Annotated in this window: 56 protein-coding genes, 1 rRNA gene, 1 other RNA gene, 2 pseudogenes and 1 riboswitch (1 of these 61 running past the window's edge); of the genes and pseudogenes, 52 read left to right on the top strand and 8 right to left on the bottom strand. The window is 49.7% G+C overall.

Features of this window, described 5'->3' with window-relative positions:
• The 29 genes from HMPREF9473_RS25390 to HMPREF9473_RS25250 all read left to right on the top strand — a co-directional run.
• On the top strand, positions 1-86 hold the 3' portion of the coding sequence (locus HMPREF9473_RS25390; RefSeq protein WP_006783095.1) for an ATP-binding cassette domain-containing protein. It extends 844 nt beyond the left edge of the window; 86 of the gene's 930 nt are visible here — the last part of the coding sequence; the start codon falls outside the window, past its left edge; it ends in the stop codon at positions 84-86.
• A gap of 75 nt (positions 87-161) precedes the next feature.
• Positions 162-773, top strand: a complete 612-nt coding sequence (locus tag HMPREF9473_RS25385; RefSeq protein WP_006783093.1) for an ABC transporter ATP-binding protein — start codon at positions 162-164, stop codon at positions 771-773.
• A gap of 2 nt (positions 774-775) precedes the next feature.
• On the top strand, positions 776-1519 hold the full coding sequence (larB, locus tag HMPREF9473_RS25380) for a nickel pincer cofactor biosynthesis protein LarB (RefSeq protein ID WP_006783092.1): 744 nt from the start codon (positions 776-778) through the stop codon (positions 1517-1519).
• Positions 1520-1521: 2 nt separating this feature from the next.
• Positions 1522-2898: a nickel pincer cofactor biosynthesis protein LarC gene (larC, locus tag HMPREF9473_RS25375; protein WP_034860211.1), complete on the top strand. Its 1377-nt coding sequence runs from the start codon at positions 1522-1524 to the stop codon at positions 2896-2898.
• Between the two features lie 35 nt (positions 2899-2933).
• Positions 2934-3752, top strand: a complete 819-nt coding sequence (gene larE, locus HMPREF9473_RS25370; protein ID WP_006783090.1) for an ATP-dependent sacrificial sulfur transferase LarE — start codon at positions 2934-2936, stop codon at positions 3750-3752.
• Between the two features lie 45 nt (positions 3753-3797).
• The gene (locus HMPREF9473_RS25365) at positions 3798-5396 is read left to right on the top strand and encodes a DUF3298 and DUF4163 domain-containing protein (protein WP_006783089.1); all 1599 of its coding nucleotides are present in this window, start codon (positions 3798-3800) and stop codon (positions 5394-5396) included.
• A gap of 72 nt (positions 5397-5468) precedes the next feature.
• Positions 5469-5688: riboswitch (cobalamin riboswitch) on the top strand.
• 144 nt (positions 5689-5832) lie between these two features.
• Positions 5833-6618, top strand: coding sequence for a cobalt ECF transporter T component CbiQ (cbiQ, locus tag HMPREF9473_RS25360; protein ID WP_006783088.1), 786 nt, complete (start codon positions 5833-5835; stop codon positions 6616-6618).
• 25 nt (positions 6619-6643) lie between these two features.
• Complete coding sequence (locus HMPREF9473_RS25355; RefSeq protein WP_006783087.1) at positions 6644-7459, top strand: energy-coupling factor ABC transporter ATP-binding protein; 816 nt, start codon at positions 6644-6646, stop codon at positions 7457-7459.
• A 46-nt stretch (positions 7460-7505) separates the two neighbouring features.
• On the top strand, positions 7506-8255 hold the full coding sequence (locus HMPREF9473_RS25350) for an energy-coupling factor ABC transporter permease (RefSeq protein ID WP_006783086.1): 750 nt from the start codon (positions 7506-7508) through the stop codon (positions 8253-8255).
• A gap of 1 nt (position 8256) precedes the next feature.
• On the top strand, positions 8257-8583 hold the full coding sequence (locus tag HMPREF9473_RS25345; protein WP_006783085.1) for an energy-coupling factor ABC transporter substrate-binding protein: 327 nt from the start codon (positions 8257-8259) through the stop codon (positions 8581-8583).
• A gap of 111 nt (positions 8584-8694) precedes the next feature.
• Positions 8695-10047 (top strand): sodium-dependent transporter, encoded by a 1353-nt coding sequence (locus HMPREF9473_RS25340; protein WP_006783084.1) that lies wholly within the window; start codon positions 8695-8697, stop codon positions 10045-10047.
• Between the two features lie 344 nt (positions 10048-10391).
• Positions 10392-11426: a LacI family DNA-binding transcriptional regulator gene (locus tag HMPREF9473_RS25335; RefSeq protein WP_006783083.1), complete on the top strand. Its 1035-nt coding sequence runs from the start codon at positions 10392-10394 to the stop codon at positions 11424-11426.
• Positions 11427-11478: 52 nt separating this feature from the next.
• A complete protein-coding gene (locus HMPREF9473_RS25330; protein ID WP_006783082.1) occupies positions 11479-12267 on the top strand; it encodes an SDR family NAD(P)-dependent oxidoreductase in 789 nt (262 codons plus the stop codon).
• 13 nt (positions 12268-12280) lie between these two features.
• Positions 12281-13378, top strand: a complete 1098-nt coding sequence (locus tag HMPREF9473_RS25325) for an aminotransferase class V-fold PLP-dependent enzyme (protein WP_006783081.1) — start codon at positions 12281-12283, stop codon at positions 13376-13378.
• A 43-nt stretch (positions 13379-13421) separates the two neighbouring features.
• Positions 13422-14666 carry an AGE family epimerase/isomerase gene (locus HMPREF9473_RS25320; RefSeq protein ID WP_006783080.1) on the top strand — a complete coding sequence of 415 codons (1245 nt, stop codon included), beginning with the start codon at positions 13422-13424 and terminating at the stop codon, positions 14664-14666.
• Between the two features lie 43 nt (positions 14667-14709).
• Complete coding sequence (locus tag HMPREF9473_RS25315) at positions 14710-16023, top strand: ABC transporter substrate-binding protein (protein WP_006783079.1); 1314 nt, start codon at positions 14710-14712, stop codon at positions 16021-16023.
• Positions 16024-16057: 34 nt separating this feature from the next.
• Entirely contained in the window at positions 16058-16927 is an 870-nt protein-coding gene (locus tag HMPREF9473_RS25310) for a carbohydrate ABC transporter permease (RefSeq protein WP_034860190.1), read from the top strand.
• A 5-nt stretch (positions 16928-16932) separates the two neighbouring features.
• On the top strand, positions 16933-17778 hold the full coding sequence (locus HMPREF9473_RS25305) for a carbohydrate ABC transporter permease (protein WP_006783077.1): 846 nt from the start codon (positions 16933-16935) through the stop codon (positions 17776-17778).
• Positions 17779-17868: 90 nt separating this feature from the next.
• A complete protein-coding gene (locus HMPREF9473_RS25300; RefSeq protein WP_006783076.1) occupies positions 17869-18336 on the top strand; it encodes a RidA family protein in 468 nt (155 codons plus the stop codon).
• A 54-nt stretch (positions 18337-18390) separates the two neighbouring features.
• A complete protein-coding gene (locus tag HMPREF9473_RS25295) occupies positions 18391-18861 on the top strand; it encodes a RidA family protein (protein ID WP_006783075.1) in 471 nt (156 codons plus the stop codon).
• A 16-nt stretch (positions 18862-18877) separates the two neighbouring features.
• Entirely contained in the window at positions 18878-19879 is a 1002-nt protein-coding gene (locus HMPREF9473_RS25290) for a lactonase family protein (RefSeq protein WP_034860188.1), read from the top strand.
• A gap of 11 nt (positions 19880-19890) precedes the next feature.
• Positions 19891-21129, top strand: a complete 1239-nt coding sequence (locus HMPREF9473_RS25285; RefSeq protein WP_006783073.1) for an amidohydrolase/deacetylase family metallohydrolase — start codon at positions 19891-19893, stop codon at positions 21127-21129.
• A gap of 57 nt (positions 21130-21186) precedes the next feature.
• On the top strand, positions 21187-22095 hold the full coding sequence (locus tag HMPREF9473_RS25280; RefSeq protein WP_006783072.1) for an RraA family protein: 909 nt from the start codon (positions 21187-21189) through the stop codon (positions 22093-22095).
• A gap of 199 nt (positions 22096-22294) precedes the next feature.
• Positions 22295-24022: an ABC transporter ATP-binding protein gene (locus tag HMPREF9473_RS25275; RefSeq protein ID WP_006783071.1), complete on the top strand. Its 1728-nt coding sequence runs from the start codon at positions 22295-22297 to the stop codon at positions 24020-24022.
• Positions 24022-25881 carry an ABC transporter ATP-binding protein gene (locus tag HMPREF9473_RS25270; protein ID WP_006783070.1) on the top strand — a complete coding sequence of 620 codons (1860 nt, stop codon included), beginning with the start codon at positions 24022-24024 and terminating at the stop codon, positions 25879-25881. The genes HMPREF9473_RS25275 and HMPREF9473_RS25270 overlap by 1 nt, the downstream gene beginning before the upstream one ends.
• A gap of 21 nt (positions 25882-25902) precedes the next feature.
• Positions 25903-26322, top strand: a complete 420-nt coding sequence (locus tag HMPREF9473_RS25265) for a MarR family winged helix-turn-helix transcriptional regulator (RefSeq protein ID WP_006783069.1) — start codon at positions 25903-25905, stop codon at positions 26320-26322.
• A gap of 148 nt (positions 26323-26470) precedes the next feature.
• Positions 26471-27139 carry a helix-turn-helix domain-containing protein gene (locus tag HMPREF9473_RS25260; RefSeq protein WP_006783068.1) on the top strand — a complete coding sequence of 223 codons (669 nt, stop codon included), beginning with the start codon at positions 26471-26473 and terminating at the stop codon, positions 27137-27139.
• Positions 27117-27935, top strand: a complete 819-nt coding sequence (locus HMPREF9473_RS25255) for a hypothetical protein (protein WP_006783067.1) — start codon at positions 27117-27119, stop codon at positions 27933-27935. Before HMPREF9473_RS25260 ends, HMPREF9473_RS25255 begins: the two co-directional genes overlap by 23 nt.
• A gap of 66 nt (positions 27936-28001) precedes the next feature.
• Entirely contained in the window at positions 28002-28604 is a 603-nt protein-coding gene (locus HMPREF9473_RS25250) for a hypothetical protein (protein WP_006783066.1), read from the top strand.
• Here HMPREF9473_RS25250 and HMPREF9473_RS25245 read toward each other — a convergent pair.
• A complete protein-coding gene (locus HMPREF9473_RS25245) occupies positions 28599-28955 on the bottom strand; it encodes an arsenate reductase family protein (RefSeq protein WP_006783065.1) in 357 nt (118 codons plus the stop codon). The genes HMPREF9473_RS25250 and HMPREF9473_RS25245 overlap by 6 nt on opposite strands.
• Positions 28956-29088: 133 nt before the next feature.
• Here HMPREF9473_RS25245 and HMPREF9473_RS25240 point away from each other — a divergent pair, with 133 nt between their 5' ends.
• Positions 29089-29622, top strand: coding sequence for a spore maturation protein (locus tag HMPREF9473_RS25240; protein WP_006783064.1), 534 nt, complete (start codon positions 29089-29091; stop codon positions 29620-29622).
• Positions 29623-29788: 166 nt separating this feature from the next.
• Positions 29789-31222 (top strand): hypothetical protein, encoded by a 1434-nt coding sequence (locus HMPREF9473_RS25235; RefSeq protein WP_006783063.1) that lies wholly within the window; start codon positions 29789-29791, stop codon positions 31220-31222.
• A 94-nt stretch (positions 31223-31316) separates the two neighbouring features.
• Here HMPREF9473_RS25235 and HMPREF9473_RS25230 read toward each other — a convergent pair whose 3' ends face one another.
• A complete protein-coding gene (locus tag HMPREF9473_RS25230) occupies positions 31317-32132 on the bottom strand; it encodes a MerR family transcriptional regulator (RefSeq protein ID WP_006783062.1) in 816 nt (271 codons plus the stop codon).
• A 224-nt stretch (positions 32133-32356) separates the two neighbouring features.
• Here HMPREF9473_RS25230 and HMPREF9473_RS25225 point away from each other — a divergent pair, with 224 nt between their 5' ends.
• Positions 32357-32800: a MarR family winged helix-turn-helix transcriptional regulator gene (locus tag HMPREF9473_RS25225; RefSeq protein WP_006783061.1), complete on the top strand. Its 444-nt coding sequence runs from the start codon at positions 32357-32359 to the stop codon at positions 32798-32800.
• A gap of 17 nt (positions 32801-32817) precedes the next feature.
• A complete protein-coding gene (locus tag HMPREF9473_RS25220; protein ID WP_006783060.1) occupies positions 32818-33399 on the top strand; it encodes a GerMN domain-containing protein in 582 nt (193 codons plus the stop codon).
• Between the two features lie 65 nt (positions 33400-33464).
• Here HMPREF9473_RS25220 and HMPREF9473_RS25215 read toward each other — a convergent pair whose 3' ends face one another.
• The gene (locus HMPREF9473_RS25215) at positions 33465-35306 is read right to left on the bottom strand and encodes a DUF885 domain-containing protein (RefSeq protein WP_006783059.1); all 1842 of its coding nucleotides are present in this window, start codon (positions 35304-35306) and stop codon (positions 33465-33467) included.
• Between the two features lie 187 nt (positions 35307-35493).
• Between HMPREF9473_RS25215 and metG the strand changes: the two genes are divergently transcribed.
• The 5 genes from metG (at position 35494) to HMPREF9473_RS25190 (ending at position 40563) form a co-directional block, all read left to right on the top strand.
• Positions 35494-37476 carry a methionine--tRNA ligase gene (metG, locus tag HMPREF9473_RS25210; RefSeq protein ID WP_006783058.1) on the top strand — a complete coding sequence of 661 codons (1983 nt, stop codon included), beginning with the start codon at positions 35494-35496 and terminating at the stop codon, positions 37474-37476.
• Positions 37477-37552: 76 nt separating this feature from the next.
• Positions 37553-38284 (top strand): TraX family protein, encoded by a 732-nt coding sequence (locus HMPREF9473_RS25205; RefSeq protein ID WP_006783057.1) that lies wholly within the window; start codon positions 37553-37555, stop codon positions 38282-38284.
• Between the two features lie 18 nt (positions 38285-38302).
• Positions 38303-39070, top strand: coding sequence for a TatD family hydrolase (locus HMPREF9473_RS25200; RefSeq protein WP_006783056.1), 768 nt, complete (start codon positions 38303-38305; stop codon positions 39068-39070).
• 28 nt (positions 39071-39098) lie between these two features.
• Positions 39099-39968 carry a 16S rRNA (adenine(1518)-N(6)/adenine(1519)-N(6))-dimethyltransferase RsmA gene (rsmA, locus tag HMPREF9473_RS25195; RefSeq protein WP_006783055.1) on the top strand — a complete coding sequence of 290 codons (870 nt, stop codon included), beginning with the start codon at positions 39099-39101 and terminating at the stop codon, positions 39966-39968.
• A gap of 13 nt (positions 39969-39981) precedes the next feature.
• Positions 39982-40563 (top strand): TetR/AcrR family transcriptional regulator C-terminal domain-containing protein, encoded by a 582-nt coding sequence (locus tag HMPREF9473_RS25190; RefSeq protein WP_006783054.1) that lies wholly within the window; start codon positions 39982-39984, stop codon positions 40561-40563.
• Here HMPREF9473_RS25190 and HMPREF9473_RS25185 read toward each other — a convergent pair.
• Complete coding sequence (locus HMPREF9473_RS25185; RefSeq protein ID WP_006783053.1) at positions 40551-40781, bottom strand: hypothetical protein; 231 nt, start codon at positions 40779-40781, stop codon at positions 40551-40553. The two genes, HMPREF9473_RS25190 and HMPREF9473_RS25185, sit on opposite strands and share 13 nt — an antisense overlap.
• 274 nt (positions 40782-41055) lie before the next feature.
• Here HMPREF9473_RS25185 and HMPREF9473_RS25180 point away from each other — a divergent pair, with 274 nt between their 5' ends.
• Entirely contained in the window at positions 41056-42786 is a 1731-nt protein-coding gene (locus HMPREF9473_RS25180) for an oleate hydratase (protein ID WP_006783052.1), read from the top strand.
• Between the two features lie 79 nt (positions 42787-42865).
• Here the strand turns inward: HMPREF9473_RS25180 and HMPREF9473_RS25175 are convergent, their stop codons facing one another.
• The gene (locus HMPREF9473_RS25175) at positions 42866-43225 is read right to left on the bottom strand and encodes a helix-turn-helix domain-containing protein (RefSeq protein ID WP_006783051.1); all 360 of its coding nucleotides are present in this window, start codon (positions 43223-43225) and stop codon (positions 42866-42868) included.
• A gap of 160 nt (positions 43226-43385) precedes the next feature.
• Between HMPREF9473_RS25175 and HMPREF9473_RS25170 the strand changes: the two genes are divergently transcribed.
• A complete protein-coding gene (locus tag HMPREF9473_RS25170) occupies positions 43386-43883 on the top strand; it encodes a hypothetical protein (RefSeq protein WP_006783050.1) in 498 nt (165 codons plus the stop codon).
• A gap of 61 nt (positions 43884-43944) precedes the next feature.
• Here HMPREF9473_RS25170 and nagB read toward each other — a convergent pair whose 3' ends face one another.
• Positions 43945-44676 (bottom strand): glucosamine-6-phosphate deaminase, encoded by a 732-nt coding sequence (gene nagB, locus HMPREF9473_RS25165; protein WP_006783049.1) that lies wholly within the window; start codon positions 44674-44676, stop codon positions 43945-43947.
• Positions 44677-44796: 120 nt separating this feature from the next.
• Here nagB and HMPREF9473_RS28830 point away from each other — a divergent pair.
• Positions 44797-45169 (top strand): annotated as a pseudogene (locus tag HMPREF9473_RS28830) (DUF6128 domain-containing protein); the annotation flags it as partial.
• Positions 45170-45876: 707 nt separating this feature from the next.
• A pseudogene (locus HMPREF9473_RS28825) lies at positions 45877-46239 on the top strand (DUF6128 domain-containing protein); the annotation flags it as partial.
• Here the strand turns inward: HMPREF9473_RS28825 and HMPREF9473_RS25155 are convergent.
• Positions 46233-46931 carry an anaerobic ribonucleoside-triphosphate reductase activating protein gene (locus tag HMPREF9473_RS25155; RefSeq protein ID WP_006783047.1) on the bottom strand — a complete coding sequence of 233 codons (699 nt, stop codon included), beginning with the start codon at positions 46929-46931 and terminating at the stop codon, positions 46233-46235. The pseudogene HMPREF9473_RS28825 and the gene HMPREF9473_RS25155 overlap by 7 nt on opposite strands.
• 100 nt (positions 46932-47031) lie before the next feature.
• On the opposite strand from HMPREF9473_RS25155, the gene tadA reads away from it, so the two are divergent.
• Positions 47032-47493, top strand: coding sequence for a tRNA adenosine(34) deaminase TadA (tadA, locus tag HMPREF9473_RS25150; RefSeq protein ID WP_034860201.1), 462 nt, complete (start codon positions 47032-47034; stop codon positions 47491-47493).
• Positions 47494-47507: 14 nt separating this feature from the next.
• Here the strand turns inward: tadA and HMPREF9473_RS25145 are convergent, their stop codons facing one another.
• Positions 47508-48056, bottom strand: coding sequence for a hypothetical protein (locus tag HMPREF9473_RS25145; protein WP_006783045.1), 549 nt, complete (start codon positions 48054-48056; stop codon positions 47508-47510).
• A 210-nt stretch (positions 48057-48266) separates the two neighbouring features.
• Here HMPREF9473_RS25145 and ffs point away from each other — a divergent pair.
• From ffs to HMPREF9473_RS25105, 9 genes are all read left to right on the top strand, one after another.
• Positions 48267-48528: signal recognition particle sRNA large type (gene ffs, locus HMPREF9473_RS27100), an RNA gene on the top strand.
• A 175-nt stretch (positions 48529-48703) separates the two neighbouring features.
• A complete protein-coding gene (locus tag HMPREF9473_RS25140) occupies positions 48704-49780 on the top strand; it encodes a 6-phosphofructokinase (protein ID WP_006783044.1) in 1077 nt (358 codons plus the stop codon).
• Between the two features lie 23 nt (positions 49781-49803).
• Positions 49804-51411, top strand: a complete 1608-nt coding sequence (gene dnaX / locus HMPREF9473_RS25135; protein ID WP_006783043.1) for a DNA polymerase III subunit gamma/tau — start codon at positions 49804-49806, stop codon at positions 51409-51411.
• Between the two features lie 67 nt (positions 51412-51478).
• A complete protein-coding gene (locus HMPREF9473_RS25130; protein WP_006783042.1) occupies positions 51479-51832 on the top strand; it encodes a YbaB/EbfC family nucleoid-associated protein in 354 nt (117 codons plus the stop codon).
• Positions 51833-51834: 2 nt separating this feature from the next.
• Positions 51835-52431: a recombination mediator RecR gene (recR, locus tag HMPREF9473_RS25125; protein ID WP_006783041.1), complete on the top strand. Its 597-nt coding sequence runs from the start codon at positions 51835-51837 to the stop codon at positions 52429-52431.
• Positions 52432-52462: 31 nt separating this feature from the next.
• Entirely contained in the window at positions 52463-55312 is a 2850-nt protein-coding gene (locus HMPREF9473_RS28335; protein ID WP_006783040.1) for a tetratricopeptide repeat protein, read from the top strand.
• An 11-nt stretch (positions 55313-55323) separates the two neighbouring features.
• Positions 55324-56151, top strand: coding sequence for a Cof-type HAD-IIB family hydrolase (locus HMPREF9473_RS25115; RefSeq protein ID WP_006783039.1), 828 nt, complete (start codon positions 55324-55326; stop codon positions 56149-56151).
• 56 nt (positions 56152-56207) lie between these two features.
• Entirely contained in the window at positions 56208-56927 is a 720-nt protein-coding gene (locus HMPREF9473_RS25110; protein WP_006783038.1) for a CvpA family protein, read from the top strand.
• Between the two features lie 540 nt (positions 56928-57467).
• A 16S ribosomal RNA gene (locus HMPREF9473_RS25105) occupies positions 57468-57671 on the top strand; the annotation flags it as partial.

The raw sequence follows: 57671 nt of genomic DNA, 5'->3' as shown, positions 1-57671 counted from the left end.
GTGAACTGTGTGAGGCGGAATGTCTGAAGGATGTGGAATATCGAAGTTTGAGAGGTGGTATGGTGAGATGTCGGAGGGCTACGTGAGATTGATAGAAGAGTGTGCAAGGATAGAACTGCATGGCAGTGAGATGAATGAGTTAGGAACAGATGGAGGAAATCATGAGACTGGAAGCGAAAAATCTTTCATTTCAATATGATAATGGGAATCGAAACATCTTAAACCATTTGAATCTTACTCTGGATAGCGGGGAACGCCTGGGGCTGACGGCTCCCAGTGGGTTCGGGAAGACTACCTGCTGTAAGATACTGGCCGGATATGTGAAGCCGGATGAAGGGGATGTTTATATAGATGGAGTTCCGCTGTCTTCGTTCAAGGGATACTGTCCGGTACAGATGGTGTGGCAGCATCCGGAGCTGTCTGTGAATCCGAAGCTTAAGATGAGAGAGGTTCTGAAGGAAGGCGACAGGCTGGAGCAGAGAATGATAGACAGTCTTGGGATTGAAAAGGACTGGCTGGACCGGTATCCGGGAGAACTCTCGGGAGGAGAGCTGCAGCGGTTCTGCATTGCCAGGGCGCTGGGGGAGCGGACCCGGTTTTTGCTGGCGGATGAAATCAGCACGATGCTGGATTTGATTACCCAGAGCCAGATATGGAATTTTCTGATGGAGGAGACCAGGAAGCGTGAGATTGGGCTTCTGGTGGTAAGCCATTCGGAGGAATTGTTAAAGCGGGTGTGTACGAGAATACAGGATTTGAGAGAGGAGAGCTGACAATGGATGTGAGAGCGCTTTTGGAGCAGGTGCGTGCAGGGGATTTGGATGTTGAGGATGCGGAGAAGCTGTTTAAGGACCTTCCGTATGAGGACCTTGGGTATGCAAAGCTGGACCATCACCGCAAACTTCGTTCCGGGTTTGGGGAGACGGTGTTCTGCCAGGGGAAACCGGATGATTATCTGGCGGAAATATACAAGAAATTCTATGACAGAGACGGGGAAGTGCTGGGGACCAGGGCGTCCGGGGAGCAGTATGAGCTGGTGAGAAAGCTGGTTCCGGAAGTGACGTATGACCCGATTTCCCGGATATTGAAGGTGGAAAAAGAGGGGAAAATGAGAACCGGTCTGGTGGCTGTCTGTACCGGGGGGACGGCGGATATTCCGGTGGCGGAGGAAGCCGCGCAGACGGCGGAGTATTTTGGATGTACGGTGGATCGGATTTTTGATGTGGGTGTGGCGGGGATTCACCGGCTGCTCTCGCAGAGAGAACGGCTGATGAAGGCAAACTGTATCGTGGCGGTGGCCGGGATGGAAGGCGCGCTGGGGACGGTAGTGGCCGGACTGGTGGACTGCCCGGTGGTGGCGGTGCCGACCTCGGTGGGATATGGGGCCAGTTTTCATGGTTTGTCCGCATTGCTGACTATGTTGAATTCCTGTGCTAACGGGATTTCGGTTGTAAATATAGATAACGGATATGGCGCCGGATATCTGGCGACACAAATAAATCGATTGGCGGTGAAATGATTATGGGAAAAGTATTGTATTTGGAATGTAGTTCCGGAATTAGCGGAGATATGACAGTAGGAGCGCTGCTGGATTTGGGCGCTGACAGAAACGTGCTGGAGCGGGCGCTGGGAAGTCTGGGAGTGGATGGGTATCATCTGCATTTTGGACGGAAGGTAGTCTGTGGACTGGATGCGTATGACTTTGATGTTCATTTGGAGGAAGATGGTCACGAGCATGAGCATGGACATGAAGAAGGCCACGACCACGGACATGAGCATGGACATGAAGAAGGCCACGACCACGGGCATGAACATGGACATGAAGAAGGTCACGACCACAGTCATGAGCACGGACATGAAGAAGACCACGACCACGGGCATGAGCACGGACATGAAGAAGGCCATGACCACGCTCATCCTCACATCCACAGAAATATTAACGATATATACGAAATCATTGACCGCTTGGAATCCAATGACCACGTAAAAACTCTTGCAAAAAAAATGTTCCTGATAGTAGCGGAAGCAGAATCAAAGGCTCATGGACTCCCGCTGGACCAGGTGCATTTTCATGAGGTAGGAGCCATTGACTCGATTGTAGATATCATCAGTGTTGCGGTTCTGGTGGACAACCTTGGTGTGGATGATATTGTAGTATCGCCACTGTCGGAGGGCCGTGGACACGTACACTGCCAGCATGGCATACTTCCGGTGCCGGTGCCGGCTACCGCCAACATTGCGTCGGCATACGGTTTAAAACTTCATCTGACAGACAACGACGGCGAGATGGTAACCCCAACAGGCGCTGCCATCGCAGCAGCACTGCGGACAAAAGAGAATCTGCCGGAATCCTGCCAGCTGGTCAAGACCGGCATGGGAGCCGGAAACCGTGTATATAAACAGGCCAACGTCCTGAGGGCCATGCTTCTGGAGACCGAATCCGAAGAAACGGAACAATCAGGCATGTACGTTATGGAGACCAACATTGATGACTGCAGCGGCGAGATGCTTGGCTTTGCCATGGAACTTCTTCTGGAAGCCGGGGCAGCAGATGTCTGGTATACGCCCATTTACATGAAAAAGAACCGCCCTGCTTACCAGATGTCCGTTCTCTGCCGGGAAGCGGATATGGAAAAACTGGAGGATATCATTATCACCCACACTACAACCATCGGAATCCGTCATTACCCTGTCACCAGAACGGTACTTTCCAGAGAGAAAAAAACGGTGGAAACCGCTTATGGTCCCGTGGAAGTAAAGGTATGTGAACATAAGGGAGCCCGTTACTATTACCCTGAATATGAAAGTGTACAGAAACGATGCAGGGAGAACCACTTTGATTTCCAGACGGTTTACCACGAGGCCAGACACGCCGCGGAGGAGCTGTATCATGGATAAACAAAAAGAACGATATGCCGCGGAGGAACCATATCATGGATAAACGCAAAGCACTGGAGCAGACCATGGCGGAATTGGCGAAAGAAGATATCTGCCTTGCATTTTCAGGCGGGGTAGACTCCAGTCTCCTGCTGAAAGTGGCGGCAGATGCAGCGGCCAAAACCGGCAGAAACGTATATGCCGTCACATTTGACAGCAGACTCCATCCGTCCTGTGACTTAGAGATAGCCATGAAGGTTGCCGAAGAGCTTGGAGGAATCCACAAAGTGATATCCGTGGATGAACTTGAGCAGGAGGAGATTCGAAATAATCCGGTGAACCGCTGCTATTTATGCAAACGTCATCTATTTCAAAGTCTAAAAGATTTTGCCGGTACAAAGGGGATTCGCACCATCATCGACGGAACCAATGAGGACGATATGCACGTCTACCGCCCAGGCATAAAAGCCCTGAAAGAGCTGGGAATTATCAGTCCCCTGGCGGAGCTGCACATCACCAAGGCAGAAGTGAAATCTCTGGCGGCAGAGTATGGAATCTCCGTGGCCTCCCGTCCATCCACCCCCTGTATGGCCACGAGACTGCCCTACAACACAGAAATCAATTATGAAACTCTGGAACGAATCGCCCAGGGAGAAGCATACTTGAGAGAAACATTTTCCGGCAATATCCGTCTTCGTCTCCGCGGAGATATCGTCAGAATCGAGATGGATGCGCCAGCTATGCCTGAAGTTCTTGAGAAACGCCAGCAGGTTATCACGTATCTGAAAAACCTGGGATTCCTCTATATCACACTGGACCTGGAAGGATTCCGGTCTGGCAGTATGGACGTTCATGTCTCAAACCAAGATCATTGATATAACCAAGGGAATGAGATATACTGGGAGAAAAGGAGGGGGAACATGATGAAGAAAAAAATGATAATCATAACTGCGCTTATGATAACATCCGTATATGCATTGACTGCATGTTCAAGCAGCAAAAAAGCGGCAACGCCAGCTTTGCCGGAAGAGACGTCTGCTAAAATAGAGGCAGAAACCACGGCGGAAGTGGATGTAACATCTGATACGGAGACAGAAACGGCAGAAAGTACTTCACCCGCCGGAGACGAAAAACAGCAGCAGACAGAGCCGATTTTTCCCGTGATAAAAACAGAGTACCGGACAATTTCAGCAGATGACGGTTTCATCCTTGTCAGCGGCCAGTATCCACAGATTGAACTGGGTGATAACAAAAATGAGCAAATGACTGCACTGATAAACTCCTGGAATAAAGAGATAAAAAACATGGTAGAGCAGTCAATAAAAGAAGATGAAGAAGGGGCAAAAGAACTGCGCGAATATGGTGGCACGCTTCCCTATGAAGAGGACGCGGATGTTATGATTATGCGGGCAGATGAAGATGTCCTCAGCATTCGGACCGGTCTCTATTCTTATACAGGCGGGGCGCATGGCGGTTATGGAATATCCTGCTATAATTACAACGTGGCTACGGGTCAGGAACTGTCTTTGGACGATGTGATTTCGGATCGGAATGCATTGTATGAGAAAATTCTTCAGACGTTAAATGAAACATATGAAAAGGAAATGTTTTTCGAAGGCTACGAGGAGACTGTGAAGGATGAGGTGTTTGAGCAGGAGAAGGACGGTTATCAGCCAAAACTGACCTGGTCGGTGGAGCCGGATGGAATCACGGTGTATTTCATGCAATATGATATCGCCCCTTATGCAGCCGGAAGTTTGTCGGTGAAGCTCCCTTATAATGGAAATGAGGAAATGTTTGCGGAACGCCTGTTTGCAAATGAAAACCGGGTGATTCCGGTTGCGGCATATGAGACAACTTATGTAAATGTGGGTGGAATGAGAAAAGCGTTAAGGCTGGAAAATGTGTTAGAAAACGAAACGTATAACAACACGGTACATATTTATCTGGATGATTCTGAAGTGAGCGTAGATGTAGAGTATGGATGTTCCGCTTCCTATCTGATACAAAAGGAAAACGGACAGCAGTTCCTTTACTTGGAATCAAAGAGTGATAACGATTATCGGATTTTACATGTGGTTGATTTGAATCAGGCAGACCCGGTATATAAAGGATATTTTGAATATGGAAGTTTTTATGAACAGGTTCCGGTCGATGTGGAGTGTTTCCGTCTCTCCAGCAGGTTGGATTTACTTTCCACTTACAACGCGGAGAGAACTTACCGTGTCGGAGCCGATGGAATGCCGGAGGTGCTTGAGGAAACTTATCATATGTCGGAAACCCGTGAACTCACGGCTAAGCTGGATGTTCCGGCATTTTCAGGGAAGAACATGGATGAGGCATGTGTAATTCCTGCTGGAACGGTGGTGAAACTATTTGCTACGGATGGTGAGACCTGGGTGGACTTAAAATCCGGGGACGAAACCATATACCGTGTGTACGTGAAGAGAGATTGGCCACAGGAGATAGATGGAACGAGTATAGATGACTGCTTTGATGGCATTATATTTGCAGGATAAGACCGTGTGAATGGGAAGTGTGCCAGATAAAACGGTTGTATTCACCTGGAAACTGGTATATAATATCTGAAAATTGAATAGAGGTAAAACGGTGCCTGAACTGTCCGGCTGGTAAAGCCGGCAGTGTCAGGATAATAGGGAAATGAGTGAGAGTCTCATACGGTCCCGCCGCTGTAATGGAGGAATCCTGTCTTATGATACCACTGCATGGAGTTTTATGTAAACTGATGTGGGAAGGTGGACAGGGTGAGGATACCTGAGTCAGAAGACCTGCCTTTTACCGGAGATATTCATTGATTACGGAGTATAATCGGTGCATAGCAGCAGTTTTGAGATAAAAACTGCCGTTTTTTTCGTGTGCCTGTTTGACGTATGATGATGATATACGTTTGAACAGGTATTTTTTTGTTAATTTTAAGTGAGTTTGGAGGCGGGTGTGAAAAAACGGGACCATGTTTACACAATTGATGATTATGCATATCGTTCACCGTTCAGAAGCTGGAATCCGGCTCTGAAAGCCGGAACGGCAATGCTGGTGCTGGTTATGGGGATTGGGATATCGGACCCGGCGGTATCCTGCTGGATGGTGTTTACTGGGGGACTGATTGCTGTTTTGGGATGCCGGGTGCCGGTTTGGGATTATCTGGAGCTTCTAAAGATACCGTTGTTGTTTATTCTGCTGGGGTGCGCCGCCATTGCGGTCGAAATTGGGTTGGAAGGCGGTTTAAGACTGTATCTGAGCCGGGAATCCGTGACGGAAGCTTGTCATGTGGCGTTGCGGACACTGGGGGCGGTCAGTGTCCTGTACGGCCTTGTCCTGTCTACCCCGGTTCATGAGATTGCAGCAGTGTTGAGACAACTGCATGTTCCAAAAGTTGTGACGGAGCTGATGATATTGATTTACCGTTATATATTCCTGCTGGTGGAGGCGCAGCATACCATGCGCCAGGCGGCGGAGTCCCGGCTGGGATACTGCGATTTTAGGACTTCCTGCCGGACCTTTGGAAATTCCATGAGCAGTCTCTTGCTGGTATCCATGAGGAAGGCATCCCGGTATTATGATGCCATGCTGTCCAGAGGATATGACGGGGAACTGCTGTTTTGGGAGGAAGAGAAGGTAGTAAAGGCGTGGCAGGTGTTATGCCTGGCAGCATATGCCGTCAGCCTGCCGCTGGTGAAAATGATTTTTTCGATGTTGATGGGAGGCCATCTGACAGGCTGATTGAGGGATGGAAGGGAGAGAAATTATGGAAAAGCTGCTTTGGACGGAACAGATCTGCTATTCCTATGAAGAAAATGTACCGGTGCTGGACCATGTATCAACGACATTTTATACCGGGGAAAAGGTTGCGGTAATCGGCTCCAATGGCTCCGGGAAGTCCACATTTTTTCTGAATCTCAATGGTGTGCTGACACCGGATAGCGGTACGATCTGGTACAGAGACAAGGAGATTGGAAAAAAAGAGAAAAATCTGCTTCGCCAGCACGTGGGTTTTGTGTTTCAGGATGCGGACCAACAGATTATCGCCCCAACGGTGACGGCGGAGGTGTCCTTCGGGCCGATGAATCTGAAGCTGGATAAAAATGAGGTTCGGCGGCGGACAGAGCATGCCATGGAGGCCATGGACCTGATGGAGCTGGCGGAGCGGGCGCCCCATAATTTAAGCGGCGGGCAGAAAAAACGGGTCAGTATCGCGGATATTATGGCTATGGAGCCGGAACTGATTCTGTTTGACGAGCCGACGACAGCCCTGGACCCTCAAAACCAGCAGATGTTGGAACAGGTATTGGAGGGATTGACAGAGGCGGGGAAAACTCTGGTTGTGTCCACTCATGATGTGGATTTTGCCTACCGGTTTGCCGACAGGATATTGGTGTTTGACGAAGGGCGGATCATTGCCGATGACGTTCCGGAAAATATATTTTCAAGAGAGGACGTGTTAATCCGGGCGAATTTAAGACTGCCAATGATGATGAAAATAACAGACTTTTTGAAGGAGAAGGGAATTGTCGAGAGCGGTTTTGCTCCCCGGACGCCGGAAGAATTGAAGGCAATGCTGTAATTTGGAAAACGAAGATGAAATTTTAGAAGAAAAGAGGATGATGAGTATGACAAGAAAAAAGAAACTGGCATGGGTGTCACTGATGACATTTGTGTTCCTGACTGCCGCCGTTCCGGCTGCATTTGGAATGCATATTATGGAGGGGTATCTGTCCCCGGTTTACTGTGTGGCGTGGGGAGTCATTTGTATTCCATTCCTTGCGCTGGGGATTCGCTCTATTAAAAAATCTCTGGAGGAAGACAGAAGGAATATCACGTTGCTTGCCATGGCCGGAGCATTTATCTTCGTGATTTCTTCCCTGAAAATTCCTTCAGTGACAGGCAGTTGTTCCCATATGACTGGAACCGGGCTTGGCGCTATCTTATTTGGGCCGACGGCGGTTTCCATACTTGGCATAATTGTGCTTCTTTTCCAGGCGCTGCTGCTGGCTCATGGCGGGATTACCACGCTGGGGGCGAATACATTTTCCATGGCGATTGCGGGGCCGCTGTTGTCTTACCTGATTTACCGGATCTGTAAGAAGGGAAATGTAAACAGAACATTCTCCGTATTCCTGGCGGCATTTCTGGGGGATATCTTCACCTACTGTGTGACCAGTCTGCAGCTTGCCATTGCCTATCCGTCCGCGGAAGGCGGAATCGGGGCGTCGGCAGTGAAGTTCCTGGGAGTCTTCGCGCCGACCCAACTTCCGCTGGCGATTATTGAAGGGATTTTGACCGTCATTATTGTGATTGCTCTGGAGACTTATGCAAAACCGGAACTGAAGGCGATTGGATTTATGAAGGAGGCGGCGTAAGATGAGTGGAAAGAATAAAAAGCTGATAGCAGGATTGCTGGTGATTGTATTACTTTTGATTGTAGGGCCGTTTCTGGCATTGAAGGGTGCGGAGTTTGGCGGTTCTGACGACGCGGGCAGTGTGATGGTGGAAGAAATTGCCGGGGAGTATGAGCCGTGGTTTACTCCGGTTTTGGAGATACTGATTAATGGGGAACTGCCGGGAGAGATTGAGAGTTTACTGTTCTGTGTACAGACCGGTATCGGTGTTGGAATTCTGGCGTTCTGCATGGGACGTCTTGTAGAACGGAAAAAATGGACGGACAGAGAGAACAAGATGACCGCGTAGGACGGACATAAAAATATTATCTTTCGATTCCCAATGGTTTGACTTATATGCGTTAATCGGTTAATATAGAAAGGCGCAGACGCGTTAAAATCTTAAAGTAAAGGGGAAGTCATGGGGAATCTGAAGAAGAGTGATGTGCAGCAGGGAGCTGGGCATCAGAACGGGGGATTTCATACCAGTATTGGATTTGTGCTGGCCTGTGTAGGCTCGGCAGTAGGCATGGGAAATATCTGGATGTTCCCGTACCGTGTGGGGCAGTATGGAGGCGCGGCTTTTCTAGTGCCATATATCTTGTTTGTTGTGTTGTTTGGACTGGTGGGACTGTCGGCGGAGTTTGCCATAGGCAGACGGGCGAAGACAGGTACACTTGGAGCATATGAGTACTGCTGGAAATCAAGAAATCTGGGCAAGCTGGGATATGTTCTGGGATGGATACCGCTGATTGGCTCGCTGGGAATCGCGATTGGCTACGCCATTATCGTGGGCTGGGTAGTGCGTTCCTTTGCAGGCTCCCTGACAGGGGAAATTCTGACGGCCGACGCGGCGGAGTATTTTGGCAGGGCTACAGGGAATTTTGGAAGTGTTCCGTGGCATGTGATCGTGATTCTGATTGCATGCGGGCTGCTGATGTTTGGAGCGACAAAAGGGATTGAGAAGGTGAACAAGGTGTTGATGCCTTCGTTCTTTATCCTGTTTGCGATTCTGGCTGTCCGGGTAGCATTTTTGCCGGGGGCAGTGGATGGGTATAAGTTTCTCTTTGTACCGAAATGGGAAGCGCTGCTGAAAGTGGACACCTGGGTTATGGCTATGGGACAGGCGTTTTTCTCGCTGTCGATTACCGGTTCGGGGATGATTGTGTATGGGACGTATCTGAGTAAATCGGAGGACATTCCGAAGGCATCGATTCGCACCGCATTTTTTGACACCATGGCGGCCATGTTGTCGGCATTGGTGATTATGCCAGCGGTGTTTGCCTTTGGGATTAAACCCAATGCAGGACCGCCGTTAATGTTTATCACACTGCCGAATATCTTTAAGCAGATGCCTATGGGGCGGCTGTTTGCGGTGCTGTTCTTCCTGTCGGTTATCTTTGCGGGAATTACAAGCCTGATTAATATGTTTGAGGCCGTGAGCGAGTCCTGGCAGACCCGGTTTCAGCTTACGAGAAAGAAAGCGGTGGCTCTGTGCGGAGGCATGGCGCTGCTGGTAGGCATTTTCCTGGAAGCGGAGCCGAAGGTTGGGTCCTGGATGGACTTTATCACCATTATCGTGGTGCCGTTCGGGGCAGTGCTGGGAGCGGTGTCCATATACTATATTCTTGGGTTTGATGAGATTAAGAAAGAACTGGAATTAGGACGGGACAAGCCGCTTGGGAAGTATTTCGGACCGCTGGCGAAGTATGTGTATGTACCGCTGGCAATTATTGTATTTATCCTTGGCCTGGTATATGGCGGAATTGGATGATCATGTAATTATATAATAATAGACATATGATATGGGAGATACCTGGAGCTGTTGCAGGCGTAGAGAATAATCACGTTTGCAACAGCTTTTTTGTGTTCATGAATAAGAAAGACTGTACAATATGCAAAAGAATAAAGAAAAATATAAAACACTATTGACATATTGTACAAAAGTGGACTATAATAAACAAAAAAGAAAACGTTTACAAAATATAAATAAGAATTATGCACAATTAAAATAAAAAATACACCAGTAAAATATCATTCATGCAATAAAATAAAAACATTTCCCCGAAATTTGGTTATCAAAACGTTTACATATCAAAAGTGAGAGTGAGATATCAGATGGACAAACAAAAGAAAGCCAGTATCAAAGATGTAGCCAGGGAGGCGGATGTGTCTCTGGCAACCGTATCCAGAGTGATCAATCATCTGGACGGCGTAAAACCGGCCATGCAGCAGCGGGTAATGGACGCGATTGAAAAGCTGGGATACAGTCCCAACCACGCGGCCAGGGCGCTGGTGACCCAGAGAACCAATGCAATCGGCATTATCGTCAACAACCTGCACGACCCATTCTTCTATGATTTAATCAAGGGTTTTGAGATGGGAGCCCAGCAGACAAGCTATTCCGTCATTTTCTGCAGCGTCCTGGGCGGCGATGTGAAGAGTAAGGAGACCTATGTAAAGTATCTGTCCAACGGCGTGGTGGACGCGGTTGTCCTGTACGGCTCCTATCTCAGTGACGAAAGCGTTATCAAGTATCTCCATGAAAACTCAAAGATGGAGTATGTGATGATTGAGAATGACACACCATCGATTACCTGCAATAAACTGCTGATTGACAATCTGGACGGAGCCAGAGAGGCCATCCGCTATCTCATTCAAAAGGGACACAGGAGAATTGCACATATCTGTGGAAATCCCAACAAGATGGTTACCATGGACCGGTTTAACGGCTACATTCAGTCCATGCAGGAAGCCAGGCTGGAGGTGCTGGACGGCTACATTCAGTATACTTCTACGGATTATAAAAGCGGTTATGACAGGATGAAGGCGCTGCTGGAGCTGCCGACGCCTCCGAGTGCCGTGTTCTGCTCCGATGATGCCATCGCCAGCTATGCGGTCAGGGCGGCTATGGATATGGGCTTTCGGGTACCGGAGGATATCTCGGTGATGGGATTCGATAACCAGAGGATACTGCCTGACTTTTACAGAGGGCCGGCCATCACCTCGGTGGAGCAGCCGCTATATACCATCGGAATGGACAGCATCCGTCTGTTAAGCGAGCGTCTGAACCAGGCGGACCCGGGGCAGGCGGTGAGAAAGACGTATAAGACCAGAATCATAGAGAAAGAAACCGTAGGGGAATATCGATAAGGTTTACACAAAAGGGGTAGCACATAAGGTTAACATAAAAAGGGAGGAGACCATGAAGGATTACAATCGGTTGCTGGAAGGGAAACGTGTGTTTATCACAACCGGCGCGCGAGGCATTGGAAAGGACATTGCCCTGTTGTTTGCACAGCAGGGGGCTCAGGTTGGAGTTGGGGGAAGAAACCCGGAGTCTCTGGCGAAGACCATGGAGGAAATCCGGGTGTATTCACCGGAAAGCAAAGGTTATGTGGTGGAACTGTCCTCCAAGGAGCAGGTGGAGCAGACGGCCGGCCAGGTGCTTGAGGATATGCAGGGAGTGGATATTCTCGTCAATACCGTCGGAATCAATGTTCACGGGCGGATAGATGAGTGCAGTGATGAACTGCTGGAACGGATGCTGGAGACTAATTATAAGAGCGGCCTCAGGTTTTCCCGCAGATTCATTCCGGGTATGATGGAGAGAAGATATGGAATCATCATCAATATTTCGTCCATTCACAGCGTGGCGACTATGCCGGGATTCGGAGTGTACGCCGGTACCAAAGGAGCCATGAACGCCACAGCCAGAGCCATGGCGCTGGACTATGCGGATTATGGCATCCGGGTGAATACCATCTGCCCAGGACTGATTATGAGTGACAATATGATGGACGAGGTTTACGGCTACCAGGAAGGCCCGGAGAGGGACGCATTTATGGAAATGCTGAACCACATGCAGCCATTGGCTCCGGGGAAGATGGAGGACATCTCAGACGCGGCGCTATATCTTGCAAGCGACATGTCGTCCTATGTGACCGGCCAGATTATCATGGTAGATGGGGGAGCCAGCATTAAAGCACATTAGAGGGGAAGAGAAGATGAACTTTTTTGAGGAGCATGGGATAACGGAATATATCAATGCCCATGATACGTACACCGTTTACGGCGGCAGCCGCATGGCGGAGAATACATTAAAGGCCATGGAGGAGGTTTCCCGGCATTTTGTAGATTTTTCCCAAATGCAGGAAATGCTGGGGAGAAAGACAGCCGAGCTGACTCACAATGAAGGGGCATTTTTTACAAACGGAGCGTCCGGCGGATTGCTGCTGGCGGCCTGTGTGTGCATGGCCAGGGGAAGCGCCTACTTATACAGCAGACTGCCCGACACATCGGAGACCGTCAACGAAATCATCGTGATGCGCGCCCAGCGAAATGCATACGATGCAGCGCTTATCTCCAGCGGCGCAAAGATTGTGGAAATTGGGGATGCGGACGAGACGCTGGAATTCGAACTGGAAGGCAGGATAAATGAGAAAACAGCGGCCATCTTTTATTTCGCATCCACGCTGTATCAGAGGGGGTCCATGTCTTTAGAGGACACGATAGCGATAGCCCGCAAGCACAACATTCCTGTGGTGGTTGACGCGGCGGCCCAGCTTCCTCCGACGGAGAACCTGTGGAAATATACGTCGATGGGGGCGGATATGGTGATTTTCAGCGGTGGAAAGACGCTCTGCGGTCCCCAGGACAGCGGTTTGATTCTGGGAAAACGGGAGTGGATTGAGGACTGCAAGCGGTTTGGGGCACCTGCCCACGGAATCTGCAGAGCCAGCAAAACATCCAGGGAAGCCATGGCCGGATTGTATACGGCGTTGAATAATTTTCTGGCGGTGGATGATGAACAGCGGTTTGCGGAACTGATGAATGTCAATCAGAAGATAGAGGAGCATGTGCGGGACTGTGATTCCCTTCTCCGCTCAGAGATCATACCTCACGGACCGGTGGGACAGTACTACCCCAGACTATTTCTTTATCTGAAACAGGATGCCGATGCGGCTATGGTAGTACAAAAAATGCGGGACGAGCACATCTATATCGGGCTGGAAAAAGAGAACAATGCGGTTTACATAAGTCCGCTCAACCTGAACGGGGAAGAGGTCATAAGGGTTATGGAGGCATTAAAATTATATCTGTAAATTTTTTCCAAAAATGTAAACGTTTACAAGAAAGGAGCTTCCGATGAAGACAGAATTTTACAGTCAGCATAAGCGGGAATTGGAGCAGATACGGGATGAAGTCCGCGCCCAGCTTCTTGATGATGTGATTCCGTTCTGGGAAAAAAGAGTGGTGGACAGGGAATGTGGCGGTTACTACAACTGTTTTGACAGAGAAGGACAGCTGTATGACACCACAAAACAGGGGTGGTTTGTGGGCCGGAATCTGTACACGTTTTCCGCGCTGTACAACCATATGGAACCGAGAAAAGAGTGGCTGGAGATTGCGCAGGCGGGCCGGGACTATATGGACACCTCGTTTTATGCGGGGGATGGACGGTTTAACCAGGAACTTGACAGAGACGGTAAGGTGATTGCCGGGACAACTTCTATCTTTACGGACCATTTTGCGGTGAAGGGGCTTTATGAATATATCAGAGCGGCATCGAAGACAGAAGATGAGAAGGAGATGATGTTTGCGAAGATCTTGAGCGATGAGCTATTCTGTCATGTGAAAGAGCAGGATGTGATGCGGGGCGAGGGAATTGCCGACGGATGGCAGAAGCATGCGGTCAATTTCATGAATTTGATCGTTGCTCTGGAGAGCAGGCCCCTCTTTGGCAATGCCTATGAGGATATCATCAGGACCTGCGTCCATAAATCTTTATATGAGTTTGCAAATGATAAGTATGAGGCGCCCTTCGAGAATATCAGGAGTGATGGAACGCCATGTCTCGAGGGGGCGGGGAGAATCGTCGATGCGGGGCATACCATGGAATCCCTGTGGTTCTGTATGCGGGCCGGTCTGGAATTTCACGAGCCAGTCTGGATAGAGCGGGCCGGCCATGTGATGGACTGGGTGATTGCGCGCTGCTATGACGAGACCTATGGCGGTTTTGTACAGCACGTGGACGTGGAGCGAAGCTGTCCGGAGAAGGAGTTTTTATCCACGGATTACCACGGAATCCCGGTGGGATGGGACGATAAAATCTGGTGGGTGCAGGCGGAAGCCTTATTTGCATTGCTGATGAGCAGCATTTTAAATGAAAACGAGCGCCATTTTACCTATTTTAAAAAGTTATACGGTTATGTCGAACAATATTTCCGGGACAGGGATTACGGGGAATGGTACGCGGTGTTACACCGGGACGGCTCTGTCCTGTGTGATAAAAAGGGATTTGCTTTGAAGGGGGCCTATCACATACCGCGCTGTCTGATGCAGACAGTGACACTGCTTGACTGGTATCTGGCAGGCGATAACGAAGGGTAACAATACCTGAAAAGGTTTTATAAGCACAAAAAGGAGGAAGCACATGAAAAGAAATCAGATGAAAAAAGGGGCAGCGTTGGCACTGGCACTGGCGATGGGGATGTCTATGATGACAGGCTGTGGCAGCAAGCAGAGCGCGCCGGATGCGCCGGCAGGGGAGACGCAGGCAGGAGAATCAAAGGAGACAAAAGGGGCGGAGAGCAATAAGGACGCAGTGACGATTCAGTGGTGGTCTCCCAACTGGGATGAGCCGGAAAGCCGGGAGATGGTGGCCGAGTTTGAGGCGGAGCACCCGGATATCAAGGTGGAGCTGGTTATCACGGACTGGGATACCTATAAGAGCAAGATTACAACCGCTATCAGCGCGGGGAATGCACCGGAACTGTTTACCATTCTGCTGACAGACGTGGTGCCATTTGCGGACAAGGAGCTGCTGGAACCGCTGGACGAGCTGGGGGGCAATGCGGGAGTTGATTTCGGAGACATTTTAAAACCGGCTTTGGATATTGTTTCTACCAATGGAAAGGCTTACGGAGTTCCATTCCGCTATGACGGCTCTGGAATTTACTACAACGTGGACATGCTGGCGGCGGCCGGTTATGATTCCTTCCCGGAGACATGGGATGAGATGGTGGCAATGAGTGAAAAACTTGCGGTGGACGGAAAATACGCCTTCGCATGGCCGCTGGGCAATCAGGCCAACGCGGTGACCAGACTGGTGCAGCAGGTATATACCTACGGCGGCGATGTGATGGATGAGAGTGGTGAGAAATGTCTGCTGAACAGCGATGCCGGGAAGAAGGCATTGGGCAATATCGTGGATTCCATTCAGCAGGGGTATGCGTCAAAGAGCAGCTCCGAGTATGACAACACGAAGATGAGAGAGCTGTTTGGACAGGGACAGCTGGCATTCAACTTTACCGGACCGTTTGATGTGGATACGTTAAAGACGGATTATCCGGAACTGAACTTCAAGACAGCCGTGATTCCAGGCGACGGCGGCATGGGCGTGACGACAGCCAACGGCTGGTGCGTGGCGATGGCGGCCAACAGCAAACATAAAGAGGAAGCGGCCCAGTTCCTGGCCTATATCACAAACCCGGAGAACCAGGCACGCCTGACAGATTCCTTCCCGGCCAGCAAGACGGCGATGGAGTATGAGCAGTTCTCAAGCGAGTATTTAAAACCGTTTGCGGACCAGCTTGACAACTCCAAACCGGAGCCGACTTATTCCAGATGGGCGGAAATGGAACCGATTATCTATAACTATATTCAGGGCGCCGTGGCAGGCAATATGACAGTTGATGAAGCCTGTGAAGGAATGGCAAAGGATGTCGATGCCCTGCTGGCATATTAACAGCAGCGTTACCCATACGAGAGGAAATGCAGATATGAGACATGTTCACTTAACCAGAGATGAGAAGAAGGCAATCCCTTTTATTCTGCCGGGAGTCCTTGTGACGGCCCTGCTCATCCTGTATCCATTATTTTACATTATCTCCATGAGTTTTAACACAAACGCCATGGGAAAAGGAGGGTTTGCCGGGCTGACCAATTACATCCGCCTGTTTAAGAATCCTCTGTTTTCCCAGACAATCTTCAACACGGTGAAATGGACGTTCTGGACGGTTGCCGCCTCTTTCCTCATCGGATGTACCTTTGCCATGATGATAAATTATAAGGGCATCGTGGCAAAGGGATTCTTCAGAAGCCTTATCTTTATCGCCTGGATTATTCCGGGCGTGGTGAAGGCGACGGCGTGGAAGTGGCTGTTTGCGACAGACGGGGGGATGGCGAACCATCTGCTGTTAAGTCTGGGGGTCATCAAGGAGGCCATACCGTGGCTGACAAGTCCGAAATATGCCATGATGTCCGTCATTATCGTGCAAATCTGGGCCTGCGCGCCTTACGTCATGCTGATGATGACGGCCGGCATTTCCCAGCTGCCCACGGATTTGTATGAGAGCGCCAATCTTGACGGCGCCAGCTGGCTGCAGAAACTGTTTTATATCACAATGCCGCTGTTAAAGGACATCAGCTTTATCTGTATTCTGATGCTGCTTGTCTGGGCAATTAATGAGTTTTCTCTGATATGGATCATGACCAGCGGAGGACAGAACACGGGGACACTCTCCCTGCTTGTCTACAATCAGTTTAAGGTGCTGAATCTGAATTCCGCCTCGGCCAGTGCGGTGATGCAGCTGTTGATTACCATGGTATTTGCAATTTTGTATGTGAAATTTGTGATAAAGGAGGATTGAGACCCGTGAAAAGAAAAAAGAAAACAATGGAAGCCTTACTGAGAATTCCGGTTTATCTGATTCTGGTGATGGCAGTTCTTATCACGCTGCTTCCGCTGGGCTGGGTTATCAGCACCTCCTTAAAACCGGGAAACGAGATATTTGCAAACCCGCCTTACTGGATACCGAAGAAAGCGACGATTGTCAATTATTATCATGTGTTGTTTGAGAGTGAGATACCGAGGGCGCTGCTGAACAGCTTTCTGGTAGGCGGCATGACCATGGTCATCTCCCTTCTACTGGGGGGAAGCGCGGGCTACGCATTCGCCAGATTTCAGTTCCGGGGAAATAAAGCGTTATCCCTGTTTATGCTGCTCAGCCAGATGCTGCCGCTGACCGTGCTGATGATTCCCATGTATTATATGGAAAATGCAGTCGGTCTGGTGGATACGAAAATCGGCCTGGCTATTGCCCATCTGTCCATCAGCATGCCGCTTGTGACATGGATGGCAAAGGGGTATTTTAAGGGGATTCCAAAGGAGATCGAGGAGGCGGCAGTGATGGACGGCTGTTCTACCTTGCAGACGATGCTCTATATCATAGTTCCACTGCTCCGGCCGGCGCTGGCCGCAACCGGAATCTATGCCTTTATCTCATCCTGGAATGAGTTTGCACTTGCGAACGTGCTGACGAGAAGTATGACAAGCCGGACCGTGCCGATTGCGTTGAACGAATTTTCTTCGTTCTTCAAGGTGGATTGGGGCGATACCATGGCGGCGGCCATGTTGATTACCATACCGATTATCGTTGTATTTATGCTGGTGCAGAAGCAGTTTGTGGAAGGCCTGGCAAACGGGGCGGTAAAAGGTTAAGGGGCGCCCGGAAAAGGGCGGGTATTTTATATAACATATTGTAAGAGAGATATTGGAAAGATATCTCTGGTAAAAGGAGGAAAATAGACCATGAGTGAAACAGGAAAGAGACTGGAACAATTGGGAATCACCCTGCCGGTGAGAGACAGAAAAGGAAAAGGTGTGGTGGACGCTGTACAGGTGGGAGATTTATTGTTTATCTCCGCCCATTTCCCGACGGACGCTGACGGCAAGGCGGTTTATACGGGAAAGGTTGGCGCGGACATCGATAAGGAGACCGCTTATCAGGCGGCGAGACTCTGCGGCTTGAATATGCTGGCGACCATCAAGGATTATATTGGAGAGCTGGATCGAGTAGATTATGTGGTAAAAGCTCTGGGACTGGTCAACAGTGCTGGAGATTTCTCTGAGCAGCCGGCGGTGATGAACGGTTTTTCCGATTTGATGGTAGAGGTATTTGGAAAGAGAGGCCAGCACGCAAGGTCTGCCATGGGAGCGTATGCTCTGGAACAGAATATGCCGGTCACGGTAGAGGCGATTGTGCGGATTCGCAGATAACAATGAGGAAAGCCCCCTTTGCATGTGCTCAGGGGAAATGTGGGAGGTGCTAGCTTGGATACCATAAATAAAATCATAGAAAATGGGCAGGAAATAGAGCCTGTCTATAAAAAGAAACGGGGAATTGTTCTGCTCCGGGAAGTTGACAATTTGATATTTGTGTCGGGACATGGACCGGAGGACCAGATTACGGGAGAGCCTCTTTTCCGGGGAAGAATCGGGAAGGAGCTTACGCCGGAGGAAGGATACGCGGCGGCGAGAGAATGCGGAATCATTATTCTGGGGGCGCTTAAGGATACGCTTGGCAGCCTTGACCGGGTGGAGCGGGTTGTGAAGGCGTTTGGCCTTGTCAACTGCGGGGAAGGGTTCCATGATGTGGAACATGTGATGGACGGATTTTCGGATGTGATTGCCGATGTGCTGGAGGAGAGAGGGTATCACGCCCGGACCGCCATGGGCACCCACAATCTGCCAAACAACAATATTCCGGTGGAAATCGAAGTGATTGTGTCGGTGAGACCGTAAAAGGCAGGTGCGGGCCGTGGAAGACGGAAGATATTGGGGCGCTGCTTCCGGTTACAGCAGGGCTGGGACAGACGATTTGCTGTTTTTCTCCTTTGATGAGAGGGGAAATATGAGAGAAGAGTGCAGGTTTCAGATAGGAGGAAATCCCTCGTTTCTCTGTAAAGATGGAGACACCCTGTATGCCGGTCTGGAAATGCCGGACAGGGCGGTGGTTTTGTCGTTTCTTGTCACGGTAGATGGCGGGGTGAAGCTGGAGAAGACAGGGGAGCTGGAGGTTGATGCTTCCGGACTCTGCCATGTTTCTGCCGGCAGACATGCGGTTTACGGCTGCTGCTATAAGAGCGGCCATGTATTTGCGGTGGATAAGGAGCTGCGCCATGTTTTGTGGAAGGAGTGCCCGGACAGGAAACAGGGAATTTCTCCCCATGCACACTGCGGTATGGAGACTGATGACGGAAGATTTCTTGTGGAGGCCGATTTGGGGATGGATGGGGTGTATGGGTTTCCGCTGTCGGATGGCAGACTGGCGGGGGACAGAGTGGCTCTTGCCAAATGTCCCGGCGCGGGCCCAAGGCAGGTCCTGTATGAGAAAAGTATGGGCCAGTTTATCGTTGTGGGAGAGCAGGGAAACACAGTTGCAGGGTATGAGTGGACATGTGGGGATGGTCAGTCACAGACTGCATGGATAGAGAAATGGTCTATAAGGGCGACAAATAGACCTGGCACGAATTACCCAGGAGGCGCATACTCCACGGAGGATGGAATCATATTCTGGGGGAACCGCGGTGCAGATACCATAGCGGCTGTAAAAACCGGGAAGACAGCAGCATTTCTGGGAGAGTGGGCGTGCAGAGGCAGCTGGCCGAGAAGCGTGCTTGCGTCCGGTAGATGTGTGTTTGCGGCCTGCCAGAAAAGTGGAACGCTGGAGAGCTTTATCTGGAATGGAAGAATGCTTGAGCAATCGGACTGCCTGAAACTGGAGGAGGCGGCCTGTGTGATAGCCTGGCAGATGGAATAGGAGACAGGATGATGGATGAGGACAGAACAGTCACGATGGATATGGTCATAAAGAATGGCCAGGTCTATGATTCGGAGACACGGACATTAAAAAAACAGGATATTGGCGTATCTCAGGGGAAAATTGCGGCAATATCCGGAGAAATGATGACGGATGAGAGGACCAAGATGATCGATGCCGACGGATGCATTGTCGCACCGGGACTGATTGACATGCACTGCCATATCTACCCGGTATTCCCGGAGCCGGTGGATGGACTTCCAACGATTCACGCGGAAGCCCATATGTTTCGGAGCGGCGTGACCACCGCTGTGGATGCGGGGACCTGCGGCTGCCGTGATTTCTGGCGGTTTAAAGAGGAGTATATCGACAAGTCCAAATTGAGAATATTTGCATTTATCAATATTGCCCAGGGGGGTATGGTGAGTTTTCCCTCTGAGCAGAAGGTATCGGAGTTCCATCCCCGCACGGCGGCGGCCATCGCCAAGGATGCGGACTGTGTGGTGGGAATCAAAACGGCCCATTACTGGGTGGGCGTGCCTGTAGATTCGGAGCACCCGGCCTGGGCATCCGTGGACAACACGATTTTGGCCGGGGAACTGTGTGATAAACCGGTTATGATTGATTTTCAGCCGAATCTGCCGGAGAGAACCTATGAGGAACTGATTCTGAAAAAGCTGAGAAAAGGTGATATCCACACCCATGTCTACGCCCAGCAGTTCCCCATTGTGGATGAGCGGGGAAAAGTAAATGACATCATGTTTGAGGCAAGAAAGCGGGGTGTCATCTTTGATCTGGGACACGGCGCCGGAAGCTTCTGGTTCCGGAATGCGGTGCCGGCGTATGAGCAGGGATTTTATCCGGATACCATTTCCACGGATTTATATGCGGACAATATGAATGGACCGGTTTTCAATCTGCTTCATATCATGTCGAAATATCTGGCTGTCGGCATGCCGGTAGAAGAGGTTTTGTACAGGACGACAAAACGTCCTGCGGAGATTATCGGACATCCGGAGCTGGGGAATCTGCGGGTTGGCGGTGTGGCGGATATCGCAGTGCTCAAGATACGAAACGGCGAGTTTGGCTTCTCCGACAGCGGCAACGCGGCGCTGCCCGGAACCTCGATGTTTGAGTGTCTTCTTACTGTAAGAAACGGGGAAATTGTTTATAATCCGATGGCATACGGAATGCCATACTGGAAGGACGCCGCCGAGCCATACTGGCACGCGCCCGGAGTTTTGCCCTAAGGTGTTTTACAAAGAAATGTTCAGGAAATCAATGACTGATGGTAAAAGGAGTATGTCGTGATAATAAATACGAGAGAGCAGATTATCGAGCTTACAAGAGAATGGAAAGGGGAAAGACTGGAGGATGGACGGCCAAAAGTGCAGGACCATTATTTGGAAAAGCTGCGCCATATGACCCTGGAAGAGATATGGCTCCCGCTGTACGTGAAGGGATATCAATTCCAATATGAAGGCGGGTTAAAGTACCTGCACGAGGGGAAAAAGCTGGTTGGCCGTGCGGTCACCTGCACTTTCATGCCCACGAGACCGGACCTCTATTCCGTGGTCAAGGAAAAGGGCGACCAGAACGGCTGGGAGGGCACCTGCAACCAGTGGGTGGTTGACAACCTGGTGGAGGGAGACGTGGTCGTTGCGGATATGTTTGACAAAGTATTCAACGGCACTTTTGCCGGGGGAAACCTGACCACCGCGATTAATGTCAGAACCAAGACGGGAGGCGCCGTCATCTGGGGCGGTGTCCGGGATATTGAGCAGATGAGCAAAATTGATACCCAGGTGTATTTCCGGGGAATCCATCCCACCCCTATCCGCGAATGCGTGATGACCGGCTACAACATGGCCTGCCGAATCGGCGAAGCCGTCTGCCTGCCGGGGGATGTGGTGATGGGTACGCCCAGCGGAGTTTTGTTTATTCCCAGCTTCTGCGTGGCGGAAGTCATCAACAGCGCGGAAAAAACACATGCCAAAGATATCTTCGGCTTCGCCATGCTGGAGCAGGGCATCTACACAACGGCCGAAATAGATAATTCCGTCTGGAGCACGGAGATGCTGGACCGAATGGAAGCATTCATCCAGGCAGACGAGCGCTGCAAAACCTACCGGACCCTGGACTGGACCCTGGAACGGGAAGCCGCCAAGGGCGAGCCGGAGGCGTTGAAAGAAATATTGAGATACTGTCTTGTGTAGGGAGTATCGTGTGAAAAGCTGGTTACCAACCATGAGAGGTGGTTGGGGAATCAGCTTTTTAATTGCTGATGCCATGCTTGACAAGAAATTGGGATAGTGCTATGCTGATAACAATATTGTTGCAAGTGCAATAATTACATATGCAACATTATTCGGATTTGACATATATTAAAATGGATGACCAGTGGAGGACTATCTTATGTTTCGAAGATTTTACGGTTATGCAAAGGATTACCGCAAGTACGGCTTTTGGAGCTGTGTCTGTGTGGCGCTGGAGGTGATGGCGGAGCTGGTGATTCCGTTGGTGATGGCTGATATTATTGATGTGGGCGTGGCCAATGGGGATAAGGAATATATCTTGAGAAAGGGGCTGGAGATGTGTCTGCTGGCGTTGATTGCGCTAGCGCTGGGGATGATGTATGCCAGGCTGGCGGCGCTGTGCGGCATGGGACTGGGCAGTGAGCTGCGTAAGGCTGAGTACCAGAAGATACAGAGCTTTTCCTTTGCCAATGTGGACCATTTCAGCACCTCGTCTCTGGTGACCAGACTGACCAGTGATATCACGGTGATTCAGAATGCGGTGACCACAGGTTTGAGGCCGGTGGTCCGTGCCCCTGTGATGATGGTGACGGCGCTGCTTCTGTCCTTCTCCATCAACGGGGAACTGGCGTTAATCTTTCTCGTGGCCATTCCGATTCTGGCCGGCTGTCTGTACTATATTATCTGTCATGTGCGGCCGCTGTATTCCAGAATGCAGATGGCGATCGACATGGTAAACCGGATTGTGCAGGAGAACCTGACGGCCATCCGTTTCGTGAAAGCCTATGTCAGGGAAGACTATGAGATGGAGAAATTTGAGGGGGTTAACACGGAGCTTCAGACGGTATCGGAGCGGGCCTTCGGTACGGCTTGTCTGAATATGCCGGCCATGCAGTATGTGATGTATGGAACCATTCTCTCGATTCTGTGGTTTGGAGGCAACCTGATATTCATCGGCGGGATGCAGGTCGGTGAATTGACCGGATTTTTGAGCTATGTGCTCCAGATATTAAACTCCCTGATGATGATTTCCAATGTCTTTATGATGCTGACCCGCTCCATGGCTTCCGGCCACCGGATACTGGAGGTGCTGGATGAGGAGATTGAGATTAAAGATGAAAGTACGGAGCAGCTGGAAATAAAGACGGGAGAGATTGCATTTGAGAATGTTTACTTCAAATACCGGAAAGACGCGGAGGAGTTTGTGCTTTCCGATGTGTCCTTCCACATACTTCCCGGCCAGACCGTAGGAATCATCGGCGGTACCGGCTCGGCGAAGACTACGCTGGTGCAGCTGATACCGAGACTTTATGAGGCGACAAAGGGAACCGTGTATGTTGACGGCAGACCGGTGCTGGAATATCCGCTGGAACATCTGCGGGACGCGGTAGCGGTGGTGCTTCAGAAGAATACACTGTTTTCGGGTACCATTGAGGAGAATTTAAGGTGGGGCAAGGAGGACGCCACACCGGAGGAAATAAAACTGGCCTGCGAGATTGCGGGGGCAGATGAGTTCGTGGAGCGTTTCCCGGGCGGATACCAGACCGTGCTGGAGCAGGGCGGCGTGAATCTGTCCGGCGGCCAGAAACAGCGGCTGTGTATTGCGAGAGCTATCTTAAAATCACCGAAGGTACTGATACTGGACGATTCCACCAGCGCCGTGGATACCGCCACGGAGGCGAAAATCCGGGAGGGGCTGGCAAAGAATTTGAAGGATACCACCAAAATTATCATTGCCCAGCGAATCACCTCGGTGCTGCATGCGGACCAGATTATTATCATGGATGACGGAAAAGTCCATGCCGTAGGAAATCACGAGTCTCTTCTGGCATCGGATTCTATTTATCAGGAGATATATTACTCCCAGCAGGAAGGGGTGGGATTATAATGGCGAGGTATATTGGATACAAAAAACCAAAGAATACAAAGAAGACATTGTTCCGCCTGATTTCCTATATGGGGCATTATAAATTCTCCATGCTGATTGTCGGCATTCTGGTGGTGATCGGGAGTCTGGCAGGGGTGTTTGGAACCTATATGCTGAAACCAATTATCAACCAGTATATCATTCCGCGGGATATTCCGGGACTGATTGGGGCCATCGTGCTGTTGGGGGCCATTTACCTGGCAGGTGCCACCTCCACGCTGCTTTACAACCGCTTGATGGTGAAGACGTCCCAGAAGATCGTAAAAGAGATTCGAAAGGATTTGTTTAATCACACCCAGACACTGCCGCTGTCTTATTTCGATGCCCATACCCACGGGGATTTGATGAGTCATTTCACCAATGATGTGGATACCATTGCCGAGGCGTTGAACAACAGCTTTACCCTGCTGATACAGAGTGGAATCACGACGGTGGGAACGCTGATTATGATTGTGGTGCTGAATGCCAGACTGTCCCTGATTGTGCTGGCCTGTATGGGATGTATGTTCCTGTTTATCCGGTTCAATGGAAAACGCAGCCGGAAATATTATGCGGAGCAGCAGAAATATCTGGGCGGCATCAACGGGTTTATCGAGGAGATGGTGGCCGGCCAGAAGGTTGAGAAGGTCTTTAACCATGAGAAACAGGATTATGAGGAATTCTGCCGGCGCAATGAGAAACTGAGAATGGCTTCCACCAATGCGCTGGCATACTCCGGGCTGATGGTGCCGGTTGTGGTCAGTATCTCTTATTTAAACTATGCCATATCGGCCTGCGTCGGCGGTCTGTTCACCCTGGCGGGGCTGATGGATATCGGAAGTCTTGCTTCCTATCTGGTCTATGTCCGCCAGAGCGCCATGCCGATTAACCAGTGCACCCAGCAGGTGAACTTCATTCTGGCGGCATTATCCGGTGCGGAGCGTATCTTTGAAATGATGGACGAGGAGCCGGAGATTGACGAGGGAACCATCACTCTCTGCCGCGTGAAAAAGGCGGAGGACGGGACCCTGGTGGAGTGCGAGGAGCGCAGCGGGCTGTGGGCCTGGAGAGACAGCGCCAGAGAAGCTGGCGGCCAGCTGATACCGCTGACCGGCGATGTGCGGTTCCACAACGTGGTGTTTGGCTACACGCCGAAGAAAGTGATACTGAACGATATCAGTCTCTATGCGAAACCGGGGCAGAAAATCGCGTTTGTCGGCTCGACCGGAGCGGGGAAAACCACGATTATCAATCTGATAAACCGTTTTTATGAAATTCAGGACGGTGTGATTACCTACGACGGGATTGATATCACTAAGATTAAAAAGGCGGACCTGCGCCGCTCCCTGGGATTCGTGCTTCAGGATACCCACTTATTCACAGGAACCATTGAGGATAACATCCGTTATGGCCGGCTGAATGCTTCGGAGGCGGACGTGGTGGAGGCGGCCAAGATTGCCAATGCCCATTCCTTTATCCGGAGACTGCCGGATGGTTATAAGACGAAGCTGTCCGGGGATGGCTCCAACTTATCCCAGGGGCAGAGACAGCTTCTGGCGATTGCAAGAGCGGCTGTGGCGTCGCCGCCGGTGCTGGTGCTGGATGAGGCCACCAGTTCCATCGATACGCGGACGGAGCGGCTGATTGAGAAGGGCATGGATGCGCTGATGGAGAACCGGACCGTGTTTGTGATTGCCCACCGTCTGTCAACGGTCCGCAATGCCAAGGCCATTATGGTGCTGGAGCACGGTCAGATTATTGAGCGAGGTAACCACGACGAGCTGCTGGAGCAGAAAGGCCGGTATTACCGGTTGTATACAGGCCAGTTTGAACTGGATTAGAGAAAGGGGGCAGTGAGCGACATGAATAAAAAACAGAAAATCAGAGATATGATGTTCTGCGTGGAAATGATGCGGAAACGGCGGCTGCACCCGGTATGGGCGAAGATGGGACTGATAGCCGGTCAGCCCCGGGTACTGTTTCAGTTGAGCCAGAAAGACAGAATCACACAGAAAGAGCTTTCTGATGCCTGCTGTATCGAGCCTGCGACACTGTCGAGGGCTTTAGATAGGCTGGAGGCCATGGGATATATCACCCGCAATGACAATCCGGATTGCCGGCGTTCGTTCTTGATTGAGATTACGGAGGAAGGGAAGTCCATGGCAGAGCAGGTCTGCCAGACATTTGCAGAGGTTGAGGAGCGGATGACGGAAGGGTTCTCAGCGGAGGAGATGGATTTGATGGAAAATATGCTGGGACGGATGTATGAAAATCTAAAATAAAAGCAGGAAAACATCCTGGCGGAGTATCGATAATCTGTCAGGATGTTTTTACACTACGAGTGTAAATTAATTAATAAATTGACAATAAAAATAGGATATGTTATAGTGGAAACAACAGACGGATGGAACATTAGGGGGGTGAGAGAACATGGGAGAGGAATACGGCAATAAAGGGATGCGTCAGGTGATTCGCGAGATATTTGGCACGGACCAGGTGGATGAACTGCGCGAGATTGCCAGGAAGGCGAGAAGCTACGACAAGATTATGAGCCGGCAGCGCCCTGTCAATGTCCGTGGGGCCGGCCGCCGTGGGAAGTTTATGGACGATGATGTGGACCTGATGATAGAGCTGTATCAACAGGGGAAGACCGTTCAGTATCTGGCGGAGTTTTTTGACACCAGCCGGCAGACGATTTATAAGTATTTGGCGTCAGAAAAGCGCTTTTTAGAAGACCCGTTTATAACTATGCGGATGCATTATCTCTATAAAGACCAGGTCTGCACGGTGATTGACGTGGATTTTATGCATAAGAAGATTTATATCAGGAATAAGACAAAGGATATTTTACATCGTGCTTTCGGCGTTCTGGAGGAGCCGACGTGGGAGGATTTTGAGGATTTCCTGGAGAGCCGGTGTTTTCCCAGAAGCCGGGCCAATTTAAAGAACATCCTGAGAGATATCGGGGTACCAAGCTACGACCCCCTCCAGATTATCGAGAAGACCGGGGGACGGATGGCGGAGGACCACCAGTGGATTCAGATATTTTATAAAGGGGATGATAAAGGAGGTGGAAATGATGGAGACGGTGATTCTTGACACCATGGATATCTTTGAGACGGCCGGACATTCCTCCAAGGGAAATCAGCTGAAGTGGAGACAGGGGGATATCTGGTACAAGGCGGACCACATGGGATATGAAGGACTGGCGGAGGTTGTGGTTTCCCGCCTTCTTCACCACACTTCGGCGGAGAACTTCGTACACTATGACCCAGTGCGGATTCAATATGCAGGACAGGAATACCTGGGGTGCCAGAGCCGGAATTTTCTGCTTCCTGACGAGGAGTTGATTACCATAGACCGGCTGTTTCGTCTGTATACCGGCCGAAGCATCACCAGAGAGATGGGGCGCATGACGTCCGTGCGGGAGCGGATTGTGTACCTGGTTGAAAATGTGATAGATTTTACCGGACTGGAGACATTTGGGCAGTACTTAACGGCGGTGCTGGAGCTGGATGCATTTTTCCTGAATGAGGACCGGCATACGAACAATATTGCGGTGCTTCGAAACGCCGGAGAAGACAAATACCGGCTTTGTCCATACTTTGACCACGGATTGTCTCTCTATTCCGATACAACCACGGATTTTAAGATGGAGCGGTCCCTTGTGGAGTGCCGGAAGATCGTAGAGGCAAAGCCCTTCAGCCGGGATTTTGATGAGCAGATGGATGAGGCGGAAGCAGTCTATGGAAAGCAGCTGAGCTTTCATTTTGATTCGAAGGTGATACGAAGAGAACTGGCGGCTTTGGAGGGAATCTATGAGGAGCCGGTGATACGGAGAGTGGAAGAGGTCTTGAACCAGCAGAGACATAAATACGAATATCTGTTTTCTTAGGTTGGTTACATGAAGGGAGAAAACCCGGCATAAGATACAGTAACAGACGTTAAGTGGATGTGGGCTATGCTGAACTATATATGGGCATTTATGATACTTGTGGGAGTTTTGTGGGGCGCTTTTCACGGAAATATAGGGGCAGTGACCCAGGGAGCGCTGGATTCGGCAGGCGAAGCGGTGACGCTGTGCATCACCATGCTGGGCGTCATGTCCCTGTGGACGGGAGTGCTGGAAGTCGGCGAGCGGGCTGGTCTGATCGAGCAGCTGTCCAAACGGATGAAGCCCATCCTGCATTTCCTGTTCCCCAGAATTCCAGAGGAACATCCGGCCAACGAGCACATCGCCACCAACATGATCGCCAATATTCTTGGCCTCGGCTGGGCCGCCACCCCCGCCGGCCTCAGAGCCATGGAGGCCCTGAAAGACCTGGAAGAAGAGCGCCGCACCCAGAAAAGTCATCATGTGGAGCGCGGCACAGCCAGCAATGAGATGTGCACATTCCTCATCATCAACATCTCATCCTTACAGCTGATTCCCATCAACATGATAGCCTACCGCAGCCAGTATGGCAGTATCAATCCCACCGCCATCGTAGGCCCGGCGCTGATTGCCACGCTGGTATCTACTGTTGTGGGAGTGATTTTTGTGAAATTGATGGATAGATCATAAAAGCGTTTTTTCCCACTCCGCCTCCTTAAACCCAATCAACACAAAATCATCCCCAATAATCAGCGGCCGTTTCACCAGCATTCCATCGGTGGACAGCAGCTCAAACTGCTCCTGTTCGCTCATGGATGGGAGTTTGTCTTTTAACTGGAGGTCTTTGTAGACGAGGCCGCTGGTGTTGAAGAATTTCTTTAACGGCTGGCCGCTCTTTTTGTGCCATTCCTGCAGTTCTGCGGCAGTTGGATTCTGTTCCTTGATGTGGCGGTCCTCATAGGAGACGCCGTGGGTGTCCAGCCATTTCTTGGCTTTCTGGCAGGTGGAGCATTTGGGATATTCTAAAAAAAGTATTGGCATATGTGTTTTCTCCTTTTATTTTTTGAATAGACGTTTTGAATTACATGATTCTTCTATATTCTATAACATGTCATGGGAAAAGAAAAGCAGCAATATATTAGAAGTAAGAATAAATAAGGACTGCTGATATCCCATGAAACTGATTCTGTATCTCTCAGATTATATGATTCCCTTAATTATCTTTTATATTATCGGTTTTGGTCTGCTTTCCAGGCGTCCGGTGTACGATGACTTTGTGGAAGGGGCTAAGGAAGGAGCCAGGACGGTGGCCGGCATTATGCCCACGCTTATCGGTCTGATGGTAGCGGTGGGCGTGCTGCGGGCCTCCGGCTTTCTGGATGCGCTGGCGGCCTTTCTCGGCCAGTGGACGGGCCATATCGGGTTTCCGGCCGAGCTGGTGCCTGTGACCCTGGTGAAAATGTTCTCCTCCAGCGCGGCTACGGGTCTGGCCCTTGATATCTTCAAACGGTTTGGGACAGATTCCTACTACGGACTTATCACTTCCATCATGCTCAGCTGCACGGAAACCATCTTCTATACCATGAGTGTCTACTTCATGACAGCGCGGGTGAAAAAGACCCGCTACACGTTGGCTGGCGCCCTGATAACCACATTGAGCGGCGTCATTGTGAGTGTAATTTTGGCCGGTATTATGGCCGGAAAGTGAGTGTTTATCAGGGGTTGCGGCCTGTTCATAAAAACGTAACATTTTTTACGCTTCCTTACGTTTCCCTTGCTTCGGTTGACCTTGGAGCGGCTCCAGGGTGTAGAGTAACGGTGTCAGCAAGAACAACAGACAGAGGTTGACCAGAGATTGAAAGGAGAAACGTAATATGAAAAAACAGACGAAATTATGGATGGTTCCGTGTGCAGCAGCAGCATTTACCATGGGCATGTCTATGATGTCTTTTGCAGCAACAGGATGGCAGGAAGACGGAGGTACATGGAGATACTATGACAACAGCGGCAGCCTGGTAACAGACGCTTGGAAGAAATCAGGAAACAGCATGTTCTACCTGGATTCCAACGGAGAGATGGCAAAGAGCCAGTTAATCGACTTTGACGGAAACTACTACTATGTAAACTCTTCCGGTGCAATGGTAACAAACCAGTGGAGAGAGATTGCAAATGAAGACTACTATGAGGAGGAAGCTCCGGAGTCCTACTGGTACTACTTCCAGTCCAACGGTAGAGCTTACAAGGCAAGCGATTCCGGCAACACCAGCTTCAAGTCCATCAAGAAGGCGGACGGCACGACCAAGAAGTACGCATTCGATGCGGAAGGAAGAATGCTGTTTGGCTGGGTTGGTGAGAACTCCGAGCGTATCACCGGTGAGGACGCATGGAGAAGCGGCGTGTTCTACTGTGGTGATTCCAACGACGGCGCACAGCTGAACAACCAGTGGGCAGAGCTTGACGTGGTAGACAACGATACTGACAGAATTGACTTCAATGATAAATACTGGTTCTACTTCCAGTCCAACGGTAAAAAAGTAAAAGATGCGAACAAGACCATCAACGGCAGAAAATATCAGTTCAACGAGGATGGCGCGGCAGAGTATGACTGGTACGAGAGACAGCTTGCTTCTACTTCCACAGCTTCCGGTTCTACCGCAAACATCTACTACAACGATCCTGACCAGTGCTGGCAGGCAAAGGGCTGGTTCAACGTAATTCCGGGACCGCTTGTAGACGAAGAGGCATATGAGAACGGCGATGCATACTGGTTCTACGCACAGAATGACGGAACTTTAATCAAGAGCCAGATTAAGAGCATCAACGGACAGAGATATGCATTCAACGAGAAGGGCATGATGCTTCACGGACTTTACAAACTGACCTTTGATGGTGATGGCAAGATTGATACCTACGATAAGATTGAGGAATTATCCGATATGCCAAACGAGGGTGATGAGAGCAGCGTTTACTACTTCGGAAACTCTCCGAAAGAGGGCGCAATGGCACTTGGAACCGCTACGATCGAGATTGATGGTGAGAAATATTCTTACTCCTTCAAGAAATCCGGTGAGAACAAGGGTGCCGGTATCGATGGTATCAGCAACGACATGATTCACGTAAAAGGTAGAATCCTGAAGGCTGACAAAGACGTAAGATACGAAGTAAAAGAGTACAACGACAAAGAGTACCTGGTAAATACCGCAGGTAAAATACAGAAGAACAGAAAGAACTTGAAGGATGCTGACGACAAATATTACAGCACCGATGCAGCTGGCGTGGTAACTTACAGCGGCTATGAAAAACAGTAATTATTTATCATCACAATAGATAATTAACACTCTTCTTTTTGAATTTGAAAAACAGGGGCGCTGCCGATTGGCAGCGCCCCTGTTAATGTTAATATTACCGTAAAATAGGAATATAGATTTCCAGATAAAAGATAAACGTACCGTCCTGCATCCCGTGCATCACATAATCAGAGACAACAATATCGCCGGCTTTTACCTGGTGTTCTTCCCCCCAGGCTGTCATGTTCCGAATCATTTCCATATCAGGAACCCGGCTCTGGGATTCTATGATTGTATACAGACATTCCGGTGTCTTCGTCTTCTCATAACGTTTTAAATCAAAGGAAAAGGGAAGTGTGTCCGTCAATTCCTCATATAGCAGCAGAGAAGACTGCTGAAACTCCGGTGTATCGGAGCCGGTTTTCCCGGGTATCCGGTAGGTGTCATAGGTATAAAGCATGTCAAACCCCGGCTCTTTCTGGGATTTGCAAAACCAGGCAATCACACTGTCCTGTGGGGAATCACAGGTCTCAATGATATAGGCTTTCGGGAAGCTCTTGAGAGAAATCCGGTTTAAGTTCTGCTCAATTTTCCGGCATTCCTCCTGAAATAAGTGCAGCCGGACCAATGCCTGCTGGTGTTTTAATATCTCTTCCTTTTCAGCCTCTATCTGCTGTTTTGTAATCTCCGCGGAGGTCTCAAAGGAATTGTCGTCTTTCCACAGGCTCTCAATTTCTTCAAGCCCGATATTCATCTTTCGGTGGTAGAAGATACTGGATAATGCGAAGATATCATCCTCCGAATAGTACCGGTATCCATTTTCTTTCTTTCGTACGGAGATAATTCCCTTCTTTTCATAAAAACGCAGCGTATCACGGCTGACACCAATCATGGCAGCCACGTCGCCGATGAGATATTCTTTCTTTTCCATGAAAATCGTACCTTTCTAACTAACTAAATTGCCCACACACTATTTAAAACACACAATTTCGCAAAGGTCAATCGTTGGGAAGAAATCGGAAGAAAAGAGTAATAATTGTCAGAAAATTGTTAAGAATTTTATAAGGATTTTATAGGTTGTCTTGTCCGGTAAAATCATGTATAATCGTAAGGAAACTTCAACATCGTATGGATGATTGTATGAAAGGATGAAAAGTGGATAGTTATATCACGCTGAACGAAGCGCTGGTGAATCTGTTTCACGATATCATGGATATCGAGGAGAAGGCCATCATCACCCAGGAGTTCAAAGACATTACCAACAATGACATGCACGTCATAGAAGCAATCGGACTGGGGGAACCCAAGAACATGTCTTCCATAGCCAGAGAACTTTCGGTTACGGTGGGAACATTGACGATTGCCATGAACAGTCTTGTCAAAAAGGGATATGTCATCCGGGAGCGCGGCAAAGAGGACAGACGTGTTGTTTATATCTCCCTTTCAGACAAAGGCAGGATTGCCTATGAGCACCATGCCAGATTCCATGAGGCCATGATTAAAGGCATCACAGAAGAACTGACACAGGAAGAGATGGAAGTTTTGATAAAAACGCTTACGAAGCTGAACCGATGGTTTCGGAGCTTTCAGGAGAACTAAAGGAGGCAGTATTTTTTATGAAAAAGATTACTATGTGTTTCGTAGGAGCCATGACGGTATTATCCTTGGCGGCATGTACTCCGACAGCACCGAAGGAGACACCAACCCAGCCCATAGAGACAGCTGAGACGAAGGATGGCAAGGCGGAGAAGGTACCGGACCCTAACGCACCGGAACTGGACCTTGTATCCATATATTCCGGCAACGATGATGCCACGGGACTTGTTATGAACATGGAAGGCATCGAGGAGCTGGACGCACAGCATATTGTAGATTTGCTGATTTCAGCCGGTGTTCTGGAAGAGGGAACGGTGGTGAACTCATTTGAGGTAGCAGGCGGCGAGAAAGCCGGTCCTGGCGTGGAAGCCGCAGAGGGTGACAGCGGTGAGAGAATCGGAACCCTGGATTTATCCAAAGTTCCGTCAAGTGGAACCTCCGGTGAGATGGTTATTCTTGGCTCCATCGGCAATACCTTTATTGAGAGCTTTGAGCTTGACAAGTTAAAACTGCTGGTAAATGGTGAAAATTACTCCAGCGGCCATATCGAGCATGGTGATGATGACTATCTGACCTTTATCACCAACTACGAGAAATTCTAACACAGACCATAAAAGAACCACAGCCTGATGAAAGCTGCGGTTCTTTTTATGTCCATTCGGATTGATTAATTCTTCTTCATATCATAAGTCAACAGCCAGGTCTTAAAATACGGCTCAATCACAGTAAAGGGCGCAGGCCCCATATCCAGCAGAAACGTGTGGAAATCCAGCAGGTTAAAATTTTTCTTCAAGGTGGACTGTGCCAGGTTTCTCATATTCACAATTTCCAGATACCCAACATAGTATTCCAAATAATTGGTGGGATTGGCGACCAAAGTGGAGTATAAGTCATCTACAATATTTGTCCCCTTCAAGTTATAATATTCTCCCAGATACTCAGCGACCTGTTCCTTCGTCCACCCATAATAATTGATATAAATGTCAAGGACCGCATGGAGTCCCAGACTGCAGGAAGCGTTGTGGGCCAGCACCTGGGCCAAATCGGAATCCATGGATTTATCCAGAGAGTAGGAATAATTCTCCACATAGAACGCCCACCCCTCGCTGTAACTGGAGAAGGAAAGCACCTTTCGAAGGTCATCCTTACATTTACTTGAGAAATACACCGTCTGATACAGATGCCCCGGATACCCCTCGTGGGCCAGTGTCTGAAACAGCTCCGCATTGGCGGACGCCGTCCCATTGTTAATATAGATGGTGTTATTCTGATAGCGGTCAATCGGAGGCGTCAGATAAAAGGCCGGGCTCAAAACGCTCTCCAGGGCCTCCGGCACATATTTAATCGTGTAGGAGCACTCCGGCAGGGCCGGGAAATCCGTCTGTATCTGTTTCGTCAGTCCATCGAGAATCTGAGCCGGCGATTCCTGCACAGCGGGACTGTCCGTCAGCTGATCCATAATATCCGGATTGGCCTTCAGAATCTTGGACATGGCAATCAAATCCGAATCCATCTGATTCTCAATAGCCGTCTTTAAATCATCCACTGTCTCATAAGTAGTTCCCGTAGCGGAATGGACCAGATACTCATAATACTCTTTCCCCCTTGGAAAATAACACATTCCCTTGTCATTGGTGCCGGTGCCCTTTAATTCCTTGAGTCCGTCAACTAACAACTGATAGGCCGGAATAAAATCCTCCCCAAGCACCTGGAGATTTCTGGCCGTGTAATCGTCAATTTCCTCCTGGCTCAAACCCGGTACCGTGGCCAGCCGTTCTGTAAATGTCTCCGACAGGAAACTGCGCTCCGGCGTCAGCAGATACCCTTCACAGGACTGGATAATCCCGTCTATCCAGGTGTCTGACATGGAAAGCCCCGCATCAGCCCGCTCTTTTTCAAAGGCAAGAATCTGGGCATAATACTCATCGGTCTGGGCCAGCAGCCCTAAATAATCCTCCACATCCTGCTTATCATAAAATATGTATTCGGATAACAGCACCGGCAGCTGTGCTTGAATCCCGATGGTGGGTCCCAGCGGCTGATAATAAAGCTCCATTCCCTCCGAAGACAGCTCCGTGTTGTAGGAGTCGGCAAGAATCCGGTAAGTTACCTGCTGTTCATCGGTGAGCAGATTGACCGAAATTGCGTCGAGAGCCGCCTTCTCCTCCTTCATTTCCTGCATCTGCTGTTTCATGTGCGCCAGGGAGAACTCTCCAAAGCCCACGGGGCAGTCCTTGATACCGTAGGACTCCGGGTCGGCCAGCGTATAATGCAGGTCCAGGGATGACTGGGTGATGCGCTGCTCAAAGAGATTGCTGCATAATTCATCAAATGCTTTCTGGGCATCCAGTGTTTCTTTTTTATATACTTCGTAGTCTTGCGGAGTAGTCACTTCCGTGGACTGGACACCGTCCGGCACAATGCCGCCGCGGGAACAGCCTGTCACGAGAATGATTGTCAGCAGGAGCGCGATAATTCTTCTGTACGAATGCCATTTTTTAGGGTTCATAAGCAAATCCTCCGTTTTCCTATTATAGATTATATTACCAGTAAAGACAACTATTCCAAAAAACTGCTATCTTACGCCCTTCCTGTCTTGACAAACCCTGGCCTTATCATTAAACTAAAAGCTATATCATAAAGCCGCGTACAAAAGGTTTGTGAGCATAAGAGGAATGAAGAGAAGAGGAAAAAACATGTGTAGAAATTGTGGAAAACCATATTATATCACCACGGCGATAGCCTATACATCCGGCAAGCCGCATATCGGGAATACTTACGAGGCCATTCTGGCAGACAGCATCGCCCGCTACAAGAGAGAGCAGGGCTATGATGTCTTTTTCCAGACAGGAACTGACGAGCACGGCCAGAAAATCGAGTTAAAGGCGAAAGAGGCGGGAATCACCCCCCAGGAGTTCGTGGACGGCGTTGCCTCCCAGATTCAGGGCATCTGGGATATGATGAACACTTCTTATGACAAATTCATCAGAACCACCGACAAAGACCACGAGGCCCAGGTTCAGAAGATATTTAAAAAATTATATGACCAGGGTGATATCTATAAAGGATATTACGAGGGACTTTACTGCACTCCCTGCGAGGCATTCTTCACAGAATCCCAGTTGGTGGATGGAAAATGTCCGGACTGCGGACGGGAAGTACAGCCGGCCAAGGAGGAGGCATACTTCTTCAAGATGAGCAAATATGCGGACCGTCTGATTCAGCATATCAACGAGCATCCGGAATTTATCCAGCCGGTGTCCCGCAAGAACGAGATGATGAACAACTTTTTACTGCCGGGCTTACAGGACTTGTGCGTGTCCAGAACCTCCTTCACCTGGGGAATCCCGGTGAGCTTTGACCCGAAGCATGTGACCTATGTGTGGCTGGACGCACTGACTAACTATATCACCGGTATCGGCTATGACTGCGACGGAAACAGTACCGAACAGTTTGAGAAGTTATGGCCTGCCGATTTACATCTGATTGGAAAGGACATTATCCGCTTCCATACGATTTACTGGCCTATCTTTTTGATGGCTCTTGATCTGCCACTGCCCAAGCAGGTATTTGGACATCCGTGGCTGTTACAGGGCGACGGCAAGATGAGCAAGTCCAAGGGAAATGTTCTCTATGCGGATACTCTGGTTGATTTCTTCGGCGTGGACGCGGTCCGCTACTTCGTGCTTCACGAGATGCCGTTTGACAACGACGGCGTGATCTCCTGGGAGCTGATGGTGGAGAGAATGAACTCCGATTTGGCCAACGTGCTGGGGAACCTGGTGAACCGCACCATCTCCATGAGCAACAAATACTTTGGCGGTGTTGTGACCGACTCCAAAGTTTCCGATACCGTGGATGAGGATTTGAAGGCCGTCGTGCTGGAGGCAGTGAAGAAAGCCGACGACAAGATGGAGAAACTCCGTGTGGCCGATGCCATCAGCGAGATTTTCAACATTTTCAGAAGAAGCAACAAATATATCGATGAGACTATGCCATGGGCGCTTGCCAAGGATGAGGCGCAGAAGGGCCGTCTGGAGACCGTGCTTTACAATCTGACGGAAGCCATCACCATCGGCGCATCCCTGCTTGAATCCTTTATGCCGGATACATCCGCCAGAATTCTGGCGCAACTGAACACGAAGAAACGCTCCTTAGAGGAGATGGAGACCTTCGGCCTGTACCCGTCAGGGAACCGTGTAACCGAGAAACCGGAGATACTCTTCGCCCGCATGGACTTAAAAGAAGTGATGGAAAAGGTGGAAGCCGTGCAGGCGGCACAGAGAGCCGAGGCGGGAGAAGCTGAGAGCGGCGAGGCAGCTTCGGAGGATGTGATTGACATTGAGGCCAAGCCGGAGATTGAGTATGAGGATTTTGCAAAGCTTCAATTCCAGGTAGGTGAAATCATCGCCTGCGAGGAGGTGCCGAAGTCCAAGAAGCTTCTCTGCTCCCAGGTTCGCGTTGGCAGCCAGGTGAAGCAGATTGTCAGCGGCATCAAGGCTCATTACAGCGCCAAAGAGATGGTTGGCAAAAAGGTAATGGTTGTGGTAAACTTAAAACCAGCGAAGCTGGCAGGAGTATTGTCAGAAGGTATGCTGCTGTGTGCGGAGGATGCGGACGGGAATTTATCCCTGATGACACCGGAAAAACCGATGCCGGCAGGAGCAGAAATCTGTTAATCTCACAGAAACAGGACTGAGCAGCAAATCACGCGCTCAGTCCTTTTAACTCATGAAAAATACGAGGTAGCACAGGATGGAAGAACACAGATTAGCCCGCTTTCAGGTCTTAAGCGGCAATGGACTGAAAATGATTGCCATTGTAACCATGCTGATTGACCACATAGGCGGAATGGTGATTGAGCCGGGGATTTTGCGCAACTATGACGCCAGCACCATTATGAACACGCCGGAGCTTTTCAAGTGGATGCAGATTGATACGGTGCTGCGCACCATCGGACGGCTGGCATTTCCCATCTTCTGCTTTTTGATAGTGGAGGGATTTCTTCACACCAGAGATGTGAAAAAATACGCTCTGAGGCTGCTGGCCTTCAGTTTCCTGTCGGAGATACCGTTTAACCTGGGTCTTTTCGGGACGGTCTTCAACGCTCAGTACCAGAATGTGTACTTTACGCTGTTTCTGGGACTGCTGGCGTTGATTGGGCTTCAAAAGTATCAGGAGTCTTTCTGGAAACGGGCGCTGGTGCTGATGGCGTGCTGCGGGGCGGCCGTACTGCTTCGCACGGACTATGACGCGTTTGGCGTGTTTTTCATCGCCCTTCTCTATCTGCTTCATGACAATAAGATGATGCAGACGCTGCTTGGCTGTGTCAGCCTCTATTGGGAGGCGGCGGGAGCGCTGGCATTTATCCCGATTAATATGTACAATGGAAGCAGAGGAAAATGGAATTTAAAATATTTGTTTTATGCGTTTTACCCGGTGCACATTCTGGTGCTCTGGGGAATCCGCACCATATGGCTGGGATAGGCAGGAACAGGAGAAACTATGATATTTGACACACATGTGCACTATGATGATAAAGCGTTTGAGGAAGACAGGGAGCAGCTGCTGGAAAGTCTGCGGGAAAATGGAATCGAAGCGGTTGTGAACATCGGAGCCAGCATCCGGACTACCCAAAATACGCTGGAGCTGATGGAGAAATACCCCTTTGTGTATGGCGCCGTGGGCGTTCATCCCAGCGATACCGGGGAGCTGGACGAGCGGCAGATGGAATGGCTGAGAGAGGTATCCGCCAGAGAAAAGGTGGTGGCTATCGGCGAGATTGGACTTGATTACTACTGGGATGAGCCGGATAGGGCGATTCAGAAGCGCTGGTTTATCCGGCAGCTGGAGCTGGCCAGAGAGGTGAAACTGCCCGTGGTTATCCACAGCCGGGACGCGGCGAAGGACACGCTGGATATCATGAAGGAGAAGAAGGCCCAGGAGATTGGCGGTGTGATTCACTGCTTTTCTTACGGCGTGGAGATGGCCAGAGAGTACCTGGATATGGGCTTCTACCTGGGGATTGGTGGTGTGCTGACCTTCCAGAACGCAAAGAAATTAAAAGAAGTGGTGGCTTACATGCCGATGGACAGGATCGTTCTGGAGACCGACTGTCCTTATCTGGCGCCGATGCCCAACCGGGGGAAACGGAATTCTTCTTTAAATCTGTCTTATGTGGTGGAAGCAATCAGCAGTATCAAAGATATACCGGCTGAGGAAGTGATTGAGATCACCAACCGGAACGCAAAGAAGATGTACCGGCTGGCATAATATACCGCCGGGAAGATGGAGGACATGAATGGCAAGTTTAGGCAACCCTAAAAATACCATAGAAATGATACAGAAATACGAATTCGCCTTTCAGAAAAAGTTTGGGCAGAATTTCCTGATTGACACCCACGTGCTGGAGAAGATTATCGACGCGGCCGGGGTGACAAAGGAGGATATGGTTCTGGAGATAGGTCCAGGTATCGGTACCATGACCCAGTATCTGGCGGAGAATGCCAGACAGGTGGTGGCGGTGGAGATTGACAAAAACCTGATACCCATTTTGGAGGAGACCCTGAAAGAGTATGACAATGTCACCGTGCTGAACGATGATATCCTGAAGGTGGACATAGGCCGGCTGGCGGAGGAATATAATGATGGCAGGCCCATCAAGGTGGTGGCCAACCTGCCCTACTATATCACCACACCCATTATCATGGGGCTCTTCGAGAGCAATGTGCCCGTCGACAACATCACGGTCATGGTTCAAAAAGAAGTGGCAGATAGAATGCAGGTAGGACCGGGGAGCAAGGACTACGGCGCCCTGTCCTTAGCAGTCCAGTACTATGCCGAGCCTTATATCGTGGCCAACGTGCCGCCCAACTGCTTTATCCCCCGCCCCAATGTGGGCTCGGCGGTTATCCGGCTGACGAGACATCAGGAGCCGCCGGTACAGGTGAAGGATTCGAAGCTGATGTTTAAGCTGATACGGGCTTCCTTCAACCAGCGGAGAAAGACCTTGCAGAACGGACTGAACAATTCACCGGAGATATCGTATACCAAAGAGCAGATTATTGCAGCCATCGACAGTCTGAGCGTGTCCCCCACCATAAGGGGCGAGGCATTGACCCTGGAGCAGTTTGCCTGGCTGTCCAATTATTTATCAGATGTATCCCAATAAGGAGTGATACCCTATGTCCGACTCATTAATTACAAAGAAAGCCATTGCCGGCGCTCTGAAAACAGTGTGTAAGGAGAAGGCCTTTGACAAGATATCCATCGCGGATATCACGGCGGCCTGCGGGCTGAACCGTCAGACCTTTTATTATCATTTTCAGGATAAATATGAGCTTCTCAGCTGGATCTATTACAATGAGAATTTTTCGCTGATTACGGAAGATATCAGTTTTGAAAACTGGAATGAGAAGATTTTTGAGATGCTCCGGATTATGGTGAGGGAGAAAGCATTTTACATGAACACCTTAAAGGAGCAGGAGAAGACGTTTGAGAGCTACCTGTTTGACATGGCGAAGGCGCTGTTTCTGGATGCGCTGGAGCTTCTGGATGTGGGCGGCAAGCTGGCGGCCGCGGAGAAGGAATTTGACGCGGAGTTTTACGCTTTTGGAATCTGCGGCGTGATTATGTCATGGGCGGAGCGTGGGATGAAGATTGCACCGGAAGTGGTTTCCCTGCATCTGAAAAGCCTGGCTTCTGACACGGGCCAGATTGCCCATATCAGAAACCAGGCTCTTCAAAATATGAATCAGGACAAGTGATTCATAATCCAGCTGATGCAGTCTTCTTTCGAGCAGGAAGTGATGACCTGAAGCAGGGTGTCATACTGGTAGGCGCCTTCATTTCCGGACGGATTGAATCGCAGCAGCATTTCCTGGATATTCCTGGCTGCACGGTCAGGAGACTTTTTCTGGTTTTTTAATAGATGAAGCAGCGCGGTTTTCAACATCGACTCCCGCAAATGACTTTCTAAGGACATAATAAGACCTCCTTGCTGATACTTATTTTAAGAAAATTTTTATAAAATAGCGATAGACAAAATTGGAAAACTGTCTGGTTTTACGACACTCATCATGGGGTGTCGTTTTTTTTGACATTTAAAAATGCTTGTATAAAGACTTTGACCGAAAATTGTGTTAGGATGATTGCATCAGCAGAAAACAGGAAAGACTTAAGGATAACAAAAAACGCAGACACATAAAATCAACAGACATGTATCAGATGAAAATGATGAAAAGGAAAGGATGTCAGTTATGGGAAAGAAATTACGTACATTAGTTAAGGTTGGAGCAGTTGCGGCAGGCGCCGGCGTGGCGGGAAAAATCATCAGCGATTCCAGGAAGAAAGCCATGAAGATACAGAAGGAAGAGAGTATTGAGGCCGATTTGTCTTCCAGAGATTATGCTGGAAACCAGGCTTATTTTATCGGCGGCGGTCTGGGAAGTATGGCCGGTGCGGCTTATCTGATTCGGGACTGCAAGTTCCCGGGGGAGCAGATCACCATCTACGAGGGCATGCACATTCTGGGCGGCAGCAACGACGGAATCGGGACGCCGGAGGGCGGCTTCGTGTGCCGCGGCGGCCGTATGCTGAATGAGGAGACCTACGAAAATTTCTGGGAGCTGTTCCGTACCATCCCGTCTTTAGACCAGCCGGGCAGAAGCGTTACCGAGGAGATCTTAAACTTTGACCATGCGCATCCTACCTGTGCCAAGGCCCGTCTGGTGGATAAGAGTGGCAAGATTCTGGATATCAAGAGCATGGGCTTTAACCAGAGCGACAGGATGGCTCTGCTGAAGCTGATGACCACGGATGAGACGAAGCTGGATGACATGACCATCGAGCAGTGGTTCTCCGATACCCCTCATTTCTTCGAGACCAACTTCTGGTATATGTGGCAGACCACTTTCGCATTCCAGAAATGGAGCAGCTTGTTTGAGTTCCGCCGCTACATGAACCGGATGATATTCGAATTCAGCCGTATCGAGACGCTGGAAGGTGTCACCAGAACACCGCTTAACCAGTATGACAGCGTGATCCGCCCGCTGGAAACTTATCTTCGCGGCCAGGGCGTGAAATTTGTTGAAAATTGTACCGTTACCGATATTGATTTCGCGGAGGGCGACGGCATTACCGTGCAGACGCTGTATTTAAATGACAACGGTGAGGAGAAGCAGGTAGTATTAAAGAGCGGTGATATCTGTATCATGACCAACGCCTGCATGACCGACAGCGCAACGCTGGGCGATATGCACACACCGGCGCCGGCACCGGAAGAAAAACCAATCTCAGGGGAGCTGTGGGCGAAAATTGCGGCCAAGAAATCCAACCTGGGCAATCCGGAGCCGTTCTTTGGAAATGCCCACGAGACCAACTGGGAGAGCTTTACCGTAACCTGCAAGGGCGACAAACTGCTGAAAGTCATCGAGAACTTTACGGGAAATGTTCCAGGAAGCGGCGCGCTCATGACCTTCAAGGATTCCAGCTGGCTGATGAGCAGCGTTGTGGCCGCCCAGCCGCATTTCAGAAACCAGCCTATGGATGAGACGATTTTCTGGGGTTACGGATTATATACGGATGCAATCGGGGATTATGTGAAGAAACCGATGAAAGACTGTACGGGCGAAGAGCTGCTGACCGAGTATCTGCATCATCTCCATCTGGACGAGGAGAAGATTCAGGAATTGATGGCCACGGTTGTCAATGTGATTCCGTGCTACATGCCATATGTCGATGCCCAGTTCCAGCCGCGCAAGATGACTGACCGGCCGGAAGTGATACCGCAGGGTTCGACAAACTTTGCCATGATAAGCCAGTTTGTGGAGATTCCGGAGGATATGGTATTTACGGAGGAGTATTCCGTGAGAGCGGCACGTCTGGCGGTCTACGGCCTGATGGGTGTGGACAGGGAAGTTTGTCCGGTGACTCCTTACGCGAAGGACCCGAAGATTTTGATGAAAGCAGTGCAGACGGCTTACCGCTAAAGGCCGCCGGCAATAAAAGTGATGGAACGATAAAAAGCCCGGGTGGAGGCAGATGCCTGACACCCGGGCTTTTTGGCGGCTATTTTTCGTCACTGTCGATATCACATGCAATGCGGAAGCTTTGGATAATCTGTTCCATACACTGCATTTGTTTCGGTGAAAATGAATCACACAGCGTGGAAAGACGCTCACTGTCACGTTCGTTTGGCGTCCCAAGCAGGATATAGTCGGTGCTTACTTCCAGTGCACGGGAGACTTTGACGATATTCTCTGCCCGCATATTTTTGATTCCTCTTTCCACACATGCAAAAAACTGATGAGAAACGTCGGCTTTCTCGGCGGCCTGTTCCTGAGTCAGATTTAGTTGTTTCCTTCTAGCTGCAATTCTTGCGCCAACTTCAACGCTGAATTGGTTCCTCTTTTGTGATTCCTGCTCCATAGGCATATCTCCCTCAGTATAATGTTACTTATAGCACTATTTTAGTAACAAATGGTATAATTTGCTATTGCCGTTGAAGATATTGTGTTGTACTATTAGTACATGGGTATTCGAGGCGATTTTTCGCCTTTCAAGAAGAAATAATAGGAGACTGCACCTGATGGTGGAACAGATGAACATATGGAATATCTGGGCGTTTGCCGGTCTGATTATCATAATGGCGTTTCCGCTGATAATCAGTATCGTAACGTCTTTCAGACATAGAAAATGGCAAAAACAGCAAAATCTTCAGCGGGCCGCGTGGGAGGAAGACCAGAAGCGGCAGCAGGAAGAAAAAACGAAACAAATGCTTGAGTTAAAGCAGCGGATGATGGCTCAATTCAAAAGCTCCGGCTGGCTGAACAGAGTGGCCGATACGATCTGCCAGGAGAAACGGCCGGCCAACAGAATCGAACTGTGGGAGAACCAGCTTATCCTGGAAACGGAAGAATCGTGCGAGTTTTATCCGCTGGATATGTTTGGTCTCGAGCAGCCGTTGTCAAAAATGGAGACGTATTACGCCAACATGGCGCTGTTTGATGTGATACGCACAAGAACAGCGTGTTATTATTATCTGGAGGACAACGGTCTTCACTGTGAGATAATCCGAATACGTTAAAAACCATCCCGGAATCATGTTCCGTATTCCGAGATGGTTTTTCTATGAATTTGTTAACGCATTATTTAGGCATTTTGGACAGAGCCGCTTCGTCAGCCACGATGATGACATCGTTGTGAAGCTGAAGGATGGAAGCCGGTACATGAGGGGTAATCGGTCCGCACAGCGCATCGTGAAGAATCTGGGCCTTGTCTTCTCCGCTGACAACCATGAGGATGGTTCTGGCTCTCATGATGGTCTGGATACCCATGGTGTATGCCTGTCTCGGAACGTCGTTGATATCGGCGAAGAACCGTTTGTTGGCCTCGATGGTGCTCTCCTGTAAGTCAACACAGTGTGTCAGCTTCGGGAAGGTATCCTCCGGTTCGTTGAAACCGATGTGTCCGTTGTGGCCAAGGCCGAGAAGCTGTAAATCAACACCGCCCATGCTCTCGATAACCTTGTCATAGCGGGAGCATTCCTTCTCGCTGTCCGGCTCGGTTCCATCGGGAACGTTGGTATTATTTAAATCAATATTGATATGTTTGAAGAAATTGTTGTACATAAAATAGTAGTAGCTCTGGTCGTTATCTTTTGTGAGGCCCTTGTACTCATCCAGGTTCACGGATTTAACCTGAGAGAAATCCAAATCTCCCTTTTCGTACCATTCAATCAGCTGCTTGTATGTACCGATTGGGGAAGAACCCGTAGCCAGTCCCAGTACGCAGTCAGGTTTTAAAATCACCTTTGCAGAAATAATGTTGGCTGCCTTTCTGCTCATGTCGTTGTAATCCTTAGCTCTGTAAACCCTCATTTTACTACCTCCATATTACATTGAAAAAAATTTTTTTGTAAACTCTATGAACAGGATATCATTTTTGTGTCATACTTTCAATGGGTAATTACATAAAATATTAATCGAAGGGGTGATAGCATGTCTAATTATCGGAGATTAATATCCTACATCTATGCTTATGAAGGTGGAATTAAGGGAAAAAACATCGGGTTTGCCAAAATTGAGGCAAGGAACGGGCAGTGCAAGATTCAGGTAAGTGTCAAAAAAGTATACGTGGGTAACAACGATATGGGTGTCTATCTGCTGGCGGGAAGCGACCAGATTCTCCTTGGTAAGATATTCATCCGTAACGGAGCAGGGGAGTTCCGGGCCGTGGTGTCGGCAGGAAATGTTGAAAACTCCGGCTGGAGTATGGACCAGTGTTACGGTCTGAGCATACATAGCGTAGAGGATTCCTGGCAGGCCTATACGACCATATGGGACGATGCGGTGACCCAGGCGGCGGAACTGCAGCCGGGGGAGACCGTGGAGCTTGATACGGTGGAGCACGCCGCCCAGCTGGAGCTTGACGAGGTGACGTCAGAGAATGTGGAAGTGGAACATATGGCTCAGATTCCGGATGCCAGCATCTCGGAGGAAACGGTGAATCAGATGGTGATGGAGCACAAGAGTTCCATCGTGGAAGAGATAGAAGCCGAGATTCAGGCCCAGAGCGAAGCCGACGAGCAGCAGGCCCAGGAGATTCAAGAGGCCCAGGAAATGAAACGGGCCCAGGAAGTACAACAGATGCAGCGCGCCCAGGCGATGCAGAGGGCGCAGACGATGCGGCAGCCAGAACCAAATGTGGAGGAAATGCCTGCGGCAGAGATACCGCAGCCAATCATGGCGGACCAGATTCTTCGGCCTAACATGGAGCCGTCCCAGACTCAGGCACCGGTCAATCAGACACCGGTTAATCAGACGCCGGTCAACCAGGCACCGGTTAATCAGACGCCGGTCAACCAGGCACCGGTTAATCAGACGCCGGTCAATCAGACGCCGATTAATCAGGCGCCGGTCAATCAGGCACCGGTCAATCAGACACCGGTCAATCAGACGCCAGTTAATCAGGCGCCGGTCAACCAAACGCCTGTCAATCCGGCCCCAGCCGGAATGGAGAATTGGGAATTTTTCAACCGCCTGGAGCGGGAAGAGAGGGAATCTGGCCAGCCGGACCGGCTGTGGCAGCATTTCAGAAAAACTTATCCAAAGATACAGGCATTTGACTACGCCAACGGATGTGAGATTTTGATGGTGAAACCGCAGGATATCGGCCTATTGCCCAGGGAGACCTGGACCTATGGCAACAACAGTTTTCTCCTGCACGGCTATTACAGCTACCGCTATCTCATTCTGGTCAAGCTGAACAATCCCGAGGGAAACCCAAGATATCTGCTGGGCGTCCCCGGACATTATTACAGCAATGAGAAATACATGGCGTCCATGTTCGGCTTCCCCAACTTCGTGCTGTCCAAATTGCAGCCGGCCGGGGACGCGCGGTTTGGATACTGGTACACCGACATCAACATGGGCAATCAGTAATCCACGCCCCGCAGCTCCACACGATGGATATATGGTTTTAAAATATCCATAAAAGAAAGAAGTTCCTGCTTATTACAGCTTGTAAATCCTGGCTGAAGGACGTTCTCGCTTTCTACATAATTCTGCAGAAAGTAAGCGGAACATCCCTTCAGCCAGGCCCCTATTTTGGCGAAATCATCCGCCGTATGTAATTCCCGCACCACCGTGGTCCGGAATTCATAAGGGACAGCCCCGCCCATCAGGAAGGACACACTTTCCATGATGCCTTCGGTGGAAAGCGAGGGAACACCCGCCACAACCGGATACCGCTCCGGACAGCTTTTAATATCCATAGCCACATAGTCCAGCAGCTGTTCTTCGCACAGGTGTCTTAGAACCTCCGGCCGGAACCCATTGGTATCCAGCTTAATCAGGTATCCGTAAGAGCGGAGTCTCCGAATCAGGTCCTCCAGTTCCTCAGGAAACAGCGTAGGTTCCCCGCCTGTGATGCAGACGCCCTCCAGAATCGAGGCGCGCTTTTTAAAAAAGCCCAGCAGCTCTTCCAGGGAAAACAGCGCTTCGGCATCATTTCCCAGCAGTTCCTTGTTGTGGCAGAAGGGGCATCGGAAATTGCACCCGCCCAAAAAGACCGTGGCCGCCACATGCCCCGGATAGTCCAGTAACGTTGTTTTCTGTAATCCACATATTTTCATATTATCATTTCCAATTCTATTAATTTCGTATATACTTGTTACAGTATAGCACAGATTGGAAAGAAGAGGAATCCGTATGAAAGGGATGGAACCAAAAGAGATGGAGCTGGAAGAAAAATATATGAGGGAAGCGATCCGTCAGGCGAAGAAGGCCGGGAAGCTGGGGGAAGTTCCCATAGGCTGTGTGATTGTATACCAGAATAAAATCATCGGACGCGGTTATAACCGAAGAATTATAGATAAAAATGTATTATCCCACGCAGAAATTATCGCCATCAAAAAGGCGTGCAAGGTGATGGGAGACTGGCGGCTGGAGGACTGCACCATGTATGTAACCTTAGAGCCCTGCCCCATGTGCGCCGGAGCCATTGTTCAGGCGAGAATCCCCCGCGTGGTCATCGGCTGTATGAATCCCAAAGCCGGCTGCGCCGGTTCCGTACTGGACATGCTCCACGAGGATGGATTCAACCACCAGGTGGAGACCTCCATCGGCATGATGGAAGAAGAGTGCTCTACCATGTTAAAAGAATTTTTCAGAGAGCTGAGACGCTCCAAATCATAGGCAGAGAAAGATGGTCACGTATCACTGTCCACCTGCCGCAGCAGACTGCGCACCAGGATGACGGTTGATATGGTAAAAAATATCTCCAGTGCGCTGCTGATGATTCCCGCCAGCACCAGAAGAAATGCAGAAAAACAGGTGATGGCAATCAGGGACTTCAAATAAGTTCGATAAGTCTCTCTGTCGCCCTGATACAGCCGCCAAACAATCAGATACAAACACAACATCAGGCAGACAGCCGCCACAAAGGCAAAGATGATGTGCAGAAATGATTTTAACGGCAGTACTTCAGGCAGATATGGCGTGGTGAGCGCAAATGTGAGCAGCACCAGGGACGTGGGAATCAGGAAAGTGCCTTTTGGCTTTACCTCCATCCGCCTGACTATCCGTCTCAGGCACCAGAAAAAGTAAATTCCCACCATAAGGCCCCACAGGACGAATTCCTCGGAGCGCCCAATCATATTTCCAAGCACGGAAAAATTGGTAGTAAACCAGTTAGTTCCCGCCACAAACCATATGGTATATAAAGGAATCAGAAGATATGCAACAAAATTCAGGAACATGGGAACCTCCGTTTTATCCAGGATTTTCAAAATGACATGATAACAAGCATACTAGAAGTATGAGAAATAATCCATAGAAAAATTCTAAAGTTTTTATAGTATCTTTCTAAAAGATTAAGAGGTGTCAGCCTTGACAAAAACCGCCCGTCAGGGTATACTTAACAAGCTGTTTCCCACTTGGGAAATGGCACCGGAACAGTCATAAAGTTTCCGCGCAGCCGGGGAGATAGCGGTGCCCTGTACCTGCAATCCGCTCTAGCAGGGGTGATGTCTTACCCCGGGTATGTTATTGCAGAGCTGCCCTTTGTAAGTGGCGATGACGTTTGGGTCTTACGCAACGGGAATTCATGAACCGTGTCAGGACAGGAATGTAGCAGCACTAAGTGAAACCTTCCGTGTGCCGTGAGGCTGCCTGGACTGAGTTAACTGCAGAGGTAACGTCTGTGATAGCTATTCAAAGTAAGACGCGCGGATTAAAAATAATCATTAAAATATGGATGACAGCCTTCGGGGATGAAACGCCCTGAGGGCTTTTTTCCGGTTCTTCATGGATTTTTAAGAGATTTTCACTTGCCCCGGTCAAGCCTTTGTATTATAATTACACAATGGGAGTAGTATGACTATCCGAAGAAAGGGACGATGAGGTCATGAGAATTGGAATGTTAACGAGCGGCGGAGACTGCCAGAGTCTGAATGCAACCATGAGAGGTGTTGCGAAGTCTTTATACAAAATGTTTGATGATTTGGAGATTATCGGTTTTGAAGACGGCTACAAAGGATTAATCTACGCAGACTACCATGTGATGAAGCCCTCGGACTTTTCGGGAATCCTGACGGAAGGCGGAACCATTCTTGGGACTTCGAGACAACCCTTCAAGCTGATGCGTGTTCCGGACGACAACGGACTGGACAAAGTGGAGGCGATGAAGCATACTTACAAAAAGTTAAAACTGGAGTGCCTGGTGGTGCTTGGCGGCAACGGAAGCCAGAAGACGGCCAATTTGCTGCGTGAGGAGGGACTGAACATCGTATCCCTGCCCAAGACCATTGACAATGATTTGTGGGGCACTGACATGACCTTCGGATTTCAGAGCGCCGTGAACGTGGCGACCAACGCCATCGACTGCATTCACACCACAGCCGCATCCCACGGCCGCGTTTTCATCGTGGAAGTGATGGGGCATAAGGTGGGATGGCTGACACTGCACGCCGGAATTGCCGGCGGCGCCGATATCATTCTCCTGCCGGAGATACCTTACGATATCAATGTGGTGGTAGACGCGCTTCGGGAGCGCAGCAGACAGGGGAAGAGATTCTCCATCCTGGCCGTTGCGGAAGGCGCTATCTCCAAAGAGGACGCCAGTCTGACAAAGAAAGAATTAAAAGAAAAGAAGAAAACAGGAGTGGTTTATCCATCCGTGGCCTACGAGCTGGGCGCCCGCATCGAGGAGATGACGGGACAGGAAGTCCGGGTTACGGTTCCGGGCCATATGCAGCGAGGAGGAGAGCCATGTCCGTATGACCGCGTGCTGTCTACCCGTCTGGGGGCGGAAGCGGCGCTGTTGATTAAGAATAAAGAATATGGATATATGGTGTCAGTGGATAACAATGATATCACCAAAGTTCCACTGGAAGAGGTTGCCGGAAAATTAAAGACGGTGGACCCGTCCTGCTCCATGATTCGAGAGGCTAAGATGGTTGGTATCTGCTTCGGAGACGAATAGAATAAAAAGGAGTCCTTTACTTCATGTCTTATACCGCGTTATATAGAAAATGGCGCCCCACGTCCTTCGAGGATGTCAAGGGCCAGGACCACATAGTACAGACTTTAAAAAATCAAATAACGTCACAGCGTATTGGACATGCATACCTTTTTTGTGGAACGAGGGGAACCGGTAAGACCAGTATCGCCAAGATATTTGCGAGAGCGGTCAACTGTGAACACCCCATAGATGGAAGCCCCTGTAACGAATGCGCGTCATGTAAGAATATTCTGTCAGCATCGTCATTGAATGTGATGGAGATAGATGCCGCTTCCAATAACGGTGTGGAGAACATCCGTGAAATCAGGGAGCAGGTACAGTATCCGCCCACAGAGGGGAATTATAAGGTTTATATCATCGACGAGGTTCATATGCTGTCAACGGGAGCATTTAACGCCCTGCTAAAGACGCTGGAGGAACCGCCGTCATATGTGATATTTATACTGGCTACCACGGAGGTGCACAAGATACCGATCACGGTGCTGTCCCGGTGCCAGAGATATGATTTTAAGAGAATTACCATTGGAACACTGGCGGACCGCTTGAGAGAACTGTCTCTGGCGGAACACATAGAAGTGGAAGACAAAGCGCTGACATACATTGCCAAGGCGGCAGACGGGTCCATGCGAGATGCATTAAGCCTGCTGGACCAGTGTGTCGCGTTTCACTATGGCGAAAAATTGACCTACGACCAGGCGCTGGAGGTGCTGGGAGCGGTTGACACCACCGTATTCAGCCAGCTGTTCCGGGCCGTGAGGGAAGAAAAGACAAAAGACTGCATTTACAAGCTGGAGGAACTGGTGATTCAGGGCCGGGAATTGTCACAGTTTGTCAATGATTTTATCTGGTATATGAGAAATCTGCTGGTGTTGAAGACGACGGAGGCGGCCGAGGACATTCTGGATATGTCGGCGGACAACCGCAAAATGCTGGAGGAGGATGCCAAACTTGCAGATGAGGAGACGCTGATGCGTTACATCCGCATTTTCTCAGAGTTGTCCAATCAGCTGCGGTATGCCAGCCAGAAGCGGGTGCTGGTGGAGCTTGCATTTATCAAGCTGACCAAGCCGGCTATGGAGCACAATCTGGATTCCATCATTGAGCGGTTGAACCGGATAGAAGACCAGCTGGAGGAAGGCGTTCCGGTGAATCCTTCCATGCTGGGGCAGGTGGCTGCGGGAGCGCCTGTTACACCGGCGGCCGAAGCGGTTCCTGCCACCCCGCCGGAACAGGTGGTGCTTCCCAAGGCGCAGCTGGAGGATTTACAGCTGGTTCGCAAGGAATGGGGAAAGATCATCAGGGAACTGGGCGGCGTGATACGCTCCAGCTTCCGGGATACCATCGTAGAGCCCAGCGGAGACAGCTGTCTGTGTGTGGTGTTTGGCAGTGTGGACAATTACGAGATAGGAAGAAGGCCCACGGCGCTGGGAGAACTGGAGCGGTATGTGGAGTCTGTGTATGGCAAGGCGATTTACTTCAAGGCCCGGTTGAAGGGCGGCGGAGAGCGGATGGATACCATCTACATTACGGACGAGGATTTGAAAGAAAATATCCATATGGATATTACAATAGAAGAGAAAGAAGAAAATTAGAGCATGACAGTATTTTGGCAGTATGATATAACTGCGGAATAATAATAGAAATCAGGAGGATGACACCATGGCAAAACGTGGCGGTTTTCCAGGCGGAATGCCTGGCAATATGAACAATATCATGAAGCAGGCTCAGAGAATGCAGAGACAGATGGAAGAGACAACCAAAGAGCTTGAGACAAAAGAATACACGGCGTCTGCCGGCGGCGGAGCAGTCAGTGTGACCGTTTCCGGCAAAAAAGAAGTGACAGCGGTAAAATTATCGGAAGAGGTAGTGGACCCGGATGATATTGAGATGCTGGAAGATTTGATTGTGGCAGCTACCAACGAGGCGTTCCGTCAGATGGAGGAAGAGTCCAGCGCGGCAATGGCCAAATTAACCGGCGGCTTAGGCGGCATGGGCGGAGGATTTCCTTTCTAATTATGGATTATTACAGTAGTCAGATAACAAAGTTAATTGAAGAATTATCAAAACTCCCCGGCATTGGCGCCAAGTCCGCACAGCGGCTGGCATTTCACATAATCAATATGCCGGCGGAGCAGGTGGAACGTCTGTCCGGCGCCATGGTGGAGGCCAGACAGAATGTGCGGTATTGTAAAGAATGCTTCACGCTGACGGACAAGGAGCTTTGTCCCATCTGCAGCAGTGAGAAGCGGGACCACCACACCATTATGGTTGTGGAGAATACCAGAGATTTGGCTGCTTACGAAAAAACGGGAAAATACGATGGAGTTTATCACGTACTCCATGGAGCCATCTCTCCCATGCTGGGAATCGGACCGGGGGAGATAAAGCTGAAAGAACTGATGCAGAGACTTCAAGGTGACATCACAGAAGTTATCATAGCCACGAATTCCAGTCTTGAGGGCGAAACGACAGCGATGTATATCAGCAAATTAATCAAGCCGACAGGGATTAAAGTCAGCCGGATTGCCAGTGGTGTTCCGGTGGGCGGCGATTTGGAATACATAGATGAAGTGACATTGCTTCGCGCTCTGGAAGGCAGAGTGGAACTGTAACTATTGATAAAAGCGTTAGGAGATGGGGACAATGGATAAGTACGAGTTTAACATTAAAGTTGAACAGATTAAAAAACTGGTAAATAAAGGCGACTATGAGACCGCTATGAAGATAGCGGATACCATAGACTGGAGGCGGGTCAGAAGTGCGAATCTGCTTGCTCTGGTTGCGGAGATATACGAAAATAACGAGGAGTACCAGGAGGCAAAAGAGGTTTTGCTCCTGGCTTTTGAGCGCGCGCCCATCGGCAAACGCCTTCTCTATAAGCTGGCAGACTTAGCGTTAAAGGAAAACAACTTAAGAGAAGCGGAAGACTATTATCGAGAATTCTGTGACCTTGCCCCGGAAGACCCAAGACAGCACCTGCTCCGCTATCAGATTCTGAAAGCGAAGAAGGCGCCGGATGAGCAGTTAATCCATTCCCTGGAACGCTATACCAATACGGAACTTGATGAGAGATGGCTTTACGAGTTGGCGGAATTATACTGCCGTGCAGGTAAAGAGGAGGAATGTATCCAGACCTGCGACAAGATTATGCTGATGTTCGGCCTGGGCAAATTCGTGGATAAGGCCATGCAGTTGAAGGTGCAGTATGCGCCTCTTAGCACCTATCAGATGGATTTGATTGAGAACCGGGATAAATACGAAGAGAAACTTCGGGCTGTGGAGCAGGAATTTGGCGACGAGACCCGTGAAATTATGGGTGGCGGATATGAAAATCAGGGCCGTGAGCAGGAGCGTCCCATGGAGATGGCCCCGGAAGCCCAGAGACAGGAAGAGCGTTACGGTTCTCAGGAGGAATCAGGAGCGCCTTATCCCGATGCGGATGCCACGGCCAGAAGATATTCCAAACCAGGGCCTGTGGACGAGATGTACCGTGAGCCGGAGATGACGGCTGACCCGTACCGGGGTGAGGAAACTCCTGCAATGAGTTATTCCAAACCCCAGCCTGTTGCAGGAATGGGCGGCATGTCGGAGCGTCAGCGGATGGCTGACACGCAGCCGGTATATGTGGGAAATGAACCGGCAAGAGGGCCGGAGGATATGGATATCAATCTTGGAGGACAGCCAAATCCTTACCAGACCATGGAGGAGGAGATGGAGGCCCGGATTCATCAGGCGGAGGCGGAAGAGAGACTGGCCCGCGAGATGTCCAAGATAGCCATCGAGGAATACAATGGCCCGCAATCTCCTATGGAGCAGACCAAGGTAATCGGTAATATCCGGGAAATCCTTTCTTCATATACGGCAAACGGTGCGCTGCCTGGAAAAGAAATGATTGAGCAGTTTGTATCAGGTGGCCGTGCAGCCGGTAATGGCGGGAAGTCAAACTTGGTGAAGCCGACAAGGAAGCCGGCTGGGCGGGAGGAAGTTATGCGCAGAGCAGCGGAAGTTAATTATTTAATGATAGAGACGCGCACTCCTGAAAAAGGTCTGGAACTGGCAGTCGAGGTACTGAAACGATTACATAAAGAAAAAGGCACCAAATGTCCGGTTGTTAAAATATCCGGAAGCAAACTGAGCCGCAAAGGTGTCATGGAATCTTCGGATAAGCTGATGGATAAAGATTTGATAATCGAGGAAGCCGGAGATTTAACAGTTGTAGCGTTGATTGAGCTTGCAGATTTAATAGAGAGTTCGGAAATCCGGGTGGTTATGATTGACAACCCGAGACAGATTGAATCCATGACCCGTGTGAATCCGTCCCTGGGTTCCCTGTTTACGGTAATCAGCCTGGGTGAAGATGGAGAACTGGATATCAGGAGACCGGAGCCGCTTGAGGAGCCGGAGGAAGAGAACGTTCAGGTGATTGAGGAGCCGGTAGAAAAGGCCCCGATAGAAATCGTTCCGGAGCCGGTGGCGGCAGTTGTCGTGGAAGAACCGGTTGTGGAAACGCCAGTGGAGGAAGAGCCGGCCGTGGAAGAACCGGTGGCAGTTCCGGAAGCTGAGATGCCTGAGGCTGTGGAGCCGGAAGCAGAGGAAGAATCTGCGAAGCCGGAAGCAGTTCCGGAAGAGGCCGCAGCGGCGGTGACCGAAGAGACGGAGAGTGTTCCGGAAGAAACCACAGTTTCCGTGGAGGAAGCGGAACCGGCTCCGGCAACAGAAGAGAATACGGCGGCGGCCATGGCAGAATTCATGAAGCTGATGGAGAGTGTGATGGATGATGAGCCATCTGCGAAGAAGCCGGAGGCAGAGGCCGTACAGGGCGACAATACGGCGGCAGTTATGGCCGAGTTTATGAGACTGATGGAGAGTGTGATGGAAGACCCTGCGGCGGCCGGATTGGAAAAACCAATTGCGGAGACGGAGACCCCATTTGCAGGAGGGGAAGCGTCAGCGCCGGAGATACCGGTGACGCCGGTTATGCAGACCATCCAGCCGGAGAATCCGATGGCGGCGGCGATGGCGGCGGCCACCGCTGTTCCGACAGCAGGAACACCGGTAGTGCCGTTGATGACGGAGAACCATATGGGAGCCGCCACCGTGCCGATTGGAATGACAGGAATTCCGGTAGCTCCTGTCATGATGCAGCCGGTACAGTCTATTCCGCAGCCGATGCAGCAGCCATCCCGCGATATCTCCTCTTTGAAATCCGACGAGGAGATGGAGCTGCATGACTTTGTGGAGTACACCTGCAAATATGCCAGCGATATTGACTGCAGTATCACAGGCAAGAGTATGCTCGCTTTGTATGAGCGGATTGAGGTGATGGAGGAGAACGGAGTTCCCCTGACGAAGATTAATGCTGAGAACTTAATTGAAGAGGCGGCGGACAAGGCGGAGAAGTTTTCTTTCAAGAAACTATTTACAGGACTGTTCCATCCGCGTTATGATAAAGAAGGCCTTTTGATTTTGAGAGAAGAGCATTTTATGAACTAAAAGAGGATATTATGAGTATAAAACTGGTTGCATTTGATTTGGATGGCACGATGCTTGACAGCAAAAAGCAGGTATCTCCCCGGAATATGGAGGCGATGAAAGCCTGTGTGGAGCGTGGGATTTATGTGGTACCGGCTACGGGAAGAACGATTATTGGCATTCCGGAGGAGATTAAATCTCTTCCGGGAGTGCGCTACGCAATTACACTGAATGGCGCCATTGTGTGGGATATGGAGAAATCCACGATTGTCAGTGAGGAGCGGCTTGAGAAAGATGTGACGATGGAAATTCTGGATTTGGTCAGTCAATACCATGTGATGTATGATGTATACATCAATGGCGTTGGCATTTCCGAGGCCAGATTTTTCTATCATCTGGATGAATACAATCTTTCTGAGGAGATGCAGAAGCTGGTGAGACTTACCCGAACCGTGGTTCCGGATATCAAGGAATACGTAAAAGAAAGTCCGGTTTTGCCTGAGAAGATTAATCTTTATTTCGACAATATGGAGATGAGGGAAGAAATCAGAGGACTTGTCAACGCGAGAGGAGACGTGATTGTCAGCTCCTCCATGTGGAACAATCTGGAGATTAATACCTTGAGCGCTACGAAGGGAGCGGGGCTGGCCCATCTGGCCGCTTACCTGGGGTTTGGGATGGATGAGACCATGGCCTGCGGCGATGGGGAAAATGATTTCAATATGATTCAGATGGCAGGTATGGGCGTTGCCATGGATAATGGCGAGGAGCAGCTGAAGCAATTGGCAGATTATGTGACAGCAAGTAATGACGAGGACGGAGTGGCTCTGGCCATAGAAAAGTTCGCGTTGTGTAAGTGATGCGGAAAATGCGGGGAATCCATCCGGCTTGACGCATGTGACAGCAAGAGGAAGATATGAAAAATTGGTTAGAGATAGCAGTTGCGGTTTTTTTAATAGGTATGGTTCTGAACGGACATTATAAAGGGTTTATCCGTTTGGCGGTCTCCATGGTGGCATTCGTTGCCACCTTAGTTATTGTCAACATGGCGATGCCGAAAGTGTCGGTGATGTTGAAGGAGAACACGCCCATCGTCACCTGGATACAGCAGGGAGTGGAGAAAGCCTCCGGCCTGGAGTTTGCAAAGGAGTCCGGAGTTGGCGAGGGAATGCCGGCGGAACAGAGGATGGCCATCGAGGGACTGAATATCCCGGAAGAAATCAAGGAGATACTGATTGCCAACAACAATAACGAAGTGTATCAGGCTCTTGGCGTGGAGGCATTTACAGATTATATTGGTAATTACCTGGCCAATATTATTGTGAACCTGGTTGGCTTTGTGCTGTTGTTCGTGGTGATCTATGTGGTGATCCATCTGATTATGAGCGCTTTGGATGTGATGGCAAGACTTCCGATTCTGTCAGGGCTCAATAAAGTGGCTGGAGCGCTGCTTGGCGGCGTCCAGGGACTGCTCTATCTGTGGGTGGGCTGTCTGGTTCTGACGGCATGCTCCAGCGCGGGTTGGGCGATGGCTCTGATTCGCCAGATAGAGGCAAGTAGCTGGCTGACGGTACTGTATCATTATAATATCGTATCGAAGCTGGCGTTTGGGATTATTCAGGGGATTATATCTTAGTAATTGTAGATATTATATGTGCAATTAATGTAAGTCATGGGGAAAGAACATAAAAATCTTTGTCCCATGACTTTTTCTGGCTTTTTTGGGTAATACTAAATATAGGATAAATATAGAAATAATGGCATATCTTGTGGATTTTTTCGAAGTGTAAAAATTGTTCAAAAAAATCACACAAATCTCTTGACAACTGGGTGGGTTAAGTGTTATATTATAACTCCACCGTGAGATACGGGGGTGGCCTGAAAGGGCTGAGAAAAAGTTTTAAAGAAAATGAAAAAAGTTGTTGACAAAGTTAAAACAGTATGATATGATTATTGAGTTGCTGTTGAAACGAGAAAGCAACAAAACGAACCTTGATAATTGAAGATTGAACAGTATGTAAAACCCTGAAAATTCTAATAAATAAGCCACGTTTGACATGGCTTTGAATGAGAAAATTCAGAACGAATACAATGTAATTGTATACGAACCAAACAACAAGTAAAACGGGAAAAAAATTAGCTAACGTTAGTTTTGACCCCGGATTAAACAACCATTTAACATGAGAGTTTGATCCTGGCTCAGGATGAACGCTGGCGGCGTGCTTAACACATGCAAGTCGAGCGAAGCATTTTTAATGAAGTTTTCGGATGGATTTAGATTTGACTTAGCGGCGGACGGGTGAGTAACGCGTGGGTAACCTGCCTTATACTGGGGGATAACAGTTAGAAATGACTGCTAATACCGCATAAGCGCACAGTG

It is taken from the genome of Hungatella hathewayi WAL-18680, from assembly GCF_000235505.1.
GTDB lineage: Bacteria > Bacillota > Clostridia > Lachnospirales > Lachnospiraceae > Hungatella_A > Hungatella_A hathewayi_A.
Note: the sequence above shows the minus strand (reverse complement) of the source record. Positions and strands in the feature narration are given on the sequence as shown.

Bases quoted from the DNA above. Each gene is read 5' to 3' on its own strand.
- HMPREF9473_RS25385 (WP_006783093.1), top strand. From the start codon at position 162: ATGAGACTGGAAGCGAAAAATCTTTCATTTCAATATGATAATGGGAAT.
- larB (WP_006783092.1), top strand. From the start codon at position 776: ATGGATGTGAGAGCGCTTTTGGAGCAGGTGCGTGCAGGGGATTTGGAT.
- larC (WP_034860211.1), top strand. From the start codon at position 1,522: ATGGGAAAAGTATTGTATTTGGAATGTAGTTCCGGAATTAGCGGAGAT.
- larE (WP_006783090.1), top strand. From the start codon at position 2,934: ATGGATAAACGCAAAGCACTGGAGCAGACCATGGCGGAATTGGCGAAA.
- HMPREF9473_RS25365 (WP_006783089.1), top strand. From the start codon at position 3,798: ATGATGAAGAAAAAAATGATAATCATAACTGCGCTTATGATAACATCC.
- HMPREF9473_RS25355 (WP_006783087.1), top strand. From the start codon at position 6,644: ATGGAAAAGCTGCTTTGGACGGAACAGATCTGCTATTCCTATGAAGAA.
- HMPREF9473_RS25350 (WP_006783086.1), top strand. From the start codon at position 7,506: ATGACAAGAAAAAAGAAACTGGCATGGGTGTCACTGATGACATTTGTG.
- HMPREF9473_RS25345 (WP_006783085.1), top strand. From the start codon at position 8,257: ATGAGTGGAAAGAATAAAAAGCTGATAGCAGGATTGCTGGTGATTGTA.
- HMPREF9473_RS25340 (WP_006783084.1), top strand. From the start codon at position 8,695: ATGGGGAATCTGAAGAAGAGTGATGTGCAGCAGGGAGCTGGGCATCAG.
- HMPREF9473_RS25335 (WP_006783083.1), top strand. From the start codon at position 10,392: ATGGACAAACAAAAGAAAGCCAGTATCAAAGATGTAGCCAGGGAGGCG.
- HMPREF9473_RS25330 (WP_006783082.1), top strand. From the start codon at position 11,479: ATGAAGGATTACAATCGGTTGCTGGAAGGGAAACGTGTGTTTATCACA.
- HMPREF9473_RS25325 (WP_006783081.1), top strand. From the start codon at position 12,281: ATGAACTTTTTTGAGGAGCATGGGATAACGGAATATATCAATGCCCAT.
- HMPREF9473_RS25320 (WP_006783080.1), top strand. From the start codon at position 13,422: ATGAAGACAGAATTTTACAGTCAGCATAAGCGGGAATTGGAGCAGATA.
- HMPREF9473_RS25315 (WP_006783079.1), top strand. From the start codon at position 14,710: ATGAAAAGAAATCAGATGAAAAAAGGGGCAGCGTTGGCACTGGCACTG.
- HMPREF9473_RS25310 (WP_034860190.1), top strand. From the start codon at position 16,058: ATGAGACATGTTCACTTAACCAGAGATGAGAAGAAGGCAATCCCTTTT.
- HMPREF9473_RS25300 (WP_006783076.1), top strand. From the start codon at position 17,869: ATGAGTGAAACAGGAAAGAGACTGGAACAATTGGGAATCACCCTGCCG.
- HMPREF9473_RS25285 (WP_006783073.1), top strand. From the start codon at position 19,891: ATGGATGAGGACAGAACAGTCACGATGGATATGGTCATAAAGAATGGC.
- HMPREF9473_RS25275 (WP_006783071.1), top strand. From the start codon at position 22,295: ATGTTTCGAAGATTTTACGGTTATGCAAAGGATTACCGCAAGTACGGC.
- HMPREF9473_RS25270 (WP_006783070.1), top strand. From the start codon at position 24,022: ATGGCGAGGTATATTGGATACAAAAAACCAAAGAATACAAAGAAGACA.
- HMPREF9473_RS25265 (WP_006783069.1), top strand. From the start codon at position 25,903: ATGAATAAAAAACAGAAAATCAGAGATATGATGTTCTGCGTGGAAATG.
- HMPREF9473_RS25260 (WP_006783068.1), top strand. From the start codon at position 26,471: ATGGGAGAGGAATACGGCAATAAAGGGATGCGTCAGGTGATTCGCGAG.
- HMPREF9473_RS25255 (WP_006783067.1), top strand. From the start codon at position 27,117: ATGATGGAGACGGTGATTCTTGACACCATGGATATCTTTGAGACGGCC.
- HMPREF9473_RS25250 (WP_006783066.1), top strand. From the start codon at position 28,002: ATGCTGAACTATATATGGGCATTTATGATACTTGTGGGAGTTTTGTGG.
- HMPREF9473_RS25245 (WP_006783065.1), bottom strand. From the start codon at position 28,955: ATGCCAATACTTTTTTTAGAATATCCCAAATGCTCCACCTGCCAGAAA.
- HMPREF9473_RS25240 (WP_006783064.1), top strand. From the start codon at position 29,089: ATGAAACTGATTCTGTATCTCTCAGATTATATGATTCCCTTAATTATC.
- HMPREF9473_RS25235 (WP_006783063.1), top strand. From the start codon at position 29,789: ATGAAAAAACAGACGAAATTATGGATGGTTCCGTGTGCAGCAGCAGCA.
- HMPREF9473_RS25230 (WP_006783062.1), bottom strand. From the start codon at position 32,132: ATGGAAAAGAAAGAATATCTCATCGGCGACGTGGCTGCCATGATTGGT.
- HMPREF9473_RS25220 (WP_006783060.1), top strand. From the start codon at position 32,818: ATGAAAAAGATTACTATGTGTTTCGTAGGAGCCATGACGGTATTATCC.
- HMPREF9473_RS25215 (WP_006783059.1), bottom strand. From the start codon at position 35,306: ATGAACCCTAAAAAATGGCATTCGTACAGAAGAATTATCGCGCTCCTG.
- metG (WP_006783058.1), top strand. From the start codon at position 35,494: ATGTGTAGAAATTGTGGAAAACCATATTATATCACCACGGCGATAGCC.
- HMPREF9473_RS25205 (WP_006783057.1), top strand. From the start codon at position 37,553: ATGGAAGAACACAGATTAGCCCGCTTTCAGGTCTTAAGCGGCAATGGA.
- HMPREF9473_RS25200 (WP_006783056.1), top strand. From the start codon at position 38,303: ATGATATTTGACACACATGTGCACTATGATGATAAAGCGTTTGAGGAA.
- rsmA (WP_006783055.1), top strand. From the start codon at position 39,099: ATGGCAAGTTTAGGCAACCCTAAAAATACCATAGAAATGATACAGAAA.
- HMPREF9473_RS25190 (WP_006783054.1), top strand. From the start codon at position 39,982: ATGTCCGACTCATTAATTACAAAGAAAGCCATTGCCGGCGCTCTGAAA.
- HMPREF9473_RS25185 (WP_006783053.1), bottom strand. From the start codon at position 40,781: ATGTCCTTAGAAAGTCATTTGCGGGAGTCGATGTTGAAAACCGCGCTG.
- HMPREF9473_RS25180 (WP_006783052.1), top strand. From the start codon at position 41,056: ATGGGAAAGAAATTACGTACATTAGTTAAGGTTGGAGCAGTTGCGGCA.
- HMPREF9473_RS25175 (WP_006783051.1), bottom strand. From the start codon at position 43,225: ATGGAGCAGGAATCACAAAAGAGGAACCAATTCAGCGTTGAAGTTGGC.
- HMPREF9473_RS25170 (WP_006783050.1), top strand. From the start codon at position 43,386: ATGGTGGAACAGATGAACATATGGAATATCTGGGCGTTTGCCGGTCTG.
- nagB (WP_006783049.1), bottom strand. From the start codon at position 44,676: ATGAGGGTTTACAGAGCTAAGGATTACAACGACATGAGCAGAAAGGCA.
- HMPREF9473_RS25155 (WP_006783047.1), bottom strand. From the start codon at position 46,931: ATGAAAATATGTGGATTACAGAAAACAACGTTACTGGACTATCCGGGG.
- tadA (WP_034860201.1), top strand. From the start codon at position 47,032: ATGGAGCTGGAAGAAAAATATATGAGGGAAGCGATCCGTCAGGCGAAG.
- HMPREF9473_RS25145 (WP_006783045.1), bottom strand. From the start codon at position 48,056: ATGTTCCTGAATTTTGTTGCATATCTTCTGATTCCTTTATATACCATA.
- HMPREF9473_RS25140 (WP_006783044.1), top strand. From the start codon at position 48,704: ATGAGAATTGGAATGTTAACGAGCGGCGGAGACTGCCAGAGTCTGAAT.
- dnaX (WP_006783043.1), top strand. From the start codon at position 49,804: ATGTCTTATACCGCGTTATATAGAAAATGGCGCCCCACGTCCTTCGAG.
- HMPREF9473_RS25130 (WP_006783042.1), top strand. From the start codon at position 51,479: ATGGCAAAACGTGGCGGTTTTCCAGGCGGAATGCCTGGCAATATGAAC.
- recR (WP_006783041.1), top strand. From the start codon at position 51,835: ATGGATTATTACAGTAGTCAGATAACAAAGTTAATTGAAGAATTATCA.
- HMPREF9473_RS28335 (WP_006783040.1), top strand. From the start codon at position 52,463: ATGGATAAGTACGAGTTTAACATTAAAGTTGAACAGATTAAAAAACTG.
- HMPREF9473_RS25115 (WP_006783039.1), top strand. From the start codon at position 55,324: ATGAGTATAAAACTGGTTGCATTTGATTTGGATGGCACGATGCTTGAC.
- HMPREF9473_RS25110 (WP_006783038.1), top strand. From the start codon at position 56,208: ATGAAAAATTGGTTAGAGATAGCAGTTGCGGTTTTTTTAATAGGTATG.